42 protein-coding genes and 4 pseudogenes (1 of these 46 running past the window's edge) are annotated in these 53,548 nt (G+C 71.9%); 28 read left to right on the top strand and 18 right to left on the bottom strand.

The window, feature by feature from the left end; genetic code table 11:
* Window positions 1-379: 379 nt before the first annotated feature.
* Window positions 380-3,007 carry a hypothetical protein gene (locus tag R2S09_RS06785; protein WP_316740131.1) on the top strand — a complete coding sequence of 876 codons (2,628 nt, stop codon included), beginning with the start codon at window positions 380-382 and terminating at the stop codon, window positions 3,005-3,007.
* Between the two features lie 10 nt (window positions 3,008-3,017).
* Here the strand turns inward: R2S09_RS06785 and R2S09_RS06780 are convergent, their stop codons facing one another.
* Window positions 3,018-3,713, bottom strand: coding sequence for a pirin family protein (locus R2S09_RS06780; protein WP_306187172.1), 696 nt, complete (start codon window positions 3,711-3,713; stop codon window positions 3,018-3,020).
* A 40-nt stretch (window positions 3,714-3,753) separates the two neighbouring features.
* Window positions 3,754-4,998, bottom strand: a complete 1,245-nt coding sequence (locus R2S09_RS06775) for a transposase (RefSeq protein WP_306186846.1) — start codon at window positions 4,996-4,998, stop codon at window positions 3,754-3,756.
* A 358-nt stretch (window positions 4,999-5,356) separates the two neighbouring features.
* On the opposite strand from R2S09_RS06775, the gene fasR reads away from it, so the two are divergent.
* The 5 genes from fasR to fabF all read left to right on the top strand — a co-directional run bounded on the left by fasR (window position 5,357) and on the right by fabF (window position 10,332).
* Window positions 5,357-6,562: a fatty acid biosynthesis transcriptional regulator FasR gene (gene fasR / locus R2S09_RS06770; protein ID WP_306186848.1), complete on the top strand. Its 1,206-nt coding sequence runs from the start codon at window positions 5,357-5,359 to the stop codon at window positions 6,560-6,562.
* Window positions 6,563-6,651: 89 nt separating this feature from the next.
* Window positions 6,652-7,569, top strand: a complete 918-nt coding sequence (locus tag R2S09_RS06765; protein WP_316740130.1) for an ACP S-malonyltransferase — start codon at window positions 6,652-6,654, stop codon at window positions 7,567-7,569.
* Between the two features lie 22 nt (window positions 7,570-7,591).
* On the top strand, window positions 7,592-8,623 hold the full coding sequence (locus R2S09_RS06760; RefSeq protein ID WP_306186850.1) for a ketoacyl-ACP synthase III: 1,032 nt from the start codon (window positions 7,592-7,594) through the stop codon (window positions 8,621-8,623).
* Window positions 8,624-8,724: 101 nt separating this feature from the next.
* A complete protein-coding gene (locus tag R2S09_RS06755) occupies window positions 8,725-8,973 on the top strand; it encodes an acyl carrier protein (protein ID WP_018545314.1) in 249 nt (82 codons plus the stop codon).
* 87 nt (window positions 8,974-9,060) lie between these two features.
* Entirely contained in the window at window positions 9,061-10,332 is a 1,272-nt protein-coding gene (gene fabF / locus R2S09_RS06750; protein ID WP_316740129.1) for a beta-ketoacyl-ACP synthase II, read from the top strand.
* A 105-nt stretch (window positions 10,333-10,437) separates the two neighbouring features.
* On the opposite strand, the gene R2S09_RS06745 is transcribed toward fabF, so the two are convergent.
* A complete protein-coding gene (locus R2S09_RS06745; RefSeq protein ID WP_030173395.1) occupies window positions 10,438-10,932 on the bottom strand; it encodes a DUF3145 domain-containing protein in 495 nt (164 codons plus the stop codon).
* A gap of 273 nt (window positions 10,933-11,205) precedes the next feature.
* On the opposite strand from R2S09_RS06745, the gene R2S09_RS06740 reads away from it, so the two are divergent.
* Both R2S09_RS06740 and R2S09_RS06735 read left to right on the top strand, forming a co-directional pair.
* Window positions 11,206-12,102 (top strand): SGNH/GDSL hydrolase family protein, encoded by an 897-nt coding sequence (locus R2S09_RS06740; RefSeq protein ID WP_316740128.1) that lies wholly within the window; start codon window positions 11,206-11,208, stop codon window positions 12,100-12,102.
* A 15-nt stretch (window positions 12,103-12,117) separates the two neighbouring features.
* Window positions 12,118-13,095: an aldose epimerase family protein gene (locus R2S09_RS06735; RefSeq protein ID WP_306186860.1), complete on the top strand. Its 978-nt coding sequence runs from the start codon at window positions 12,118-12,120 to the stop codon at window positions 13,093-13,095.
* A 70-nt stretch (window positions 13,096-13,165) separates the two neighbouring features.
* On the opposite strand, the gene R2S09_RS06730 is transcribed toward R2S09_RS06735, so the two are convergent.
* Window positions 13,166-14,179, bottom strand: a complete 1,014-nt coding sequence (locus tag R2S09_RS06730) for a hypothetical protein (protein WP_316740127.1) — start codon at window positions 14,177-14,179, stop codon at window positions 13,166-13,168.
* Between the two features lie 466 nt (window positions 14,180-14,645).
* Between R2S09_RS06730 and R2S09_RS06725 the strand changes: the two are divergent.
* Window positions 14,646-15,862, top strand: a pseudogene (locus tag R2S09_RS06725) (RNA-guided endonuclease InsQ/TnpB family protein).
* A 34-nt stretch (window positions 15,863-15,896) separates the two neighbouring features.
* Here the strand turns inward: R2S09_RS06725 and R2S09_RS06720 are convergent.
* From R2S09_RS06720 to R2S09_RS06710, 3 genes and pseudogenes are all read right to left on the bottom strand, one after another.
* On the bottom strand, window positions 15,897-16,304 hold the full coding sequence (locus R2S09_RS06720) for a RidA family protein (protein WP_306186865.1): 408 nt from the start codon (window positions 16,302-16,304) through the stop codon (window positions 15,897-15,899).
* 11 nt (window positions 16,305-16,315) lie between these two features.
* A complete protein-coding gene (locus R2S09_RS06715) occupies window positions 16,316-16,447 on the bottom strand; it encodes a hypothetical protein (protein WP_316740126.1) in 132 nt (43 codons plus the stop codon).
* A 323-nt stretch (window positions 16,448-16,770) separates the two neighbouring features.
* A pseudogene (locus R2S09_RS06710) lies at window positions 16,771-17,115 on the bottom strand (NAD(P)-binding domain-containing protein); the annotation flags it as partial.
* Window positions 17,116-17,218: 103 nt separating this feature from the next.
* Between R2S09_RS06710 and R2S09_RS06705 the strand changes: the two are divergent.
* Window positions 17,219-18,211: a LysR family transcriptional regulator gene (locus tag R2S09_RS06705; protein ID WP_316740125.1), complete on the top strand. Its 993-nt coding sequence runs from the start codon at window positions 17,219-17,221 to the stop codon at window positions 18,209-18,211.
* Here R2S09_RS06705 and R2S09_RS06700 read toward each other — a convergent pair.
* From R2S09_RS06700 to R2S09_RS06690, 3 genes and pseudogenes are all read right to left on the bottom strand, one after another.
* Window positions 18,174-19,016, bottom strand: a complete 843-nt coding sequence (locus R2S09_RS06700; RefSeq protein WP_316740124.1) for an EI24 domain-containing protein — start codon at window positions 19,014-19,016, stop codon at window positions 18,174-18,176. The two genes, R2S09_RS06705 and R2S09_RS06700, sit on opposite strands and share 38 nt — an antisense overlap.
* A gap of 110 nt (window positions 19,017-19,126) precedes the next feature.
* Window positions 19,127-19,284 (bottom strand): annotated as a pseudogene (locus tag R2S09_RS06695) (organic hydroperoxide resistance protein); the annotation flags it as partial.
* 226 nt (window positions 19,285-19,510) lie between these two features.
* Window positions 19,511-20,533: an NADP-dependent oxidoreductase gene (locus R2S09_RS06690; protein WP_306186871.1), complete on the bottom strand. Its 1,023-nt coding sequence runs from the start codon at window positions 20,531-20,533 to the stop codon at window positions 19,511-19,513.
* 142 nt (window positions 20,534-20,675) lie between these two features.
* On the opposite strand from R2S09_RS06690, the gene R2S09_RS06685 reads away from it, so the two are divergent.
* Window positions 20,676-21,113: a MarR family transcriptional regulator gene (locus R2S09_RS06685; RefSeq protein WP_316740123.1), complete on the top strand. Its 438-nt coding sequence runs from the start codon at window positions 20,676-20,678 to the stop codon at window positions 21,111-21,113.
* 96 nt (window positions 21,114-21,209) lie between these two features.
* Here R2S09_RS06685 and R2S09_RS06680 read toward each other — a convergent pair whose 3' ends face one another.
* Window positions 21,210-22,001, bottom strand: coding sequence for a hypothetical protein (locus R2S09_RS06680; protein WP_316740122.1), 792 nt, complete (start codon window positions 21,999-22,001; stop codon window positions 21,210-21,212).
* Window positions 22,002-22,192: 191 nt separating this feature from the next.
* Between R2S09_RS06680 and R2S09_RS06675 the strand changes: the two genes are divergently transcribed.
* The 8 genes from R2S09_RS06675 to R2S09_RS06640 all read left to right on the top strand — a co-directional run bounded on the left by R2S09_RS06675 (window position 22,193) and on the right by R2S09_RS06640 (window position 32,862).
* A complete protein-coding gene (locus R2S09_RS06675) occupies window positions 22,193-23,356 on the top strand; it encodes a mandelate racemase/muconate lactonizing enzyme family protein (RefSeq protein ID WP_306186877.1) in 1,164 nt (387 codons plus the stop codon).
* A gap of 8 nt (window positions 23,357-23,364) precedes the next feature.
* Complete coding sequence (locus R2S09_RS06670; protein WP_306186878.1) at window positions 23,365-24,369, top strand: zinc-binding dehydrogenase; 1,005 nt, start codon at window positions 23,365-23,367, stop codon at window positions 24,367-24,369.
* A 138-nt stretch (window positions 24,370-24,507) separates the two neighbouring features.
* A complete protein-coding gene (locus R2S09_RS06665; protein WP_306186880.1) occupies window positions 24,508-25,476 on the top strand; it encodes a hypothetical protein in 969 nt (322 codons plus the stop codon).
* A gap of 245 nt (window positions 25,477-25,721) precedes the next feature.
* The gene (gene chvE, locus R2S09_RS06660; RefSeq protein ID WP_306186881.1) at window positions 25,722-26,831 is read left to right on the top strand and encodes a multiple monosaccharide ABC transporter substrate-binding protein; all 1,110 of its coding nucleotides are present in this window, start codon (window positions 25,722-25,724) and stop codon (window positions 26,829-26,831) included.
* 42 nt (window positions 26,832-26,873) lie between these two features.
* The gene (mmsA, locus tag R2S09_RS06655) at window positions 26,874-28,424 is read left to right on the top strand and encodes a multiple monosaccharide ABC transporter ATP-binding protein (protein ID WP_316740121.1); all 1,551 of its coding nucleotides are present in this window, start codon (window positions 26,874-26,876) and stop codon (window positions 28,422-28,424) included.
* Complete coding sequence (gene mmsB / locus R2S09_RS06650; protein WP_306186884.1) at window positions 28,421-29,665, top strand: multiple monosaccharide ABC transporter permease; 1,245 nt, start codon at window positions 28,421-28,423, stop codon at window positions 29,663-29,665. The genes mmsA and mmsB overlap by 4 nt, the downstream gene beginning before the upstream one ends.
* Window positions 29,666-29,847: 182 nt before the next feature.
* Complete coding sequence (locus R2S09_RS06645; RefSeq protein ID WP_306186885.1) at window positions 29,848-31,011, top strand: aldose epimerase family protein; 1,164 nt, start codon at window positions 29,848-29,850, stop codon at window positions 31,009-31,011.
* A gap of 111 nt (window positions 31,012-31,122) precedes the next feature.
* Window positions 31,123-32,862 carry a histidinol-phosphate transaminase gene (locus R2S09_RS06640; protein WP_316740120.1) on the top strand — a complete coding sequence of 580 codons (1,740 nt, stop codon included), beginning with the start codon at window positions 31,123-31,125 and terminating at the stop codon, window positions 32,860-32,862.
* A gap of 68 nt (window positions 32,863-32,930) precedes the next feature.
* On the opposite strand, the gene R2S09_RS06635 is transcribed toward R2S09_RS06640, so the two are convergent.
* Together R2S09_RS06635 and R2S09_RS06630 are read right to left on the bottom strand one after the other, a co-directional pair.
* Window positions 32,931-34,376, bottom strand: coding sequence for a hypothetical protein (locus R2S09_RS06635; RefSeq protein WP_316740119.1), 1,446 nt, complete (start codon window positions 34,374-34,376; stop codon window positions 32,931-32,933).
* A gap of 86 nt (window positions 34,377-34,462) precedes the next feature.
* Entirely contained in the window at window positions 34,463-35,113 is a 651-nt protein-coding gene (locus R2S09_RS06630; RefSeq protein ID WP_306186892.1) for a DUF4360 domain-containing protein, read from the bottom strand.
* A 356-nt stretch (window positions 35,114-35,469) separates the two neighbouring features.
* On the opposite strand from R2S09_RS06630, the gene R2S09_RS06625 reads away from it, so the two are divergent.
* Complete coding sequence (locus R2S09_RS06625) at window positions 35,470-38,439, top strand: beta-galactosidase (RefSeq protein ID WP_316740118.1); 2,970 nt, start codon at window positions 35,470-35,472, stop codon at window positions 38,437-38,439.
* Between the two features lie 20 nt (window positions 38,440-38,459).
* On the opposite strand, the gene R2S09_RS06620 is transcribed toward R2S09_RS06625, so the two are convergent.
* Window positions 38,460-39,974 (bottom strand): alpha-N-arabinofuranosidase, encoded by a 1,515-nt coding sequence (locus tag R2S09_RS06620; protein WP_316740117.1) that lies wholly within the window; start codon window positions 39,972-39,974, stop codon window positions 38,460-38,462.
* Window positions 39,975-40,025: 51 nt separating this feature from the next.
* A pseudogene (locus R2S09_RS06615) lies at window positions 40,026-40,301 on the bottom strand (carbohydrate ABC transporter permease); the annotation flags it as partial.
* A 537-nt stretch (window positions 40,302-40,838) separates the two neighbouring features.
* Between R2S09_RS06615 and R2S09_RS06605 the strand changes: the two are divergent.
* From R2S09_RS06605 to R2S09_RS06590, 4 genes are read left to right on the top strand one after another with little or no spacing between them, the layout of a single operon-like run.
* The gene (locus tag R2S09_RS06605) at window positions 40,839-41,363 is read left to right on the top strand and encodes a toxin (protein ID WP_306186895.1); all 525 of its coding nucleotides are present in this window, start codon (window positions 40,839-40,841) and stop codon (window positions 41,361-41,363) included.
* A complete protein-coding gene (locus tag R2S09_RS06600; RefSeq protein WP_306186897.1) occupies window positions 41,360-42,715 on the top strand; it encodes an MAB_1171c family putative transporter in 1,356 nt (451 codons plus the stop codon). Before R2S09_RS06605 ends, R2S09_RS06600 begins: the two co-directional genes overlap by 4 nt.
* Window positions 42,716-42,770: 55 nt before the next feature.
* Window positions 42,771-43,952 (top strand): MAB_1171c family putative transporter, encoded by a 1,182-nt coding sequence (locus R2S09_RS06595; RefSeq protein ID WP_306186899.1) that lies wholly within the window; start codon window positions 42,771-42,773, stop codon window positions 43,950-43,952.
* 25 nt (window positions 43,953-43,977) lie between these two features.
* Window positions 43,978-45,408 carry an FAD-dependent monooxygenase gene (locus R2S09_RS06590; RefSeq protein WP_316740116.1) on the top strand — a complete coding sequence of 477 codons (1,431 nt, stop codon included), beginning with the start codon at window positions 43,978-43,980 and terminating at the stop codon, window positions 45,406-45,408.
* Between the two features lie 8 nt (window positions 45,409-45,416).
* Here R2S09_RS06590 and R2S09_RS06585 read toward each other — a convergent pair whose 3' ends face one another.
* The gene (locus R2S09_RS06585) at window positions 45,417-46,274 is read right to left on the bottom strand and encodes an SMP-30/gluconolactonase/LRE family protein (RefSeq protein WP_316740143.1); all 858 of its coding nucleotides are present in this window, start codon (window positions 46,272-46,274) and stop codon (window positions 45,417-45,419) included.
* A 14-nt stretch (window positions 46,275-46,288) separates the two neighbouring features.
* Complete coding sequence (locus R2S09_RS06580; protein WP_306186902.1) at window positions 46,289-47,062, bottom strand: IclR family transcriptional regulator; 774 nt, start codon at window positions 47,060-47,062, stop codon at window positions 46,289-46,291.
* A 151-nt stretch (window positions 47,063-47,213) separates the two neighbouring features.
* Here R2S09_RS06580 and R2S09_RS06575 point away from each other — a divergent pair, with 151 nt between their 5' ends.
* Window positions 47,214-47,798, top strand: coding sequence for a hypothetical protein (locus tag R2S09_RS06575; RefSeq protein WP_399143926.1), 585 nt, complete (start codon window positions 47,214-47,216; stop codon window positions 47,796-47,798).
* A gap of 12 nt (window positions 47,799-47,810) precedes the next feature.
* Here the strand turns inward: R2S09_RS06575 and R2S09_RS06570 are convergent, their stop codons facing one another.
* Window positions 47,811-48,746 carry a hypothetical protein gene (locus R2S09_RS06570; protein WP_316740115.1) on the bottom strand — a complete coding sequence of 312 codons (936 nt, stop codon included), beginning with the start codon at window positions 48,744-48,746 and terminating at the stop codon, window positions 47,811-47,813.
* Between the two features lie 345 nt (window positions 48,747-49,091).
* On the opposite strand from R2S09_RS06570, the gene R2S09_RS06565 reads away from it, so the two are divergent.
* The 3 genes in view from R2S09_RS06565 to R2S09_RS06555 are tightly spaced (at most 51 nt apart) and all read left to right on the top strand, a layout consistent with a single transcriptional unit that may run on beyond the window.
* Window positions 49,092-50,729 carry a transposase gene (locus tag R2S09_RS06565; protein ID WP_316740114.1) on the top strand — a complete coding sequence of 546 codons (1,638 nt, stop codon included), beginning with the start codon at window positions 49,092-49,094 and terminating at the stop codon, window positions 50,727-50,729.
* Between the two features lie 51 nt (window positions 50,730-50,780).
* Window positions 50,781-52,238: an acyl-CoA synthetase gene (locus tag R2S09_RS06560; protein WP_306186906.1), complete on the top strand. Its 1,458-nt coding sequence runs from the start codon at window positions 50,781-50,783 to the stop codon at window positions 52,236-52,238.
* Window positions 52,231-53,548, top strand: the 5' portion of a protein-coding gene (locus R2S09_RS06555; RefSeq protein WP_316740113.1) for a carboxyl transferase domain-containing protein. Its footprint extends 119 nt past the window's final position; only the first 1,318 of its 1,437 coding nucleotides appear in the window; the start codon lies at window positions 52,231-52,233; the stop codon falls past the right edge of the window. The genes R2S09_RS06560 and R2S09_RS06555 overlap by 8 nt, the downstream gene beginning before the upstream one ends.

The raw sequence follows: 53,548 nt of genomic DNA, 5'->3' as shown, positions 1-53,548 counted from the left end.
AGTGTCACTCACCACGTCAGTCATCAACTGTCGCTTTCAGCTCGGGAGTTACACCAGTGACCGTACAGTCCCTCGCCACGGTGAACGCCAAGGAGAACTACTCGGCCAGCTGCAGCCTCTCCTCCGACGTGAAGCTCTACCTCACCGGATCCATCAGCTCCGGAACCACCTGGAACAACAAGCCGTCTCTGTCCAGCCTGCTGGCCACCAAGAGCTTCGGCCCCGCCTGCAGCAGCCAGCCCTCCGGCGGCTTCTCGGTGACTCCACGATCGCCGGCAAGGCGGCCGCTCACGACTCCAGCTGGGCCTTCGCCCTGGTCAACAGCCACGACGGCAGCGGCGACGGCGCCTACTTCAAGCGCTTCGCCAACAACCCGTCGATGTCCATCGAGTACAACCACATCCCCGGCAAGCCCGGCAGCCTGGCCGCCAAATTCGGCACGCACTCGGTCGGCTGCGGCACCACGACCCCCTACCCGGTCATCGGCAAGACCCTGGCCACCACACCGCCCACCCTCAACGCCGTGGTCAGCGACGGCGACAAGGACGCTCTGGCGGCCACGTACAAGTACTGGGTCAATGGCGGAACCTCCACCACAACCACCAGCGCCACCGTCGCCAGCGGCTCCAACGCCCCCAAACAGCTGTCCACCACCTTCATGAGCAGCCTCAAGAGCGGTGACACGGTCGGCTGGAACGTCCACTCCAGCGACGGCAAGGACACCAGCCCGACGTCCTCCAGCTGCCACTTCACCGTGGACCTCACCGCCCCCGCCCCGCCGGCCGTCAAGAGCGCGGACGGCCTCTACCCCGAGGACGCCGCCGGTATCACGGCCGCCGGCACACCGGGCAAGTTCACGCTCACCACCGACAGCGCCACCAAATTCCTCTACCGCCTGGACGTCAGCCCGCCCACCTCCAACACCCCGAGCTCCGAGACCGCCACCGCCTCCGGCAACGCCGCGACGATCACTCTCACTCCCACCGCACCGGGCACGCACACCCTCTACGTGTACGCGGTCGACACCGCCGGGAACGTCTCCGGCCAGCAGCAGTACCAGTTCACCGCCCTCGGCCACGCCGGCCGGACCTACTCCAGCCTGCAGGCCGCGTTCAACAACACCGCCGTCACCGACAACAGCAACCAGTCGGCCGGTGATGCGGACGGCTCCGGTGCGACCATGTCCCTGCAGGACCTCAAGGCGGCCGGCTGGCAGCCCGGCGGCAAGATCACCGTGGACGGCGCCGCCTTCACCCTGCCGTCCTTCGGCTCGGTCTCCGGCGACAACGTCATGGCCGCCAACCAGACCATCCAGATGAACGGCGGCAGCGGCCGGGCCCTGGTCTTCCTGGGCTTCTCCACCTACGGCTTCGTCGGCTCACAACGCGACCACGACGACTACACAAGCCCCGTCGTCCCCGACGGCACCTCCATCAGCGGCACCGAATGCACCCTCGGCAACGGGCAGTACGAGGACTGCCAAGCCGGAGGTCCCAGCGGTGCCATCACCTATGCCGACGGCAGCGATCCGCAGACGTACCACCTCAACGTCCCCGACTGGGTCTACGGCTCAAACGCCCTGGCCACCGTCACACTCCCCCACCGCAACCACACCAGCGGCACCCAGGAGACCCGCAGCACCAACATCTACGCCTTCGCCGTCCCCCTCAAGCCGGGCGCCCAGCTCAGCTCCGTCACCCTGCCCGACCTCAGCGACACCGCCCGCCCGGACGTACCCGCCCTGCACATCTTCGGCATGGCCGTCCGCGACACCACCACCGCACCGAGTGGCGCCACCTGGACCGGAACCTGGAGTGCACCCACCGAGGAGCGGTTCCACTTCACGGACATGGGCGCCTTCCGCGACCAGACCTTCCGCATCATCACCAAGACCAGCGCCGGTGGCGACACCGTACGGCTGCGCCTGTCCAACGCTCTGGGCACCGACCCGCTCACCCTCGACCACGTCACCCTCGCTCCGTACGGACAGGGCGCATCCACGACGTCCGCACCGGTCGACGTGACCTTCGGCGGCAGCAAGTCGGTCGTCATCCCGGAAGGCGGCGAACTCTACAGCGACCCGGTCCCTCTGCCGGTCAGCGACGGCGGCAATCTGACCACCAGCATCCACCTGGTCAACCAGGTCGACTACCTGGTCATGCACCCCTGGGCGGCCACCGACACACTCGGCTACGTCAGCGCCGTCGGCAGCGGCGACCACACCGCCGACACCACCGACACCGCGTTCACCGGCACGGGAACGATCTCGGCGAGCCGCTTCTCCGACATCCTCACCGAGGTCGACGTCACCACCGGCGACCACCGGCCGACCGTGTCCGTCCTCGGTGACGGCCTCATCAACACCCGCACCACCGGCACCACCGCAGGCTTCACCACCCCGCGCTTCAACCAATGGCTGTCCTACCGACTGCGCACCAACACCGACGGCACACCGGTCTACGGCATCGTGGCCTCCGCCATCGAGAACAACTACCTCGGCACCGACCAAGGAGCAGGAGCCGGCGGCCGCGCCGTCCTCACCCGCCTCGACCGGGACGTCCTCTCCGTCCCGGGGCTGCGCACAGTGGTGGTCGCCCAGGGCCTTGAGGACATCGTGGCCGGCCACGACAAGGTGGACACCGAAAGCGCGCTCGGCCTGCTGAGCAACCAGCTCAGAGCCTGGGGCGTCAAAGTCGTCTTCACGACCCTCACCCCCTGCGACGGCTACAGCCCTTGTACCGCGGCCGTCGACCAGAACCGCATCGACACCAACACCTGGATCACCGACCAAACCGACTTCACCACCCCCACCGTCAGCTACGTCGACGCCGAGTCCACCGTGGCCGTCCCCGACCCGGCCAGCACAACAGACCCGCCCGCCCTCATGCTGGACAACGCCGCGGCCCCCGAAGACTTCGACTCCGGCGACCACGTCAACCTCACGTCCGACGGATACAGCGCCATCAGCGACACCTTCGACCTGACCGCGCTCGGGCCGGACAGCTAGAGCACACGCCTCAGCTACCGCCGGCGGGCCGGGCAGGGTCTCCCTGTCCGGCCCCGCCCATCTCCCACACCAGCAACTCCGCCGCCCTCACCCCCACCGCCTCCAGATCCCCGCCCGCGTCCGTGATCCGGGCCGCGTCACCCGCTCCCAACCGCTCCCCCGCCAGCAGCACTTCGCCGCGGACCACATGGACGTATGCGTACGGCGCCTCGGGGACCGCCGTGCGCTCGCCCGCCCCCAGGCGGCGTACGTGGAGCATGGCGCCGGCCTCCGGGACGGCGTACGGGGTGGAGTCGGCGATGCCGTGGACGATCTCGTAGAAGGGGTCGCCGCCGGGTTCGAGGGGGGCCAGCCACATCTGGACGAAGGTCAGGGGGACGGTCGCGTCGTTGCGTTCTACGTGGCGGACGCCGGCCGCGGCGCTCAGGCGCTGGACGTCGCCGGGGCGGATCAGCGTCTCGTGGCCGGTGGAGTCGCGGTGGGTCAGTTCGCCGGTCACCACCCAGGTGACGATCTCCGTGTGGCTGTGGGGATGCTCGTCGAAGCCTGCGCCGGGGGCCAGGTGCTCCTCGTTGCAGGCGATCAGGGCGCCGAAGCGGAGGTTGTCCGGGTCGTAGTGGGGGCCGAAGGAGAAGGCGTGGCGGGTGGTGATGCCCGCCGCCGGGTCGCCGCCCTGGTAGCGCTCTGCCGCGCGCCGTACGTCCATCGTCACGGAGAACACCGTAGACCCGGTCAACTACCCGTCGCTAAAGCGACGGGCTTGCACAACGGGCATCACTGGCTGTGATGCTGCGTTTGCGTCCAGCCCCGCCCCGGCGCGCGTGCTCCGGTGGTGGGGCAGGGGCCGTTGACGGGGCCCCGCGTCGCCACAACTCCCGCGCGCGGGCGCGGACGTTGCGGGAGCTGTTCCGGTCTGCGTGATCAACGAATCCGCAGTTCCGGCACGCGAACCAGGCCTGCGAGACCCGGTTCGCCCTGTCGATGTGGCCGCACTCGGCGCAGGTGCGGGAGGTGTACGCCGGATCGACGTACACCACCGGCACCCCCGCCCGGCGGGCCTTGTACGCGATGAACTGGCCCAGCTGCGCGAATGACCAGCTGGAGTGGGTGGCCCGTTGGGGCTTGCGAAGCCGTACCCGCTCGCGGATGCCCGTCAGGTCTTCCAGGGCGATCCCGCGACCGGTGCGTTCTGCCGCGGCCACCACATGTTTCGCGATCTTGTGGTCGATGTCCCGCGCCCGCCGCGCTTCCTTGCGCCTGCGCTTCTTCAGCCGACGCCTGGCGGACGGGGTGTTCTTCTTCTGCAGTCTGGTGCGCAGCGCGCGTTCCCGGGCGCGGATGCGGTTGATTTCACGTCCGGCCATGATCTCGCCGTCGGACGTGGTAGCGATGTCGACGATGCCCAGGTCGATGCCGAGGAAGTCTGCCGGATCGGTGTTCGGCGGTGCTTCAGGGACCTCGCAGGTGGCCAGCAGGAACCACATGCCGTCCCGGCACACCAGGTCGGACTCGCCCTTGCGATACAGGGCCAGCGTGGCCAGCTGCTCGGGTGAGGCGGTGAACGCCACGTCCTTGGTCCGTCCGGTCGTCGTCCAGATCGACACCCGGCGTTCGGCGATCTGCCACGACAGCATCCGGTCGTCATAAGGCTGCGCGCCCTGCGGGCGGAAGGCGATCGGCTTCTGCGTCGCGCTGCGGTACCGCTTCGAGCCCGGCCTGCCCAGGTTCCCGGCCTTCAGGTTGGCTTTGAGCGCGGCGTAGGCGTCGCAGGTCTTCTTGATGACGTGCTGGGCGGCCTGCGCCCCCAGGTTCCACCGGACCTTGATCTCGCCGTAGGTGTGCTCGCGCAGCGCGAAGTTGCGCTTCACGTCCTTCTCGAAGGCGACCCGGCTCGCCCAGGTCGCCGCTTCGTTGCAGGCGCGCAGGGTCGCCTCCAGCGCAGCCGCCTGCACGGGCGTCGGCAGCAGTCTGACCTGCACCACCAGCTTCACGATCAGCAAACCTACACAGACGTACGACTGCCCACCGTACGTTCCCCACGGATCACCCGCCCGAGTGAACGTGGCACAGCCACGGCTCCCCCGGACACGAACCCCGGCCGCTTCCCGGCTGAGCACACACGAGCGATATCGCGGCGCTCCGCGCCGCGACCACGAGGATGCGATTCCTCCCAGGGCTGAAGCCCTGGGGTTCCACGCAAGAATCCGCTGAAGGGGCGGGGCTCCTTGCAAGATCAGGCTGAAACCCGCCTCGTGAGACCCGGTCCGAAACCCGGTCGTGGGGGCGCCCACAGCCCGACCTCCTACCCGGCGGCACGCACTGACGTCCGGATAAGGCAGTCTTGTCCCCGTGCCCGAACCCGAATCCCGTCACGCCGACGCCCCAGCGCGCCCCGCTCATCCGCATGCCGCGACCCTGAGACGGCTGGAGAAGTCCTCCGGGTCCCTCGCCGCGCAGGCGATCGCACGGATGGACGAGTCGCTGCCGTGGTACCGGGCCATGCCCCCGGAGAACCGCTCCTGGATCGGGCTGGTGGCCCAGGCCGGTATCGCCGCGTTCACCGAGTGGTTCCGGCACCCGGACGCCCCGCAGGCGATCTCGACGGATGTGTTCGGGACGGCTCCGCGTGAGCTGACGCGGGCGATCACGCTGCGGCAGACCGTGGAGATGGTGCGGACCACGATCGAGGTCATGGAGTCCGCCATCGACGAGGTGGCGGCGCCGGGGGACGAGGGCGTGCTGCGCGAGGCCCTGCTCGTCTACGCCCGGGAGATCGCCTTCGCCACCGCCCAGGTCTACGCCCAGGCCGCCGAGGCACGCGGTGCCTGGGACGCCCGGCTGGAGTCGCTCGTCGTCAACGCCGTGCTCAGCGGGGAGGCCGACGAGGGCGCCGTGTCGCGGGCCGCCGCCCTCGGGTGGAACTCGCCCGAGCATGTGTGCGTGGTGCTCGGGACCGCGCCGGACGGGGACTCCGAGCTGACGGTCGAGGCCATTCGGCGGGCCGCGCGGCACGCCAAGCTCCAGGTGCTCACCGGGGTTCTCGGGGAGCGGCTGGTGGTGATCGCGGGCGGCAGCGACAACCCGCTGGCCGTGGCGAAGTCGCTGATCGGGCCGTTCGCCGCCGGGCCGGTCGTGGCCGGGCCGGTGGTGCCCGATCTGCTCGCCGCGACCCGGTCCGCGCAGGCCGCCGCGGCCGGGCTGAAGGCCTGCTTCGCCTGGCAGGACGCACCGCGCCCGGTGCTCGCCGACGATCTCCTCCCGGAGCGCGCCATCGCCGGTGACCCGAGCGCCCGGGAGCAGTTGGTAGAGGAGATCTACAGACCTCTGGAGGAGGCCGGGTCCGCGCTTCTGGAGACCTTGAGTGTCTATCTGGAGCAGGCGAGCAGCCTGGAAGGCGCCGCCCGGATGCTCTTCGTTCACCCGAACACCGTGCGCTACCGGCTCCGACGTGTGACAGACGTCACCGGATGGTCGCCGTCCGATGTACGATCCGCGTTCACACTGAGGATCGCCTTGATTCTGGGGCGTCTGGCCGAGGGAGATCCCCAGACCTAGGCTTTTGTCGGGGGTCCACAAAACCCCTCCGTGTTCTTCGTCCCTGTCCCCACGGGCGGCTCCGGCCGTCCCCAAGAGAGAGTGTGAGAGTGCTCGTACTCGTCGCTCCCGGCCAGGGCGCCCAGACGCCCGGCTTCCTGACCCCCTGGCTCGAACTGCCCGGGGCAGCCGACCGTGTCACCGCCTGGTCGGACGCCATCGGACTGGACCTCGTCCACTACGGGACGCAGGCCGACGCGGACGCGATCCGCGACACCGCCGTAGCCCAGCCGCTGCTCGTCGCCGCCGGGATCCTGTCGGCCGCGGCACTCGGTGACGTGGCACCGGATGCCGTCGCCGGGCACAGTGTCGGTGAGATCACCGCCGCCGCCTTCGCGGGCGTCCTGAACGACACCGCCGCGCTGACGCTGGTACGCAAGCGGGGCCTGGCGATGGCCGAGGCCGCCGCCGTCACCGAGACGGGCATGTCGGCGCTGCTCGGCGGCGACCCGGAGGTGTCCGTCAAGCACCTGGAGAAGCTGGGCCTCACCCCGGCCAACGTCAACGGCGCGGGCCAGATCGTGGCCGCGGGCACCATGGAGCAGCTCGCCGCGCTGAACGAGAACAAGCCCGAGGGCGTGCGCAAGGTCGTGCCGCTGAAGGTGGCCGGCGCCTTCCACACCCACCACATGGCCCCCGCGGTAGCGAAGCTGGCCGAGGCCGCCAAGGCGCTCGAGCCCACCGACCCGAAGGTCACCTACGTCTCCAACAAGGACGGCCGGGCGGTGCCGAGCGGCACCGAGGTCGTCGAGCGGCTGGTCGGCCAGGTCGCCAACCCGGTCCGCTGGGACCGGTGCATGGAGACCTTCAAGGAGCTCGGCGCCACCGCGCTGATCGAGGTCTGCCCCGGCGGCACGCTCACCGGTCTGGCCAAGCGGGCGCTGCCGGGCGTGAAGACGCTGGCGCTGAAGACCCCCGACGACCTCGACGCGGCCCGCGCGCTCATCGCCGAGCACACGAACGCCTGACGCCCTAAGGAGCCGATCGCACATGTCGAAGATCAAGCCCAGCAAGGGCGCCCCGTACGCGCGCATCCTCGGCGTGGGCGGCTATCGGCCCACGCGGGTGGTGCCCAACGAGGTGATCCTCGAGAAGATCGACTCGTCCGACGAGTGGATCCGCTCGCGCTCCGGCATCGAGACCCGGCACTGGGCGGGCCCCGACGAGACCGTCGCGGCGATGTCCATCGAGGCCGCCGGCAAGGCGATCGCGGACGCGGGGATCGCCGCCGAGCAGGTCGGCGCCGTGGTCGTCTCCACCGTCTCGCACTTCAGCCAGACCCCTGCCGTCGCCACCGAGATCGCGGACAAGCTGGGCACCGACAAGGCCGCGGCCTTCGACATCTCGGCCGGCTGCGCCGGCTTCGGCTACGGCCTGACCCTCGCCAAGGGCATGGTCGTGGAGGGCTCCGCGGAGTACGTCCTCGTCATCGGCGTGGAGCGGCTGAGCGACCTGACCGACCTGGAGGACCGGGCGACGGCCTTCCTGTTCGGCGACGGCGCCGGCGCGGTCGTGGTCGGCCCCTCGCAGGAGCCGGCGATCGGCCCGACGGTGTGGGGTTCGGAGGGCGACAAGGCCGAGACGATCAAGCAGACGGTCCCGTGGGACCGTTTCCGGACCGGCGATGTGTCCGAGCTGCCGCTGGACGGCGAGGGCAACGTCAAGTTCCCTGCGATCACGCAGGAGGGCCAGGCGGTGTTCCGCTGGGCCGTGTTCGAGATGGCGAAGGTCGCCCAGCAGGCGCTGGACGCGGCCGGGATCAACCCGGACGACCTGGACGTCTTCATTCCGCACCAGGCCAATGTGCGGATCATCGACTCGATGGTGAAGACGCTGAAACTGCCGGAGCACGTCACGGTCGCCCGTGACATCCGCACCACCGGCAACACCTCGGCCGCCTCGATCCCGCTCGCGATGGAGCGGCTCCTGGCGACCGGCGAGGCGAAGAGCGGCGACACCGCGCTCGTCATCGGCTTCGGGGCGGGTCTCGTCTACGCCGCGACGGTCGTTACCCTCCCCTAGGCACTCCGTGCCGGATCATGCATCCGGGACGGCAACCGCAACACCTGCCGCTGCCGCGGCGGGCGCCACACCCTTACGGAACACAACGAAGGAGCGCCGACATGGCCGCCACTCAGGAAGAGATCGTCGCCGGTCTCGCCGAGATCGTGAACGAGATCGCCGGGATCCCCACCGAGGACGTCCAGCTGGACAAGTCCTTCACCGACGACCTGGACGTGGACTCGCTGTCCATGGTCGAGGTCGTCGTCGCCGCCGAGGAGCGCTTCGACGTCAAGATCCCCGACGAGGACGTCAAGAACCTCAAGACCGTCGGCGACGCGACCGACTACATCCTCAAGCACCAGGCCTGATCTACCGATCACTGCTTTGGGCTGACTGCCCCGCCACCCGGCGGTGGCGCCGTACGAATCCTCGTTTCCGTTGGAGAAAGAATTCCCGTGAGCTCGACCAATCGCACCGTGGTCGTCACCGGTATCGGCGCAACCACACCGCTGGGTGGCGACGCAGCCTCGACCTGGGAGGGTCTGGTCGCCGGCAAGTCCGGTGTCAAGCCTCTGACCCAGGAGTGGGCGGCCGAGCAGGCCGTCCGTATCGCGGCCCCGGTCGCCGTGGAGCCGACCGAGACCATTCCGCGGCCGCAGGCGCGCCGTCTGGACCGCTCGGCGCAGTTCGCGCTGATCGCCGCCCAGGAGGCCTGGAAGGACGCCGGTTTCACCGGTAAGGCCGGCGAGGACGGAAACATCGACCCGGACCGGCTGGGTGCGGTGATCGCCTCCGGCATCGGCGGCGTGACGACGCTGCTCGACCAGTACGACGTGCTGAAGGAGAAGGGCGTCCGCCGGGTCTCCCCGCACACCGTGCCGATGCTGATGCCGAACGGCCCCTCGGCCAACGTCGGTCTGCTCGTGGGCGCCCGCGCCGGTGTGCACACCCCGGTCTCCGCCTGCGCGTCGGGCGCCGAGGCCATCGGCTACGCCATCGAGATGATCCGCACCGGCCGCGCCGACGTGGTCGTCGCCGGCGGTACGGAGGCGGCGATCCACCCGCTGCCGATCGCCGCGTTCGGCAACATGATGGCGATGTCCAAGAACAACGAGAACCCCGAGGGTGCCTCGCGCCCCTACGACGTCGACCGGGACGGTTTCGTCCTCGGCGAGGGCGCCGGTGTGCTCGTCCTGGAGTCCGCCGAGCACGCCGCCCGGCGCGGCGCCCGCGTCTACGCGGAGGCGGTCGGCCAGGGCATCTCCGCCGACAGCCACGACATCGTGCAGCCGGAGCCGGAGGGCCGCGGCATCTCGCACGCCCTGCAGAACCTGCTGGACCGCACCGACCTGGTCCCGGCCGAGATCATGCACGTCAACGCGCACGCCACGTCGACGCCGGCCGGTGACATCGCCGAGCTGAAGGCGCTGCGCAAGGTGTTCGGCGACGACGCCGACCACATCGCGGTCTCCGCGACCAAGTCGATGACCGGTCACCTGCTCGGTGGCGCGGGCGGCGTGGAGTCGGTGGCGACCGTGCTGGCCCTGTACCACCGGGTGGCCCCGCCCACCATCAACGTCGAGAACATCGACCCGGAGGCCGAGGCGAACGCGGACGTGGTCCGCGGCGAGGCCCGCAAGCTGCCCGTCGAGGGCCGTATCGCGGCCCTGAACGACTCGTTCGGGTTCGGTGGGCACAACGTGGTGCTGGCCTTCCGGAGCGTCTGAGTGACTCCGGTACGTGCGTGAGGGGCCCCCACCGGTCGGTGGGGGCCCTTCCTGCTGTGGCCGCCCGGTTCTGCCGCGCCCGCTCGGGCCGTGCCTGAGGAACCGTCACACCACCTGGTGGAGCCAGCGCACCGGGGCGCCCTCGCCCGCGTAGCGGAACGGCTCCAGTTCGTCGTCCCAGGGCTTGCCCAGGAGCCTGGCCAGTTCGGCCTCCAGGTCGCTCTCGCCGCGCTGGGAGCGGATCAGGGCGGCGCGCAGCCGGTCCTCGGGGATGAGGATGTCGCCGTGGATGCCGGTGACGGCGTGGAAGATGCCGAGGTCGGGGGTGCAGCTGTAGCGCTCGCCCTCGGCGGTCGCGCAGGGCTCGGCGGTGACCTCGAAGCGCAGCAGGTGCCAGCCGCGCAGCGCGGAGGCGAGCTTGGAGGCGGTGCCGGCCTCGCCCTGCCAGGAGAACTCCGAGCGCCAGGTGCCGGGCGCGGCGGGCTGCCGGATCCAGTCCAGGCTGACGCGCGTGCCGAGCACCCCGGCGACGGCCCACTCGACGTGCGGGCACAGCGCGCGCGGCGCGGAGTGCACGTACAGAACTCCACGTGTCGTCACCGGGACCTCCGGGCAGAGCGGGACAGAGTGCGGGCGGGCGGGCGGCAGTGGCGCGCGACCGCCCTGCTGATGGCGAGGCTACCGTGCGTCGGGGCAAGGAGTGTGACGTACCGTCGGTCCCGGTGCCAGGAAGGGCCCCCATTCACCCAGGGGGACGCTTGTACGGCTGTGCGCCGTCGCCTCGGGTGGGGGCGGGAACCCTCGCGCGTTCTTATGGAGGGGAGTGCCAGTTCTGCGCGAGGTTCCGCGCGACGACCGAGGGGATCACGAGGGATGCGGAAGCGAAGCCACCGTATGCGGGCCGCTCATGCCGTCGTGGCGGCGGCCGTCCTGGTCACCGCGGGCTGTGACGTGGTCGGTGACAAGGCGTCCGCTCGTGACGCCGGTGCCAGAGCGGCCAAGCCGTCCGCGTCGGCGACACCGGCCTGGGACACCAGTCCGGGCTCGATCGCCGCGGTCGGCGACTCCATCACCCGTGGCTTCGACACGTGCGCGGTGCTCTCGGACTGCCCGGAGGCGTCGTGGGCGACGGGCAGCGACCCCTCGGTGAACAGCCTGGCGGTGCGGCTGCTCGGGGCGGACGGTGCGGCCCGGCGCAGCTGGAACCACGCGGTGACCGGCGCCCGGGTGGCGGATCTGAACGGCCAGATGGCCCAGGCGGTGCTGAACAAGCCGGAGCTGGTGGCGGTGATGGTGGGCGCCAATGACGCCTGCCGCGACTCCCCCGCCCGGATGACCTCGGTCGCGGACTTCCGCCGCGACTTCCAGAAGGCGATGGGCACCCTGCGCAAGGCGCTGCCGAAGGCGGAGGTGTACGTCTCCAGCGTGCCGAACCTGAAGCGGCTGTGGTCGCAGGGGCGGACCAACCCGCTCGGCAAGCAGATCTGGAAGCTGGGCCTGTGCCCGTCGATGCTGGGGGACGCCGACGCGCTGGACGACGCGGCCAAGCAGCGGCGCGAGACGGTGCAGTCCCGGGTGGTGGACTACAACAAGGTGCTGGCCGAGGTGTGCGCGAAGGACCGCCGCTGCCGCTTCGACGACAACGCGGTCTTCGACTACCAGTTCGGCACGGCGCAGCTCAGCCACTGGGACTGGTTCCACCCGAGCCGCAACGGCCAGGCGAAACTCGCGGAGATCGCCTACCGCACCGTCACCGCCAAGAGCCCGTGACCTAGGGTTTCCCACATGAGTGAACTCTTCGGCGCACTGTCCGACGGCACCCCGGTCCACCGCTGGACGCTTCAGCGCGCCGGGGTGCGGGTGCGCGTGCTGTCGTACGGCGGGATCGTGCAGTCGGTGGAGGTCCCGGACCGGGACGGGCGCGCCACGGACGTGGTGCTGGGCTTCCCGGACCTGGACGGCTACCTCGCCCATCCCGAGCCGTTCCTCGGCGCCCTGATCGGCCGGTACGCCAACCGTATCGCCGGCGGCCGCTTCCCGCTGGACGAGCGGACGTACGCGCTCGCGCGCAACGACGGCCCCAACTCGCTGCACGGCGGCGAGCGCGGCTTCGACAAGCGGGTGTGGGACGTGACCGCCGTCGAGCACGGGGTGCGCCTGACCCGGGTCAGTCCGCACGGCGAGGAGGGCTTCCCCGGCCGGGTGGAGGTCACGGCGACGTACACGCTGGAGGCCTCGGGCGCCCTGCGCATCGCCTACGAGGCGGTGACGGACGCGCCGACCGTGGTCAACCTGACCAATCACACGTACTGGAACCTCGGCGGTGCCGGCTCGGGCGCGGCCGGCGGCCACGAACTGCGGCTCGCCGCCTCCCGCTACACCCCCGTCGACGAGCACCTCATTCCGGCCGGCGCCCCGGCGGAGGTGGAGGGGACCCGCTTCGACTTCCGGCAGTCCCGCAAGACCGGCTCCGGCTACGACCACAACTTCGTCCTCGACAAGGGCGTCACCCGGGCCGCCGAGGAGGTCGCCGAGCTCCACGACCCGGCGTCGGGCCGCACCCTGACGGTGGCGACGACGGAACCGGGCCTGCAGCTGTACACCGCCGACCACATCGCGGCGCCGTTCGCCCCCGGCGACGGAATCGCCCTGGAGACCCAGCACCACCCGGACTCCCCCAACCGTCCGGACTTCCCGACCACGGTGCTCCGTCCGGGTGAGGTGTACCGCTCGGAGACGGTGTACGGGTTCTCGGCGCGGTAGGCGGCGTTCGTCTTCCGGGCGCGGTGCGGGGGCGTACGCCTTCGTGTGCGGCCGTCGGTGTGCGGCCGTCCTAGAGGCCCTCGCCGCGCATTCGGCTGGCCGCGCGGCCGAGCAGGGCGACCGCGCCCGCGCAGACGAGCAGCACCGCGCCGCCGATCAGCGTCGGCTGCACCTCGCCGCCCTTGATGCCCTCGCCGGTCACGGTGACGGCCAGCACCAGGATGATCGAGTACAGGCTCCGGCCGACCTTGGCGCCGGCCGGGATCACCTGGAGCAGCTGCGGGATGGTCGTCGCGGCGCCGAGCCCCATGGCGAACGGGATGAACGCGCCCGCCATCAGCGCCCCGAACCCGAAGGAGTTGCCGTACGCGCCCCAGCCGGCGCCCTTGACCAGCAGATAGCCGGTGGCGGCGAAGGACAGCAGGACCAGCACACCGTTGATGTACGCGGCCAGGGCGGCGGCCTTGCGGGCGCCGGGCAGGTGCGCCGCCGGGGAGCGCCAGGCGTCCGGGGTGATCAGGCGCAGCTGCCGCTTCATGGCCTGCATCTGCGTCAGCGCGAGGACCCCCATGGCCACGAGGGCCAGCCCGACGGCCGCGGCGCCGAAACCGGCCGGGGCGCGTGTGATGCCGTAGTGCGCGCCGCCGAAGGTGAGCGGGATGCCGAGCACGAAGCCGTAGGCGAGGAGCTTGGACTTCTTCTGGATCCGGAGGACCAGCGTCCGCTGGTCGGCGGTGAGGTTCGGGTCCAGCCGCACATGGCCTTCGCCGAGCCGCTGGAGCGGGGCCTGGGGCTGCTGCGGGGCCTGGGGGGCGTAGGGCTGCTGGGGTGCGTAGGGCTGCGGCGGGGGCGGCGGGTACTGGCCCGGCTGCTGCCCGTAGGGCGCCGGCTGCGGCCCTTGCTGCGGGTACGGTCCCGGCTGCCCGTGGCCGCCCTGCGGCGGATACGGCTGCTGCCCGTACGGTCCCGGTCCCTGCGGGTACGGTCCTTGCGGATACGGTCCCTGCTGCTGGGCCCCCTGCTGTCCGTACGGTCCCGGCTGCTGCTGCCCCGGATACATCCGCGTCTCCCCCTGAACGTCCACCGGACCTGTCTGGTCCGGCGTTTCCGGGCCGGGAGTCTGCCACATACGGCCACGACGCCACGAGCCCCGGCCCAGGGGTCAGGTCCCGGACCGGGGCTGCTCGTGGGGAGAGTTGCCCCGGATCAGACCCTAATCGCCGGGGTGCCGTGCCGGCCGCCGATCGAACGTCTGGCCGCAATCATGTACGAACCCTTCACCTGTTTCGTGCGAGGAGGCCCCGTCGTTCACGCCGGGGAGCTACCGCGTCCGGGTGCTGCGACTCGGTGCGTCGCCGCGTGGCGGTGCAGGGCGCGGAGCGACCGTACCGCTGTCAGGCACCGCCGGGATGATGCGAACGCGCGTGCCTGTGGTCGCTGGTTGGGGTGGTGGCCGTGGGATCGGGATACGTGTGTGCGGCGTTCGTACGTATGGTCCTTCGGAGTTGGGATGGCATGGGGGTTTCGGCCGGGGATCGTGAGGGGGCGAGATGGCGCGGGTGGGGGCGGCCGCGGAGGCCGGGCATGCCCGTTACACCTACCGGCTGCGTGTCTCGTCCGCCGCGCGCACGGCCCCGGCGAGTGGGACCGGTGCCGGTGGGTGTGGAACGAATGTGTCGCCAAGTCCAGGGCCGTGCACCTGCACAACAGGGCCACCGGTCAGAAGGCCACGTGCGGCCCGGCTCAGCTCGACCGGATGCTGACCGACGCCCGCGCCCGTACGCCATGGCTGCGTGAGGGCGCTTCGGTTCCCCAGCAGCAGGTCATCCGCGACTTCGGCCGCTCCCGCGCCCAAGCACACAAGGACATCCGAGAGCGCCTGCCCATGGCACGCCGGGCCGGGATGCCGACGTGGAAGACCAAGCGCGAGGCGCTGCCGGCCCTCAACTACACCCGGCGCGGGTTCCGGTTGAAGGACGGCCGGCTGCACCTGGCCGGGGGCATCGCCGCAACCGTGGTGTGGTCGCGGCAACTGCCCGCGCAGCCGTCCTCGGTGCGCGTGTACCAGGACAGCCTCGGACACTGGTACTGCTCGTTCGTCGTGCCCGCCCAGGTGCAGTCGCTGCCGAAGACCGGCCGTGTACTCGGTGTCGACTGGGGCGTGAAGGAGAGTGCGACCACCACGTCCGACGCGCACGACCTGCCGCACGCCGAGCACGGCAGGAAGGCGAAGGAGACGCTGACCCGGTACGACCGGATGATGGCCCGCCGCAAGCCCAAGAAGGGCCGGCCCGCCTCGAAGGGTTACCGCGAGGCGAGGAGACTGCGGGCGAAGGCATACAAGAAGGTCGCCAGGCAGCGTGAGGACACCGGCCGCAAGTGGGCCAAGAAGGTGGTCCGCGACCACGACGCCGTCGCGGCGGAGGACTTCCGCCCGAAGTTCCTCAGCCGCACCACCATGGCCCGCGAGGCCGCCGACGCCGCCATCGGCGCCACCAAGGCCGCCCTGATCGAGATGGGCCGCAAACACGGGCGGGACATCCGCCTGGTCCACCCCGCGCACACCACGATGGACTGCGCGCACTGCGATGCGAGAGCCAAGCATCGCCTGCCGCTGGGTGAGCGCACCTACACCTGCACCGCGTGCGGAGCCGTGTCCCCCAGGGACAAGAACTCCGCACGGGTGATGCTTCACCGGGCTGGTCTCGACCCGGCTGGTGCTGACGGCGCAAGACCTCCTGGAGCGCTGCTCCAGGAGGCGGCCTGAGCCAGGAATCCCCTCCCGCCAGGGAGGGGAGGATTCAAATACCGGCGGTCGTTCCGGTCCGCGCGGGCACCGCGGCCACGACCTCGACCTCGACCTGCGCCTCGGGCCGGAACAGCCGGGACACCTCGAAGGTCATGCTGGTGGGCGGGGTGCCGGTGAGGAACCGCCGCCTCACGGCGCCGTACTCGGCGAGCTTGTCGATGTCGGTCAGATACGTGCGGATGCTGATGACGTCCGCCAGGCTCGCGCCGTGGGCGTCGAGGAGCGCGGCGATGGTCTCGAAGACTCCGCGGCTCTGCTCGGTGAGCGTGGCGCCCTCGGCGATCTGGCCGGAGACGAACAACAGGGCGCTTCCGTCGGCGTGTTCGACGCGGGCGACCTGGGAGTAGTAGGGGCTCAGGGGCTGGGGCGCGCCGGCGGGGCTGCCGAGGGTGATCTGCATGTCGCTGCTCCTCACAGGGCGATACGGGACACGGCGGTGACGGGGTCCGCGGTGCGCAGGTGGGCGGCGGCCCGGGCGAGGTCGGCCTCGGCGAGGCCCGGCTCCCCGGCGGCCTCCCGGTAGCTCGCCAACACGGCCTCCACGGCGGGGAGTCCGGCGGCGGCGGTCGCGAGAGTTCCAGGTCCTTCACCGCCAGCGCGGTGGCGAAGTGCGCGTCCTCGGCGAAGGCCCGGGCGACCGCGCCGGCGAGCGGGCCGCCGGCGAGGGCGGTGCGCGCGGTGTCCTCGTCGAGGCCGAGCGCGTCGGCAAGCCGCAGTGCCTCGGCGACGAGCGCGACCCCGCTGATCACGGCGGCGTTGACGACCAGTTTGAGCGCGGCGCCGGATCCGGTCGGGCCGGTACGGGTGATCGTGCCGAGCCGGGCCAGGACGTGCTCGACGCCGTCCGGGTCGCCGCCGGTGAGGATGCCGAGCCGTCCGGCGGCCGCCCGGTCGGTGCTGCCCATGACGGGCGCGTCGACCAGGGTCGCCCGGTCGCCGAGGCGGGCGGCGAGGTCCCGTACCGCGTCCGGGCCGACGGTGGACATCTCCACCCAGTGCGCGCCGGCCGGCAGCGCGGGCAGGACGGCGTCGGCGACCGCGGCGAGCGCGGACGGCCCGGCGAGCACCGTGATCACCACGTCGGCGTCGCGTACGGCGTCGGCAGGGGACGCGGCGTGGACGGCGCCCTCGGCGACCAGCGGACCGGCCTTCGCGGCCGTACGGTTCCAGACGGTCAGCGGATGGCCGGCGGCGAGGAGGCGCCGGGCCATGGGAGAACCCATGTGACCCAGCCCCAGAAAGGCGATCTTCTCGGTCTGTCGCATGCCGTCGACGCTAGGTTTGCGTCATGGATGCGACAAGCGAATGTCTGGCATGGCTGCCATGCTGACCACGCATGACGGTGCCGCGGGTGACGCCGTCCCCGACCTGCCCACCGTCTGGCTGCGGGTGTTCCTGGAGGTGGCCTGGCACGGGTCGTTCACGGTGGCCGCGCGGACACTGGGCTGGACCCAGTCCGCGGTGTCCCGGCAGATCTCCGCGCTGGAGTCGGCGCTGGGCGGGGCCCGGCTGTTCGACCGGTTGCCGCGCGGAGTGCGGCTCACGGAGGCCGGCCAGGTGCTCGTTCCGCACGCGGAGGCCGTGGCGCGGTCGCTGCACGGTGCCGTGCGCGAGCTGGCGGCGCTGCGTGACGTGGCGGGCGGCCGGCTGCGGTTCGGCGCGTTCGCCACGGCCGACGCGGCGCTGGTGCCCTGGGCCCTGGCCGCCTTCCGGGCCCGCCATCCCGGGGTGCGCGTCTCCCGCGAGGAGGGCCTCACCCCCGGCCTGCTGGACCGGCTGACCGCCGGCCACCTGGACCTGGCGGTCGTCTCGACGACCCGGCCCGCCCCGCTGGAGGCGTACGAACTGCACCACCTGCTCGACGAGCCCCTCTACGTCGCCGTACCCGCCGGGCACCCGCTCGCCGGGCACCCCGGACCCGTCGGCCTCGGCCGGCTCGCCGACGCGGACTGGATCTCCGGCAGCCCACGGCCCGAGGGCACCCTGCTCGACGCGGTGCTGCGCCACGGCTTCCGGCCGCGCATCGCGCACGTCGTCGCCGAGTGGACCGCCAAACAGGGTTATGTCGCCGCCGGGCTGGGCGTGACCCTGGTCCCGGCGCTCGCCGCCGCGTCCGTACGGCCCGACGTCGCGCTGGTCCCGCTGCGGGACGAGGACGCCCCGGCCAGGGCGGTGTACGCGGCGACCGTGCGCGGGCGGTCGCTGTCAGCGGCCGCGCGGGCGTTCATCGGCGTTCTGCGGGAGGGGGTGGTCGCCGCGGTGCCGTCGGCTACCGCGGGGTCCGCGGCGCCTGCGGTGCCCGGGTGACCGGGTCGCCGTCGCGGTTCGAGCCGCCGTCGCCCGTGTCGTCGTCGGTCCGGTCGACCGTCTCCTCGTCCAGCAGGTCGCGGGCGAGCAGGGTGGCGCCCGCGACCGCGCCCGGCATGAGGAACACGGCGACGAACGGCACCAGGAAGGCCAGACCCAGTGGCGCGCCGAAGCCCCAGACCAGCGCCTTGCGGGAGCGCAGCAGGGCGAGACGGTCCCGGAGTTCGAGGCCGCGGCGCTGGAGGGCGACGGCCGCCAGCTCCTCGGTGAGGAAGAAGCCCGTGACGAAGAAGCCGATCACGGGCACGACCGTCTGGCCGACGATCGGCAGGAAGCCCAGGGCGAAGAGCAGCACGCCCCACACCGCGGCCCGGACGAGCACGCGGAGGCTGTCGCGGGCCGAGATCCACAGCTCCCGCCAGAGCGGCAGCGCGGACTCGGGTGCCGTGCCGTCCGGGGACACGTCCCGGTCGACCTGCTCGGACAGGATCTCGTAGAACGGCTGGCCGATCAGCAGGGTGACCGCGGTGAAGGTGACCGCGGCGAGCAGCAGGCCGAGGACGAACAGCGCGGCGGTGAGGAAGCCGCGGAACAGCCCCAGCCAGGGACTCGGCCAGCCGTCGGCGAACGGGGTGGCCCAGGCGACGGCGTCCTCGCCCCAGATCGCCAGCGCGACCAGGGCCGCGGCGTACAGGACGAGGGTGATCAGACCGGGCAGCAGGCCCAAGTCGAACGACCTCCCGTGCCGGGCCACCCAGCGCTGGCCCTTCAGGAGATGACCGAAACCCACCCCAAGATCACCCATGGGGCCCACTGTAGCGAGGGGCCCGCGCTCGCCAGAGGGGCGTCTCTCGCGAAGAGGGCGTCTCTCGCGAGGGGGCCCGCCGCCCGGCGGTCGCGGCCGCCGGGTCGTGGTCAGGCCGGCGTGACCGTGATGTTGCCGCGCGTCGCCTTCGAGTACGGGCAGACCTGGTGGGCCTTCTCGACCAGGGCCTTCGCGGTGGCGGTCGAGCCGGAGACGTCGGCGCCCTCTTGCGGGCGACGACGCTTCGGACGCCCTGGAAGCAGGCGCTTTGGCGCCCTCACCTGGTGCCCGGATGATTCCGGTCCGCACCGCTTCGCGATGCCACCTCGGGTTCCTGTTTCACCGGCGCCCCTGCCTCTCCCTTGCGGGAGCCGGTCTTGCACGGGCTTCCACAGGCGTTGGCAGCAGCGCCGCGCGCCCCGGGTCGGCAGGGCGAGACCTCACCCTGCCGATCGAAGGGACGGACGCATGCGCGAAAAGCGAGTGGGTGAACGTCAGAGCTTGACGATCATCTTTCCGGTGTTGTCGCCGCGCAGCACGCCCAGGAAGGCCTCCAGGGTGTTCTCGACGCCCTCGACGACGGTCTCGCGGTACTTCAGCTCGCCCGAGCGGACCCACGGGCCGACCTCCCGCACGAACTCCGGCTGAAGGTCGTAGTGGTCGCCGACGAGGAAGCCCTCGATGCGGCCGCGGGTCTGGATCAGCCGGGCCAGGTTCCTCGGGCCGGGGGCGGGCTCGGTGGCGTTGTAGACCGAGATCATGCCGCAGATCGCGATGCGGCCGCCCTGGTTCAGGGAGCCGATGGCGGCCTCCAGGTGGTCGCCGCCGACGTTGTCGAAGTAGACGTCGATGCCGTCGGGGGCGGCGGCGCGCAGCTGCTCGCCCACCGGGCCGCTCTTGTAGTTGAAGGCGGCGTCGAAGCCGTACTCCTCCAGGAGCAGCTTCACCTTCTCGTCGGAGCCGGCGGAGCCGATCACGCGCGAGGCGCCCTTGAGCCTGGCGAGCTGCCCGACCTGGCTGCCGACCGCACCGGCCGCGCCGGAGACGAACACGACGTCGCCCTCCTTGAAGGAGGCGGTGCGCAGCAGGCCCGCGTAGGCGGTCAGCCCGGTCATGCCGAGCACACCGAGGTACGTCGACAGGGGCGCCGCCTCCGGGTCGACCTTGACCGTGTGCCGGGCGTCCACGGCGGCGTACTCGCGCCAGCCGCCGAAGTGCAGGACGTGGTCGCCGACGGCGAAGCCCTCGGCGTGCGAGGCGACGACCCGGCCGACCGCGCCGCCCTGCATGGGCTTGTTCAGCTCGTACGGCGCCACGTAGGACTTCGCCGCACTCATCCGGCCGCGCATGTACGGGTCGACGGAGAGGTACTCGTTCCGTACCAGGATCTGGCCCTCGCCCGGCTGCGGGAGCGGGGCCTCGACCAGGGCGAAGTCCTCGGGCTTCGGCCAGCCGACCGGGCGGCCGAGCAGGTGCCATTCACGGCTGACGGCTGGGAGTGTGGGGGTGTCGGACACGGTGGCGCCTCTCGTGTGGTGCGGTTCCTGGCGGGTCCGGTGCGGTTCCCGGCGGGCTGCGATGCCGGAAATACTTCAGCACCTGAAACAACCATGCGCCTGAATATTTCAGAATGTCAAGTAAGTGGGTACTCTGGATGCCATGGCCACTCCACCGAAGACACACCGCCCCGATGCGCTGACCCAGGAGGTCGTCGAGCTCATCGGCGACGTCGTGGCCCGGTTCTACGAGGACTACGAGGACGCCGCCGGGGAGCACGCGCTGACGGGCGCCCAGGCACGGCTGCTGAGTCTGCTGTCGCTGGAGCCGCTGCCGATGCGGAAGCTGGCGCAGAAGCTGAAGTGCGAGCCGTCGAACGTGACGGGCATCGTGGACCGGCTGGAGGCGCGGGGGCTGGCGGAGCGGCGGCCCGATCCGGCGGACCGGCGGGTGAAGCTGGCGGCGGCGACGGAGGAGGGGCGCCGGGTGGCGCGGGAGCTGCGGGAGGGGCTGCGGTTCGCGCGGGAGCCGTTGGCCGGGCTGAGCGAGGGGGAGCGGCTGGTGTTGCGGGATTTGCTGCGACGGATGCTGGGGGCGTGAGGTTCGGGCGGGCTCGCTCGAGTGAGCCTCGCTCGCGGGGCTGACGTACGCTGCGGCCGGACCGCGGGCTGACGACGCGCGACGCCCGCGGCTACGTCACGTGCACCACCACAGGAAGCGTTCGCACTTCGTGCGTGTCGGGGTGGGGGCGGGCGCCGGAGCCGAAGGCGCCGGCTGGGCTGTGGAGGTGCTGCTCGGGCGGGGCGGCGCCGCGGTCGTACCGGAGGAGCCGCCGCTCGTGCCCGAGCCTGTCCCCGTGCCCGTGGATGCCGGCGCCGAAGGCGAGGAGGTCCCCGAGGCACTCTCGTCCGGTTTCGGCTTCTTGTCCTTCTCGGAGGCGGACGGGGAGGCCGATGTCGTGGCCGAGGCCTTGTGCGCGGTCGTGCTGCCGCCGGGGACGCCGCCCGGTGGCCGGGCCGTGCCGGACGCGCCGGGGCTCGCCGTGCCTCCGTCGGCCGTCTCGCCGCCCGCGGCGGCCGGCCCCGGGCTGGAGAAGCCCGGCAGACCCGGGGCGTCCGTGCCCAGTTCGGCCAGGCTCAGGCCGCCCGCCGCCAGGACGAAACCCGCGCCGATCAGCAGGGTTCGGCGGCGGCGCCTGCGGTGGGCCGCGGCCTTGCGGTCGCGGCGGCTCACCACGGGGCCTTCCCGGTCCTCCTCGGGTGTGCCGCGCCCACGGCCCCGGCGCCGATCCGCCCGGCCCCGGGGTTCCTCGGGGCCGGGCGCGTCGTCACCCGCGCCGTCCTCGAACTCCCGCTCCTCCTCGAGGGGTTCCAGGGGTTCGGCCGGCGCCGCGTCCGCGTACTCCTGGAGCGCTTCGGCCGGAGTGCCGCAGCCGGGGCAGGTGAAGGCGCCGTTGAGGTGACGTCGGCACGGGTGGCAGTAGTTCATGACGCGGGAAGACTAGATTCCGCGCGCGTCGGGTTCCTAGGCATCGTTGTGAAGGTTCCGTGGGGAAGCACCGAAAGACTTGCCTAAACCGTTACGTGTCGGACCCATTGACACTCCCCGCCGCGCATCCTTACTGTCACGCCAGCATTTCGAACGGGTGACGAAATATCGAACAGCGAGAGGCAACCGCCGTGCGTATCACCGGAATCAGCACACACGTGGTCGGGACGCCGTGGCGCAACCTGACCTACGTCCAGGTGCACACCGACGAGGGGATCACGGGAGTCGGCGAGACCCGGATGCTGGGTCACACCGACGCGCTGATCGGATATCTGCGGGAGGCGGAGACCAACCACATTCTCGGATCCGACCCGTTCGCTGTCGAGGACCTGGTCCGCAGGATGAAGTACGGCGACTACGGGCGCGCCGGCGAGATCGTCATGTCGGGCATCGCGGTCGTGGAGATGGCCTGCTGGGACATCAAGGGCAAGGCCCTGGGCGTACCGGTGTGGCAGCTGCTGGGCGGGAAGGTCACGGACAGGGTCAAGGCGTACGCCAACGGGTGGTACACCACCGAGCGGACGCCGGAGGCCTACCACAAGGCCGCCCAGGGGGTCATGGAGCGCGGGTACCGGGCGCTGAAGATCGACCCGTTCGGCACCGGGCACTTCGAACTCGACCACGAGCAGACCCTGTACGCCGTCTCGCTGATCGAGGCCGTGCGCGACGCCATCGGGCCCGAGGCCGAGCTGATGCTGGAGATGCACGGCCGCTTCTCCCCCGCCACCGCCGTACGGCTGGCCAGGGAGATGGCCCCCTTCAAGCCGGCCTGGCTGGAGGAGCCGGTGCCGCCGGAGAACCTGAAGGCGCTGGAGAAGGTCGCCGCCAAGGTGGACATCCCGGTCGCCACGGGCGAGCGCATCCACGACCGGATCGAGTTCCGGGAGCTCTTCGACAGCCAGGCCGTCGACATCATCCAGCCGGACGTCGGCCACATCGGGGGCATCTGGGAGACGCGGAAGCTCGCCGCGACCGCCGAGACCCACTACATGCTCGTCGCCCCGCACAATGTGGGCGGGTCCGTGCTGACCGCGGCCTCTCTCCAGGTCGGCTTCACCTCCCCCAACTTCAAGATCCTGGAGCACTTCAACGACTTCGCCGACGCGGAGATCAAGAAGGTGGTCAAGGGCGCCCCGCAGGTGAACCCGGAGGACGGCTGCTTCCACCTCTCCGACGCGCCGGGGCTGGGCGTGGAGCTGGATGTGGACGCGGCCGCCGAGTTCCCGCAGCAGCAGGCCCGGTTCGACCTGTGGGCCGAGGGCTGGGAGCAGCGCAAGCCCAAGGGCACGAAGTGAGCACGGCCGTGAGCACCGCCGTCGTCGTGGAGGCGCCGGGCGCGCACCGGCTCGCCGAGCACACCCCGCGCGAGCCGGGTCCGGGCGAGGCCCTGGTCGCCGTGCACGCCGTGGGGATCTGCGGCAGCGACCGCGAGGTGTACCAGGGCAACCGGCCCGAGGGGTACGTCCGTTACCCGCTCACGCCCGGCCACGAGTGGTCCGGGACCGTGCGCGCGGTCGGCGCGGGGGTGCCCGGGGACCTGGTGGGCCGCAAGGTGGTCGGCGAGGGCTTTCGCAACTGCCAGGTCTGCGACCACTGCCACGCGGGCGAGACGACCCTGTGCGGCGCGGGGTACGAGGAGACCGGTTTCACCCAGCCGGGGGCGATGGCGGCCACGCTGACGCTGCCGGCCCGGCTGCTGCACGTCCTGCCGGAGGACGCCGACCTGACCGCCGCCGCGCTGCTGGAGCCGGCCGCCTGTATCGCCGCCGCCGCGCTGAAGGCGGAGGCCCGGCCCGGTGAGCGGGTCGCGGTGGTGGGCACCGGGACGCTCGGGATGTTCGCCGTGCAGTTCCTGCGGGCCGTCTCTCCGGCCCAGTTGCTGGTGGTCGGCACGCGGCGGGACCGGGAGGCGCTGTCCCGGCGGTTCGGCGCCACGGACTTCCGTACCAAGGACGAGGACCTGCCGGGCGGCTTCGACGTGGTCGTCGAGACCGCCGGGTCCGCGGACGCGGCCCGCACGGCCGCCGCACTGCTGAAGCGGGGCGGACGGCTGGTGCTGACGGGCATCCCGGCGCCGGGCGCCGAGGGGCTCGACCCGACCGACCTGGTGGTGCGGCAGCTGGAGGTGCACACCGTGTTCGGGGCGCCGCCCGCCGCCTGGGCGCACACGGTACGGGTGTTCGCGGCCGGGCTGCTCGATCCGCTGCCGCTGGTCACCCACGAACTCCCGCTCACCGAGTTCTCCCAGGCCATCGAGCTGGTCGGGGCCGGCGATCCGAAGGTGGGCAAGGTCCTGCTCCGCCCCTAGTCGTGCGCCGGTCACGGCGCGACCTGACACGCAGCAACACGCCGTGACCGGCGCACCCCACACCTCTTTTCATACCCCGAGTCACGAACTCCGTTCGAGATATCGAACGAGTGGCTCGGCGAACCTAAAGGACAGCTTGTGACCGACGCTTCCGCCACGGCAGCCCGCAGGCCCGGTGAGCAGCTGCTCACCGCGCTCGGCCTGGGCGCCCCTGCCCTCGACCCCGCCGACGCCTCGCCGCACACCTTCCCCGGCGGCGGCCGCTGGCGCACCGAGATCCCCTCGTGCGAGGGTCCCGAGGCGCTGGCGGTGGTCCTGAAGGAGTCCGCGCGGCTCGACGTCCCGATCCACCGGATCAGCCAGGGCAGCGGCGTGTGGATGCTCACCGACGACGAGATCACCGAGATGGTCGAGGCGACCGCCGAACGCGACATCGAGCTCTGCCTGTTCACCGGCCCCCGCGGCACCTGGGACACGGGCGCCTCGGTACGCTCGGACTCGCACGGCGCCGGGCTGCGCGCCCGTGGCCACGACGCGGTCGCCGGGTGCGTCGAGGACGCCGTACGGGCGACGGAGCTGGGCGTCAAGTGCCTGCTGGTCGCGGACGAGGGCGTGCTGTGGACGCTGCACCGGGCACGCGCGGCGGGCATCCTTCCCGCCGACACCACGCTCAAGGTGTCCGCGCTGATCGGCCCGGTGAACCCGGCCTCCTACGCGGTCTACGAGCACCTGGGCGCCGACTCCGTCAACGTACCCAGCGATCTGACGCTCGATCACCTCACCGAGATCCGGCGGGTGTCGGCCGCCCCGATGGACATGTACATCGAGGCACCGGACGATCTGGGCGGCTATGTCCGGATGTACGAGGTGGCCGAGCTGATCCGGCGCGGGGCGCCGCTGTATCTGAAGTTCGGCCTGTCCAAGGCGCCCGGGATCTACCCGTACGGCCACCAGCTGCGCGAGGTCACCCTGGCCACCGCCCGGGAGCGGGTGCGCCGCGGCCGGCTCGCGCTGGATCTGCTCGAACGCCACGGCGCCGCCGGGGACATGGCGCCGCTGGGCTCCCGGCTGCCGGGCGCGCTGCGCCGGTTCGAAACACCGGCATAACGTTCCGGAAAATCAGCTTCACAGAACACCACACGTCCGCGCACAATCCCACACAACCGTTCCCGGTCCACCAGTGCTCCGCCCCCGCACATCCCTAGGCACCATCCCGACGCACCACCGCAGGACCACGCCGAGCACCACCCCGAGCACCACCCAGGCGCAGCGCCCCGCACGGCCTCGCACCACCGGACCGACCACCGGACCGACCACCGGACCGACCCCGCCACACACCAAGGATGATGACCATGCGCAACCGCAGAGCCGCACTCGCCGCGATGGCCACCGCCGCCTCGCTCGCCCTGACCCTCTCCGCCTGTGGCCAGAGCGGCGAGGGCGGCAGCAAGGAGAAGTCGGGCGACACCAAGGGCGCCACCATCGGCATCGCGATGCCGACCAAGTCCTCCGAGCGCTGGATCGCCGACGGCAACAACGTCGTGAAGGACCTCAAGGCCAAGGGCTACAAGACCAAGCTCGTCTACGGCGAGGACAACCCGGACACCCAGGTCTCCCAGATCGAGAACCTGATCACGCAGGGCGTCAAGGGCCTGATCATCGCGGCCATCGACAACAAGTCCCTGAACAACGTGCTCCAGGAGGCCGCGGACGCCCACATCCCGGTCATCTCCTACGACCGCCTGATCCTCGGCACCAAGAACGTCGACTACTACGCCTCGTTCGACAACGAGAAGGTCGGCAAGCTGCAGGGCACGTACATCGTGCACAAGCTCGGCCTGGACAGCGGCAAGAAGGGCCCGTTCAACATCGAGCTGTTCGCCGGCTCCAACGACGACAACAACACCCGCTACTTCTTCAACGGCGCGATGAGCGTGCTCCAGCCGTACATCGACAAGAAGCAGCTGGTCGTCAAGTCCGGGCAGACCGAGCTGAACAAGGTCACCACCCTGCGCTGGGACGGCGCCACCGCACAGAAGCGCATGGAGGACATCCTCACCTCCAAGTACACGAGCGGCAAGGTCGACGCCGTGCTCTCGCCCTACGACGGCATCTCCATCGGCATCCTCGCCGCGCTGAAGTCGGACGGCTACGGCTCCAAGAGCAAGCCGCTGCCGGTCATCACCGGCCAGGACGCCGAGGTCGCCTCGGTGAAGTCGATCATCGCGGGTGAGCAGACGCAGACGATCTACAAGGACCTCCGCAAGCTCGCCCAGGTCGCCACCACCATGGTCGACGACGTGCTCAAGGGCAAGAAGCCGGAGGTCAACGACACCAAGTCGTACAACAACGGCACCAAGGTCGTCCCCGCCTACCTGCTGCAGCCGGTGAGCGTCGACAAGAGCAACTACGAGGACGTCCTGGTCAAGGGCGGCTACTACACCGACGCCCAGCTCAAGTAATCCCGCCAACCGACCGACCCACACTGATTGGAAGGCACAACCATGGCGGGACCCGTCCTGGAAATGCGCTCGATCGTCAAGACCTTTCCCGGTGTCAAGGCGCTGTCGGACGTCACTCTGACGGTACGACAGGGCGAGGTCCACGCCATCTGCGGGGAGAACGGCGCCGGCAAGTCCACCCTGATGAAGGTGCTCTCCGGCGTCCATCCGCACGGCACCTACAAGGGAGAGATCCTCTTCGAGGGTGAGGTCTGCGAGTTCAAGGACATCCGGGCCAGCGAGCAACACGGCATCGTGATCATCCACCAGGAGCTCGCGCTGGTGCCGTACCTCTCCATCGCGGAGAACATCTTCCTCGGCAATGAGCACGCCAGCCGCGGCTTCATCGACTGGAACGAGACTCTGAAGCACGCCACCGAACTGCTGCGCCGGGTCGGTCTGACCGACCACCCGGAGACCCGCGTCGCCGACATCGGCGTGGGCAAGCAGCAGCTCGTGGAGATCGCCAAGGCGCTGTCGAAGAAGGTGAAGCTGCTCATCCTGGACGAGCCGACGGCGGCGCTCAACGACGAGGACAGCGGCAAGCTCCTGGACCTGATCCTGGAGCTGAAGAACCAGGGCATCACATCGATCATCATCTCCCACAAGCTGAACGAGATCCGCCGGGTCGCCGACTCGGTGACGATCATCCGCGACGGGCGCTCCATCGAGACGCTCGACGTGAAGTCGGAGGAGACGACCGAGGACCGGATCATCAGCGGCATGGTCGGCCGCGACCTCGACCACCGGTTCCCCGAGCGCACCCCGCACGAGCCGGAGGAGGGGGCGGCCCCCGCCCTGGAGATCCGTGGCTGGACCGTGCACCACCCGATCGACCAGCAGCGCAAGGTGGTCGACGACGTGTCGGTCAAGGTGCGACGCGGGGAGATCGTCGGCATCGCGGGCCTCATGGGCGCCGGCCGCACCGAGCTGGCCATGAGCGTCTTCGGCCGCTCCTACGGCCGGTACGCGGGGGGCACCGTCCTGAAGGACGGCAACGAGATCCGTACCAGGACCGTCGCCGAGGCGATCGAGCACGGCATCGCCTACGTCACCGAGGACCGCAAGCACTACGGCCTCAACCTCATCGACACCATCAACCGCAACGTCTCGCTGACCGCGCTGAAGAAGGTCGCCAAGCGGGGCGTGGTGGACGAGCACGAGGAGCGGCAGGTCGCCGAGCGCTTCCGGAAGTCCATGAACATCAAGGCGCCGACCGTCTTCGAGCCGGTGGGCAAGCTGTCCGGCGGCAACCAGCAGAAGGTCGTCCTGAGCAAGTGGATCTTCGCCGGTCCCGATGTGCTGATCCTGGACGAACCGACGCGCGGTATCGACGTCGGCGCCAAGTACGAGATCTACACGGTCATCGACCAGCTGGCCGCCCAGGGCAAGGCGGTCGTCTTCATCTCCTCCGAGCTGCCGGAGCTGCTCGGCATGTGCGACCGCATCTACACCATGGCCGCGGGGCGGCTGACCGGCGAGTTCTCACGGGCCGAGGCCTCGCAGGAATCGCTGATGCGCCAGATGACGAAGGACAAAGAGGTAACCCGATGAGCACGGATGTGACCGCCAAGACCCCGGCCCCCGCGCCGCCGGGCAAGAGCGGATCGGCCGGCGACGAGGGCCTGCTCCAGCTGATGCTGGGCGGTCTGCGCCGCAACATGCGGCAGTACGGCATGCTGATCGCGCTCGGCCTGATCGTCGTCCTCTTCCAGATCTGGACGGGCGGGGACCTGCTGCTGCCGCGCAACGTCTCCAACCTGGTCCTGCAGAACAGCTACATCCTGATCCTCGCGATCGGCATGATGCTGGTCATCATCGCGGGCCACATCGACCTGTCGGTCGGCTCGCTCACGGCGTTCGTCGGCGCGACGGCGGCCGTACTGACGGTGAACCACCATGTGGCCTGGCCCCTCGCCACGGCGATCTGCCTGCTGACGGGCGCGGTCGCGGGCGCGGTGCAGGGCTATCTCATCGCCTACTTCGGCATACCGTCGTTCATCGTCACACTCGCCGGGATGCTGCTCTTCCGCGGCCTCACGGAGATCGTCCTCAAGGGGCAGACCGTCGGCCCGTTCCCGGGCGGTCTGCAGAAGCTCGGCAACGGCTTCCTGCCGGAGGTCGGCCCGAACACCAACTACCACAACCTGACCGTGCTGCTGGGTCTCGTCCTCCTCGCCTCCGTGGTGTGGCAGGAGGTGCGTGACCGGCGCCGGCAGCAGGAGTTCGCGCTCGACGTGCTGCCCGCGAAGGCGTTCGCGCTGAAGCTCGTCGCGCTGGTCGCCGCCGTCCTCTCCGTCACGCTGCTGCTGGCGAGCTACAAGGGCGCGCCGATCATCCTCATCGTCCTCGGTGTCCTGGTGGTCGGCTACGGCTACGTCATGCGCAACGCGGTCTTCGGCCGCCACATCTACGCGATCGGCGGCAACCTGCCGGCCGCGAAGCTGTCCGGCGTGAAGGACAAGCGAGTCACCTTCCAGGTGTTCCTGAACATGGGCGTGCTCGCGGCCCTGGCGGGTCTGGTGGTCGCCGCCCGCCTGAACGCGGCCTCGCCGAAGGCGGGGGTCAACTTCGAGCTCGAGGCGATCGCCTCGTCGTTCATCGGTGGCGCCTCGATGAGCGGCGGTGTCGGTACCGTCCTCGGCGCGATCGTCGGCGGTCTCGTCCTCGGCGTGCTGAACAACGGCATGAACCTCCTCAGCGTCGGCACCGACTGGCAGCAGGTCATCAAGGGCCTGGCCCTGCTGGCGGCGGTCGGGTTCGACGTGTGGAACAAGCGCAAGTCCGGTTCGTGAGTCAGCTCGGGCCCCGCCGGACGGTGCGGCGCCCGACGTTCACCCGGCGAGTGAGCCGAAGGGGCGCGCCGGTGTCGAGAGGGCGAGCGCGCGGAGGCCCGAAGGGCTGAGCACGGTCGGTCTCTCGACACCGGCTTGGGCGCCCCGGAGGCGAACCGAGCCACGAAACAGGGGAGCAGCAGATGGAACTGAACAGACGAACGGTCATCGCGGGAGCAGCGGCGGCGGGGATAGCCGCCACCACCCTCGGCTCGGGCACCGCCGAGGCCGCCGGCCGGAACTCCGGAGGAGGCAGGCCCGTGAAGGAGCTCTTCGGCAGGCTCGCCGACGGCACGAAGGTCTACCGCTGGTCGCTGGCCAACGGCGGCACCCGGCTGAAGGTGCTCTCCTACGGCGGCATCGTCCAGTCCCTGGAGATCCCGGACCGCCACGGCCGGTACGCCAACGTCTCCCTCGGCTACGACAACCTGGAGGCGTACGTCAAGGGCACCACCTTCTTCGGTGCCACCATCGGCCGCTACGGCAACCGCATCGCCAAGGGCCGCTTCACCCTGGACGGCAAGGCCTACCAGCTCTCCGTCAACGACGGCGAGAACAGCCTGCACGGCGGCGCCCAGGGCTTCAACACCAAGGTGTGGGACATCGAGCCCTTCACCTCCGGCTCCGACGTCGGCCTGCGGATGTACTACACGAGCGCCGACGGCGAGATGGGCTACCCGGGCACGCTGAGGACGAAGGTCACCTTCACCCTGGACCGGCACGGTGACTGGAGGATCGACTACGAGGCCACCACCGACAAGCCGACGGTCGTCAACCTCACCAACCACACGTACTACAACCTCGCGGGCGAGGGCAGCGGCAGCATCTACGACCACGAACTCTGGCTCGCCGCCGGCCGGTACACCCCCACCGACTCGGGCCTGATCCCCACCGGCGAGCTGGCCCGGGTGGCGGGCACCCCCTTCGACTTCACCCGGGGCAAGCCGATCGGCCGGGACATCCGCGTCGGCCACCCGCAGCTGGTCACCGCCAAGGGCTACGACCACAACTTCGTGCTCGACAAGGGCGTGACCGCACACCCGGAGCATGTGGTCACGCTGCGCGACCCCGGGTCCGGCCGCACCCTGAAGATCTCCACCGACCAGCCGGGCGTGCAGTTCTACTCGGGCAACTTCCTCGACGGCACGCTCACCGGCCCGTCCGGGCACACCTACCGGCAGAGCGACGGCCTGTGCCTGGAGACCCAGCACTTCCCGGACTCGCCGAACCAGCCGTCGTTCCCCTCGACCGTGCTGCGGCCGGGCCAGACGTACCGGTCGACGACCGTCCACTCGTTCTGCGCCTGACCAGGCTCAAGTCACCCGCGTAACACCTCAGTTGAACGGCACCACCCGGACCACCGTATGTAAGGGCGGCCCGTGCTCCCCCGCACGGGCCACCCACGGACGGAGGTTCCCTTGGCCGGCAACGTCACCTCGCTCTTCCGCGGCCCGTCGGCGCACAGCCCCTCGATGGCGGCGCTGACGCGGGCGGGCGGCGACGGGGAGGGCGGCCCGGTCGACTTCTGCATACCGTGCAACCCGTACTTCCCCACGCCCGCCATGTTCCAGGAGATGGCGGCCGGGCTGCGCGAGATCCTCACGTACTACCCGAGCGGCGCCGAGACGGTCACCGCCGAACTGTGCGACCTGCTCCAGCTCCCCCCGCAGTGCGTGGCCATGGGCAACGGCTCCACCGAGCTGATCACCTGGATCGACCACCTCCTGGTCCGCGAGTCCCTCGCCGTCCCCGTCCCCACCTTCGGCCGCTGGACCGACCAGCCGATGGAGACCGGCAAGCGGGTCGACATGTTCCCGCTCCCGGAGGCCGGCGGCTTCGCCCTGGACCTGGCGCAGTACGCCGAGTTCATCCGCAGGCGCGGCACCCGGGTCGCGGTCGTGTGCAACCCGAACAACCCCGACGGCGGCTTCCTGCACAAGCAGGCACTGGTGCAGTTCATGGACGCCATGACCGACCTGGACCTGCTGGTGATCGACGAGTCCTTCCTGGAGTTCGCCGACGCCGAGGCCGAGCCGAGCGTCGTCCGGGAGGCGATGCTGCGCCCCAACGTGATCGTCCTGCGCAGCCTCGGCAAGAACTTCGGACTGCACGGCGTCCGCTTCGGCTATCTGGTGGCCAACCCCGCCCTGGCCGGCCGCGTCCGCGCCATGCTGCCCAAGTGGAACCTCAACTCCTTCGCCGAACACGTCGTCTTCATGCTGAAGGAGCACGGCGGCGAGTACCGGCAGAGCCTTCAGCAGGTGCGCCGCGACCGCCTGGAGATGGCCGGCCACCTCTCCACGCTGCCCGGTCTGACGGTGTACCCGTCCCAGGGCAACTTCCTCTTCGTACGCCTTCCCGTGGGCGCCGAGGGGACCGTGGTCCGCGACCGGCTGCTCACCGAGCACCGGATCCTGGTCCGCGAGTGCGGCAACAAGATCGGTTCCTCCAGCCGCTTCCTGCGGCTCGTGGTGCGCCCCGAGGTGGACGTGCGTCGCCTGGTGTCCGCCCTTGAACAGGTGCTCTACGGGACCAGGAGGGGAGCCGCCGTACCCGAGCAGGCCACCGGGACCGGCTACAGCTCGGGTACGGCGGCGGTGGACCGGCTGATGAGCCAGACCAACGGGTCCGGTGCGCGGCTCGCCGCTCAGGCCCCCGCCGGTCCCGTCCCGGCCGTCGGCACCGGCATGCCGCTCCCCGCCGCCGTGCCCGCCGCACCCGCGGCGGGGCCGGGCGACGGGATGCCGATGCCGGCGGCAGCCCAGGCCGCACCGGTCCGGCAGCCGCTGCCGGCGGCTCCGCTGCCGGCCGCTCCCGCACCGGCACCCGCCCCCGCGCCGATGCCCACGCCGACCCCGGTTCCCGCCCCGGCACCGGTCCCCGCGCCCGCGCCCACGCCCTTCCCCGCACCGGCCCCCGTGGTCACCTCCATGCCTGTCCCCGCCGCCACGCCGTTCCCGGCTCCGGCGGCGACCGGTCCGACCCCGCCCGGTGTCCCGGCCCGGGGCGGTCTGACCGCCGCCCAGGTGCGCGGTATGACAGCCCCGGCCGCCGCCCCCGGCCTGGCCCCCGCGCCCGCGACCGGCTGGCCCGGCGCGCAGAGCCGGCCGAACGGCCAGAGCTGGCCGGACGCGGCCGGCATGGGCCAGGCGGGCTAGGACCCCGGGCGCCCCCGGACTCACGGGCTCACGGGCTCACGGGCTCACGGGCTCACGGGCTCACGGGCTCACGGGACGTACTCCACCTTCACCGGCGCGGTGTTGTTCCTCTGGTCCGGGTCGACGGACGGGTCGGAGTGGGCCGTGACGCTGCCGCGTGCCCCCTCGACGCGCTTGTCGATGCGGACGCGTATCACCGTGCCGGGCGGTTCCGGGCCGGGGCAGACGGCGCGGCCCTTCTTGTCCGGGTCCGGGTAGCAGTAGGGGATGTCGCCCGAGTGGGACTCGGGGGGCACATCGATCAGGGTGACGCCCTGGGGGAGGGTCACCCAGAGGCTGCCCGACCGGCCGGGCGGGGTCCAGCCCTCGCCCAGCGGGTAGGGGACGGTGATGTCGAGCACCTGGCCGACCTTGCCCTTGATGGTGAAGCCGACGGCCTCCACGTCGTACTTCTGCGTGGTCTCGAACGACAGCTCCCCGCCGGCCGACTCGCTCCGCCGCATTTCGATGCCGGTGAACGCGCTGCCGTCGACGGGCCGCAGCCGCAGGGGAGCGCCGCTGCCGCGCGGGGCGGACGCGGGCAGCCGCGACAGGTAGTCGGCGTCGACGGCGCGCCACACGGAGAAGTGCACCTCTCCGGTGCGTGCCTCCGCGTCGGCGACGGCGGTGACCGGGCTGTCGGTCTCGTACGCCGACCCGGCGGGCAGCGGCCCGGAAAGGTCGCACCAGGCGAAGGTGGCGCCGGTCGCCTTGTTGTAGCGGCAGTTGGCGTACCGGAGCGGCAGGGTGGCCTCGCGGGTCGAGATCAGCAGGGAGAGGCCGCCGTCGACGGCGGTGTCCCCCTTGTTGCCGAAGGCCGGGGTGAGCCGGATCCTGCCGCCGGGGCGCACTCCCGTGAGCCTGGGATAGTCCTGCCGGGCGGTGAGGTACGGAGAGCCGACGATCAGGCGGGTGGTGTGCCGGACGGTGGGCGCGTCGGCGCTGCGCACGGTCATCCTGAGCGAGCCGGCGGGGCCGCGGGCCGTGTCGGGCCTCGGCTTGGCCTGGAAGGGGACGAAGATCGCTCCTTCCCCCGCCTTGATGTCCCCCAGCGCGCAGTCCAGGTGGAGGTCCGTGCGGACGCAGCCGTACCCCTTGTTCACGTCGTAGATGTCCGCCTTGCCCTTGAAGGCGGAGAGGTCGAGGGAGACGCGGACGTCCCTGACGGGCCCCGGGCTCTGGCCGGGCGAGGCCGGAAGTGACTTGAGGTCGATGGTGTACTCGGGGGCGAACGGGGCCCCGGCGGGCGGGCTGTAGCGCGGCAGGTAGAAGACGTTCAGGGCGAAGCGGAGCCCCAGCACCGCCTTTCCGGTCCCGGTGGCCGCGGTCGTTCCGTGGCGGTCGGGTGTCCATACGGTTCTGTCCGCGGTGCCGGGTGCCCGCGTCCCGGCCGCCCCGCCCGCCCGTCCGCTCCCGCGGGTCATCAGGGCCACGGCGCACACCACGGCCACCACCAGGACCGTGGCGCACGCCATGACCGCGTAGCGTCGCCGCTCACGGTTCGCCCACAGAGCACCCATGTGACATCAGACGGCGTGCCGCGCGCGGTGGTTGCCCGCCGTCAGGACTTCGGGCACTCCTTCCACGCCAGGTGGTACACCGTGCTGATGTCGCCGTCCGTCGAGTCCATGGTCATGAAGCTGACCTTGCCGGGGGCCGAGGTGCCGGCGCTCACGCGCAGCTCGGTGTTGATGTTGAAGTTGCGCAGCACTCCGCAGGGGGCCCAGACCAGTTGGGCCCAGTCGGTGCTGTCGGTGGCCTGCCAGTCGTCGTTGTACGGGCCGTCGAACGGGTGGGTCCTGAACGCCGTGCTCGACGAGCCCTGGAAGTAGTACGAGGCCCGCTGGGTGCCGGTCGCGCCGGGCTGGAGGGAGAGGAAGCCCCGGTAGTCGGCGCTCGCGATGGCGTAGGTGAAGCCCTGCGGGACGTGGACGACCAGATTGAGCTGGCAGTTCTTGCGGAAGGCGGTGGGGTCGGAGTTGCCGCCCGCCTGGGCGAGGTAGTCGCTGTAGGTGACGGTGAAGGCGGTGTTGTCCGGGGCGACGGCGACGGCGGCGGTGCCCTGGGGGCAGCCCGAGCCGTTCACCGTGGCGACGTCGATGACGATCTTGTCCGGGGGCGGGTCGGTCACCACCGGGGACGACGGGTGCGCGGGAAGCGCGGTGGTCAGGAGCGCGGCGATCGCGCTGCTCAGGAGCAGTCCGCCAGCCATGGTTCTCCATCCGTTCGGTGGGGGGTTGTCGGCGCCTTGCGTCCGTGTGCCTGTGCATGTGCCTGTCCTGTGCCTGCGGAGATAGGCATGTCCATGCCAATTCCACGCACGCACACTCCCCACCCGTGAAGGAATCATGGATGCCTTGTGAAGGCCGGGAGCTGTCGCATCGTACGCAGCGCTCGGCGGGGCGATAAGGTCGCTCTCCGGCCAATCACGGATTTCGAACGACCGGTTCGCAAGCGGCCCGTACCACGCGATCCGCCCGCCGGGATCCTCCTGGGTCCGATGTGGCCTCCGGGGCCATGGAGAATGGCGCCACCGCACGCCGTAAGATCCGCCCGGGAGGCACAGCTTTGGCGCTCAGCAGACGTACATTCAGCGCCCTCGCCGGCACCGCAGCGCTCGGTCTGGCCCTGGGCGGCAGCGGCGGGACGGGGGCGTCGTCGGCCTACGCGGCGCGCGAGGTGCCCACGGGTCCGCCGCCGCCGGCGCCGAGCGCCGACGGGCGGCGCCACACCGTCGGGTTCGACCACTACTCGCTGCTGGTGGACGGCAGGCGGCTGGTGCTGTGGTCCGGCGAGATGCACCCCTTCCGGCTGCCCAGCCCCTCGCTGTGGCGGGACGTCCTGCAGAAGATGCGCGCCCACGGCTACAACGCCGTCAGCATCTACGTGTCCTGGAACTACCACTCCCCCGCCCCCGGCCGCTACGACTTCACCGGCGTCAGGGACCTGGACCTGTTCCTGCGCACCGCCGCCGAGACCGGGCTGTACGTCGTCCTGCGCCCCGGCCCCTACATCAACGCCGAGATCGACGGCGGCGGCTTCCCCGGCTGGCTCACCACCACCGAGGGCCGGGCGCGGACCGCCGATCCGACGTACCTGAAGCACGTCGACGAGTGGCTGACCCACGTCGACTCCATCGCCGCCCGGCACCTGTTCACCCGGGGGCGTGGCACGGTCCTGCTCTACCAGATCGAGAACGAGTACGACTCCTACGTCCATGACGCCACCGGCCGCGCCTACATGTCCCACCTGTACAAGAAGGTGCGCGCCGACGGCATCGACGTCCCCCTCTTCCACAACGACAAGTCCAGGAACGGCTACTGGACCCCGGGCACCTTCGACACCGGTGGGGAGAAGGGGCGGTGGCTGTACGGGTTCGACGGGTATCCCTCGCCGTCGAAGACCCCGCCCGACTGGGGGAGGTTCGGCAGGGGCGGGGCGACCGGCGGGACCACCGCCAGTCCCCGTACGCCCGGGTTCGTGCCGGAGTTCGGGGGCGGCTGGTTCGACCCGTGGGGCGGGTACTGGTTCAAGGGCGAGGGCTACGAGGGGTCCCGGCGCACCCGGGACGCGGCGTACGAGCGGCGTTTCTACCTGACCAACCTGGCCAACGGCATCACCCTGCACAACGTCTACATGACCTTCGGCGGCACCTCCTGGGGCTGGCTGCCCGCGCCGGTCGTCTACACGTCGTACGACTACGGGGCCGCCTTCACCGAGGGCCGGCAGCCCACCGACAAGCTGGTGCCGATGCACCAGATCGGGCACATGCTCCAGCGCGTCCCGGACTTCGCCAAGCTGGACCGGGCGCCGGACGTCGAGGCGGCCGGGCTGACCACGTACCACCTGAAGAACCCGGACACGGACGCGCACGTCTACGTGCTGCGCAACGACGGCGACAAGGAGGTGTCGTCCACGCTGCGCGCCGGCGGCGAGGACCTTCCGGTGACCGTGCCGGGCCGGGACGCCCGGCTGCTGGTGGCCGGGCTGTCGCTGGGGCAGCGCAGGCTGCGGTACGCCACCGCGCAGCCGATGCTGTTCCAGACCGCCGGGCGGCAGGACGTCGCCGTGTTCTGCGGCCGGCGCGGCGACATGGCACGCGTGGTCGTCGAGTGCGCCGAGGAGCCGCTGGTCACCCGGCTGAGCCAGCAGGCCGCGTACGTCTACGACCGGGGTCTGCTGCGGGTGACCGTCCCGCTGGGCGCGGGCGGGCTGATCGGGGTCCGGGTGGAGGGCGGCGACGGGGTCGACCGGCCGCTGCTGCTGCTCTTCGCCGACGAGGCGACCTCCCTGCGCCTGTGGCCCTACGACACCCCGTCCGGGTCCCTGCTGGTGTACGGCCCGAAGCTGCTGCGCACCGCCGCCCTGTCCGGCTCCACCGTCCATCTGACCGGCGACACGGTGGAGGCGACCGACCTGGAGGTGTGGGGTCCGCGGGGCATCGACGGTGTGACGTGGAACGGCCGGGCGGTGCCCACCGGCGCGACCGGCTCGGGCAGCCTGCGCGCCGCCGCCCCGCTGGCCGGTGTGCCGAAGGTGGAGCTGCCCGCGCTCGGCGGCTGGCGGATGCGCACGGAGAACCCGGAGGCCGGGCCGGACTTCGACGACTCGGCCTGGCAGGTCGCCGACAAGGCCGCCTCGCACAGCACCACCGCCGTCCCGGCGGGGCAGCCGGTGCTGTTCGCCGACGACTACGGCTTCCACTACGGGGACGTCTGGTACCGGGGCACCTTCACGGACGCCACCGGCATCGAGTCGGTCTCCCTCGCCCACAGCACCGGCACGCAGGGGCTGCTGATGGCGTGGCTGGACGGGGAGCCGCTGGGCTCGCACCGGATGCCGGTGCCGGACGGCGGCACGATCCGCCGGGGCACGTGGACGGACACCGCCGTCCTCCCGGTGCCGCGCCGGCTGCGCACCGGGGGCCGGCATGTGCTGTCGGTGCTGGTGCGGCGGATGGCGCACGACCAGGACGGCAAGGCCCAGGACACGCACAAGGCGGCACGCGGGCTGACCGCGGTCACCTTCGCCGGGGGCTCGCCCCGGGTGCGGTGGCGCGTCCAGGGCGAGACCGCGCCCGACCCCGTGCGCGGGCCGCTGAACAACGGCGGCCTGTACGGGGAACGGGAGGGCTGGCACCTGCCCGGCTTCCCGGACGGCGGCTGGGAGCCGGTCGCCTTCCCGCGGGCCGCGCGGCGGCAGGGGGTGACCTGGTACCGGACCACCTTCGAGCTGGCGGTGGACCCCGGCGTGGACGCGTCGGTGGGACTCACCCTGGACGACGACCCGAACCGGGCCTGGCGGGCGCAGATCTTCCTGAACGGCTGGAACATGGGCCAGTACATCAACGACGTCGGCCCGCAGCACACCTTCGTCCTGCCCAACGGCATCCTGCGCACCCGGGGCACCAACACCCTGGCCCTGGCCGTGCTGTCGGAGCCGACCACGCCGTCGGGTCCGGGGCAGGTGCGGCTGACGCTGCTGGGCAGCGCGGCCGGAGGAGTGCCGGTGACACCGGTGCCCTCCCCCGGCCGCTGAGGGCCGAGGCCCGAGGGCTGTCAGGCGAGGCGGATCACGTTCCAGGACAGCGGTTCCAGGGTCGCGGTCAGCGTGCCGTCGGTGAGGGCGGTGCCCTCGACCGGGTGCGGGGTGACGCGCTCGGGGTCGGTGAGGGTGTTGCGGGCGTCGGGGTCGGCGTCCGCGAGGGCGCTGTGCTCGACGACCCCGGTCAGGTCCAGGCCGGCCAGGGCGACCTCCAGGGGCAGGGGTTCGGTGCGGGAGCGGTTGACCGCGAAGACGGTCACCGTGCCGTCCTCGGCGCGGACCGCGGTCGCGTGCAGCAGGTCCGTCTCGCCGTACTTGCCCGTCCGGTACGTCGGCGAGTCCACCCGCACATCGAGGACCTGGCCGCGGCCGTACTTCGAGGCCTGCGCGAACGGGAAGAACGTGGTCTGCCGCCAGGCCGGGCCGCCCGGCTCGGTCATGATCGGGGCGATGACGTTGACGAGCTGGGCCAGGCAGGCGACGGTGACGCGGTCGGCGTGCCGGAGCAGGGCGATGAGCAGGGAGCCGAAGACGACGGCGTCCAGGACGCTGTAGTTGTCCTCCAGCAGGCGCGGTGCCTCGGGCCAGTCGCCGGGGTCGGCGCGCTCGGCCTGCTCCTGCGACCTGGACATGTACCAGACGTTCCACTCGTCGAAGGAGAGGTTGATCTTCTTCTTCGACTTCAGCCGGGCGCCCACGTGGTCGCAGGTGGCGACGACGTTCTCGATGAAGGACTCCATGTCGACGGCGGAGGCGAGGAAGGAGTCGATGTCGCCGTCGAGCGGCTCGTAGTAGGCGTGCAGCGAGATGTAGTCGACGAGGCCGTACGTCTCCTGCAGGACGGTGGCCTCCCACTCGGCGAAGGTGGGCATGGACTGGCCGGAGGAGCCGCAGGCGACGAGTTCGACATGCGGGTCGATCTGGCGCATCGCGCGGGCGGTCTCGGCGGCGAGGCGGCCGTATTCGGCGGCGGTCTTGTGGCCTGTCTGCCAGGGGCCGTCCATCTCGTTGCCCAGGCACCACAGGCGGATGCCGAAGGGATCCTTGTCGCCGTGCGCGATGCGCAGGTCCGACAGCGCGGTGCCGGAGGGGTGGTTGGCGTACTCCTGGAGTTCCAGGGCCTCGGCGACGCCGCGGGTGCCGAGGTTCACGGCCATCATGGGCTCGGCCTGCGGGCCGATCCTCTTCAGGAGGGCGATGTACTCGGACAGGCCGAAGCGGTTGGTCTCCGTGGAGCGCCAGGCGAGGTCGAGGCGGCGGGGCCGCTCCTCGACGGGGCCGACGGAGTCCTCCCACTTGTAGCCGGAGACGAAGTTGCCGCCCGGGTAGCGGACGGCGGTGACGCCGAGTTCGCGGACCAGGTCCAGTACGTCGGTGCGCAGCCCGGAGGCGTCGGCGGAGGGGTGGCCCGGTTCGAAGACGCCGGTGTAGACGCAGCGGCCGAGGTGTTCGACGAAGGAGCCGAAGAGACGGGGGTCGACCGTGCCGACGGTGAAGGCGGGGTCGAGAGTGAAGCGGGCGGAGCGCATGGGTTCCTTTCGAGCAAGGGGGTGAGGCTGCGGGCTGTGGGACTGTGGCTACTACTGGCCGGCCAGGCCGGTGCGGGCGACGCCTGCCACGATCTGGCGCTGGAAGAAGACGAAGACGACGATCAGCGGCAGGCCGGCCATCAGGCCGCCGGCCATGAGCTGGGCCCACTGGATGCCGTAGGAGTTCATGACGGTCGCGATGCCGTTCGGCATGGTCATCAGGTCGGGGTTGTTGGTGACCATGTAGGGCCACAGGAAGTTGTTCCAGCTGGCGATGAAGGTGAAGATGCCGACCGCGGCGAGGGAGGGGCGGGACAGCGGCATCATGTTCGAACCGTCGCCGCCGCTGAAGAGGTTCCAGTAGCGCACGCGGGTGCGCGCGCCGGAGGCGAGTGCGTCGGCGCCCGTGCCGAGGGCGGCGAAGCCGAAGCTGCCCGCGACGGCCAGGCCGCCCGCGGTGGCCAGAAGTTGCCTGCGATTCAGGCCAGGTCGTCCCATTGCCTGCCCTTACGTTTCGAGGGGGTGGTGCCCTGTGCCGCGGCGCCGTTCGATGTTCTCGACGCCTGAGCTTGTTCGATATCTCGAATATTGCTCGTAACCTCGAACGGGACCGTAAAGTCGAAGCGCTTGCGCGTCAATGGGTCCGGCAAGACTTTCGAGCAGCGGTGCGCCCCGGGACAGGACGGCGCACCGCACCGGTCGTTTCCGGCCGTTCTGAGGTCGTTCCCGGTTGAACGACGTCCCATCGGGGCGCATGACGTGGACACTTACGTCCACGTAGGCTCGGACGACCGTCCGGCTGGGGCCGCGCCAGCGAAGACCGATCAAGGGGACGAGGGGTAACCGGTGCGTAGGAAAAGGGAGATGCGGCGGCTCGCCGACACTCTCATCGACCCGATCCAGGTGCCGGTGCCCACCGACCCCGAGGCGCTGTTCACCGCGCTCGTCGACTCCGTCGCCGCGTGGCGGGGCCGTCCGGTCGTCGTCCGCCGGGAGGTCTTCCCGCCGCACACCGCCAGCGGGCTGTGGCTGGAGGCGGAGACGCAGGACGTGGTGGTCGTCGACCGGCGGGCCGCCGTGTGGCACCAGATCGTGATCTTCTGCCACGAGGTGTGGCACATGAACCGGCGGGACGCGGACACGGCCGGCGCGGACGCCGCCGCCGGACCGTCCCCGGCCGGCGTGCCCCGGCCCGTGGCGGCGCGCACCGACTTCAGCCTCGCAGACGAGCAGGAGGCGGACCGGTTCGGCATGCTGATGGGCGGCCGGCTGCGCGACTGGCTGGAGTCGGCGGCGGACCCGGCGTCCGCCGCGGACCCCGGCGGCGACGCGGACCTCGCCGGACGCATCGGGGCCGCGCTCAACTACCGCGGGACCCGGAGAAGATGAGCGGCGTGATCAACTACGTCAGCTGCGGCGTGCTGTGGCTGGGCCTGGCGGCGAAGACCCCGGACCTCGTCCGCCACCCGCGCGACCCCTACCTGCGGGCGATCTGCACGGTGCTGGGCCTGGCCGGCGCCTGCTTCCTGCTCGGGGCCGCGCCCACGGTCGGGGCGATCAACCGCCTCAGCGGTGTGCCGAACCTCGCGGCGCCCCTGACCTACGCGTCGATCATCGCCTACAGCGCGGCCTCCCAGGTCCTCGTCGTCCACTGGCGGGGCGGCGCACGGGTGCGTCATGTGGCCCGCCGCTGGGTGGCGGTGTACACGCTCGTGGTGGCCGGCATAGGAGTCACGTTCGCGCTCGGCGACGCCCCGGTGGAGCGGCGCACCGACCTGGACACGTACTACGCGACGACGCCGTTCATCGCCGAGATGATCGTGCTGTACCTGGTCGGGCACCTGGTCGCCGTGAGCGTCACCACGGTGCTGTCGCTGCGCTGGGCGCGCGAGGTGGACGGCTGGCTGCGCGCCGGGATGGTCGTCCTCGGGCTGGGGTCGCTGTGCGGCGCCGGCTACAGCGTCACCAAGCTCACCGCCGTGGTCGCCCGCTGGTGCGGGCGCGACTGGTCGGAACTGAGCACCGACGTCTCGCCGGTGGCCGCCGGGCTGGGCGCCATGCTGATCTCGGTCGGCATCCTGACGCCGCTGGCCGGGCCCCGGCTGGCCCAGTGGCGCCGGTCCTGGCGCACGTACGCCCGCCTGGCGCCGCTGGAGCGCGAGCTGGACGAGCTGCTCACCCGGCGCTCCCTCCGGCTGCCCCGCCCGCGCTGGGCCTCCCCCACCACGCTGCTGATGTGGCGGCAGACCAGCATCCACAACGCGCTCGGGCATCTGGACGCCTTCTTCGACCGCGCCCACTACGAGCGCGTCCACGACGCCGCCCTTCAGGCCACCGGTGACAAGGAGCACGCCGAGGCCGCCGCGTGGGCGGCGGTCATCGCGGCCGCGGCCCGCGCCCAGCACGCCGGAGGCTCACCGGGCCCGGCCGCCGGGCCGGGATCCGTGCCCGGAGAGGGCGCGGCCGGCCGGGAGGAGCGGTGCGAGGCGGCCGGTCCGCCGCCGCTCGAGGCGGTGTGGGCCGCCGCGTGGCCGGTGGCGGCCGAGCGGTCCGGGAACGGCACGGAGGCCGCGGGCGGCGGGCCGTCACCGGGCGGCGCGAGCGTCTTCGGGCGGCTGGGGGACGGCGTGCCGGGCCCCGCGGCGCTGGTGCGGATCGCGGAGGCGCTGAACTCCGCCGGGGCCCCGGGCGGGGCGTCCGGTGGCGTGATCGGTGGTACGACCCCTTCGGGGGCCGCGTGATGACGTGGCCGGTGGTGGCGTCGGCCGGCCGGCCGACGGGGCGGGGGTGCCGCCCGTGAGTCTCGTCGTCTATCTCGCGGCCGGGCTGCTGGGGCTCTCCGCGGTCGTCCTGCTGCGCCGGCCGCGCACCGCGGTACGGGACCCGCTCACCGTGTCCACGTGTGTGTCGATCATCCTGGGCTCGCTGGTGTTCGTCTGCTCGGCGCCGCTGACCCTGGCCGCCGTCAACCGCCTGACCGGCGTCCCCAACTTCGGCGCCCCGCTGACGTACGGCATGCTCAGCGCGTACAGCTGCTCGCTGCTGGTCCTGCTCGTCCACTGGCGGGGCGGCCCCCGCGAGCTGGTCCGGCGGCTGGTGCTGCGCAGCATCGCCGCGTACGTGCCGCTGGTCGCCGCGATCGTCGTGCTGTTCACGCTGGGCGACGCCCACACCGAACGGCTCACCGACCTCGACACGTACTACGCCAACACCCCGTACGTGCGCGAGATGATCCTGCTGTACCTGATCGGGCACACCGCGGCGACCCTGGCGATGTCGACGCTGTGCGTGAAGTGGAGCCGGGAGGTCACCGGGCTGCTGCGGGCCGGACTGCGGCTGATCATGGCCGGGTCGCTGCTGGACGTGGTGGGGTTCCAGCTGACCAAGTACACGGCTGTCGCGGCGCGTTGGTACGGCCACGACCTGGACGTACTGTCCACCAAGGTGGCGCCGCCGTCCGCCTCGCTCGGCGCCCTGCTGTGTTCCGCCGGTTTCGTCCTGCCCCGGCTGCTGCCGGCCGCCGCCGCCCAGCTGCGCGGCCTGCGCGACTACCGCAGGCTGGGGCCGCTGTGGTCGCGGGTGCGGTTCGTCTCCACCGCGCCCAAGCCGCCCAGCGGCTGGTGGCAGTCGCCCCGGGCGCGGCTGCACTGGCGCGAGATGTCCATCCACGACGCCCTGCTGGCCCTCGCGCCCTACTTCGACGACCAGGTCCGCGCCGACGCCCTGGCCGCCGCCCGCGAGTCGGGCCGGAGCGCGCACGAGGCACGGATCGCCGCGGAGGCGGCGATGCTCGCCGATGCCGCCCGCCGCGCCGCCGCCCGCGAGGCGCCGCTGGCGGCGCCGAGCGGATACCGCCTGCACGCCACGGAGGTGTCCGGCACCAGCGGCCTGGTGGAGCTGGCCCAGGCCCTGCTGCCGCTTCCCGCGCCCGCCCCGGCCGCGGCCCGAGAAGGAACGTTGAGGACCTCCCATGGCTGAGCCATGGCCTACTCCGAGGAGTCCCATGCCCCCTGGTCACAGCCATCGCAGAGCTGTCGTCGTCGGTGCCGGCCTGGCCGGCATGCTGGCCGCGGCGGTGCTGTCCCGCTCCGTGGACGACGTGGTCGTGCTCGACCGCGACGACCTGCCCGACGGGCCGGAGCACCGCAAGGGGCTGCCGCAGGGCCGCCACGCCCATCTCCTCATGGCCGGGGGCCTGGCCGCGATGGAGGACGTGGTGCCGGGCGGGAGCATACGGCGGCGGCTGCTGGCCGCCGGCGCCCACGAGATACCCCTCGGCCACGGCATCGTGGCCCTCACCCCCGAGGGCTGGTTCCCGCGCTGGCGGCACGACGGGCCACGCATGCTCAGCTGCACCCGCGCCCTGCTGGACTGGACGGTGCGTCAGGCCGTCCTCGCGCACACGGGCGTGGAGGTCCGCAAGGCGCAGGCGGTCGGGCTGGCGGGCGACGCGGGGCGGGTGCGCGGGGTGCGGATCGCCGCTCCCGGCGGGCAGGAGACCGAACTGGCCGCGGACTTCGTGGTCGACGCGAGCGGGCGCGGGTCCCGTGTGGTCACCTGGCTGCGGGAGCTGGGCATCACCGGCGTACCGGAGAAGAGCGTGGACTCGGGGCTGGTCAACGCCACCCGGGTCTACCGCACGCCCGCGGGCGCCGAGCGGTTCCCGCTGACGATCGTGCAGGCCGATCCGTACGGCGGCGAGCCCGGTCGCAGCGGCATGATGCTGCCCGTCGAGAACGACCGCTGGATGGTGAGCCTGGCCGGCACCAGGGGCGGGGAGCCGCCCGCGGATCCGGAGGGCTTCCTGCGCTACGCCCTCGGCCTGCCGAGCCCGCTGGTGGGCCGGCTCGTCTCCGGCGCCGAACCCCTCACCGACGTACACGTCAGCCGCAGCACCAGCAACTCCCGGCGGTACCTGGAGAAGACCGCGCGCTGGCCGGAGGGTTTCGTCGCCCTCGGCGACGCGGTGGCCACGTTCAACCCGGCCTACGGCCAGGGCATGTCGGTGGCCGCGCAGGGCGCCCGGCTGCTGGGCGAGGAGCTGCGCCGCGGCGGGCTCGCCGCGCCCGGCCTGGCCCGGCGGGTGCAGCGCAGGGCCGCCCGGTCGGTCGACTCGGCCTGGGCGGCGGCGGTCGGCCAGGACGTCTGGTTCCCGGGCACGCGCGGCGCCCGGCCGGGCCTGGCGGACCGTCTGGTCACCGCCTACAGCCGCCGCCTGACCAAGGCGGCCACCGGCTCCTACCGTGCGGCGGCGGCCCTGTGGGACGTGACGAGCATGCGCACCGGCCCCGAACGCCTCTTCCGCCCCGGCACGCTCCTGGACGTCCTCAACGGCCCCCTCCTGCCCGCCCCGTCCGGCCCCCCGCTGACCCCGGCGGAGCACAAGATCGTGACCACACTGGACCGAACGGGGGCCGGAGGAACCGGCGCCTGAGCCGCGGGTCAGCCCGCGAAGGCCGGCTGGGGCAGGCCCTGGCCCGCACCCGGCAGCACCAGCAGGGAACCCGCGAGGGGGTGGGGCGCCGTCAGGCCCGTGCGGGCGGTGGTGACGTAGAGGTCGGTCAGGGCGGGGCCACCGAAGGCGCAGGCCGTGGGGCGGGGGACGGGGAGGGTGAGGACGCGGTCCAGGTCGCCGGCCGGGGTGTAGCGGCGCACCGCCCCGCCGTCCCACAGGGCCACCCAGACGCAGCCCTCGGCGTCGACCGTCAGGCCGTCCGGGAAGCCGGCGCCCTCCTCCACCCGCGCGAGCTCCCGCCGGTTCACGGCCCCGCCGTCGGTGAGGTCGAACACGTCGATGCGGCGGGTCGGCGTGTCGACGTAGTACATCAGGCGGCCGTCGGGGCTCCAGCCGGTGCCGTTGCTGACCGTCACGTCGTCCAGGACCGTCTCCGCCGCGCCGTCGCCGGTCAGGCGGGTCAGCGTGCCGCCGCCCGGGGTCTCGTCGTAGCGCATCGTGCCCGCCCACAGGGAGCCGTCCGGCGCCACCGCGGCGTCGTTGCCGCGGCGGCCGGGCACCGGGTCGCGGTGCAGCCAGCGGAAGGCGCCGTCGGGGTCGACCAGGCCCACCCCGTCGCGCAGGTTCAGCACCAGCCCGCCGCCGGCGCGCGGCTTCGCCGCGCCGACGTGCTGTTCGGTGGTACGGACCGTGCGCGCGCCCGATGCCGGGTCGTAGGTGTGCACCCGGGAGGAGAGGATGTCGACCCAGATCAGCCGGCCGGTCACCGGGTCCCACGTCGGGCCCTCGCCCAGTGCGGCCCGCGCGGGCACCGCGACCTCGTGGACGTCGTACGCCGTCGTCATGCCACGTTCCTGTGTCACGCCACGCTCCTGTGCCCGAGGCGCTCCGAGAGCTCGGCGGCGCCCTTCACGGCCAGCTGCTCCAGCTCGGCCAGGCGTTCGTCGCTCCAGCGGATCATGGGTACGGAGATGGACAGGGCCGCGACCACCTGCCCGGTGCGGTCGCGCACCGGGGCGGCCACGCAGCTGACGTCCGGGTTGGACTCGCGGCTCTCCACGGCCAGGCCACGCTGCCGGATCTCGGTCAGGGCCTCGCGCAGGGCGGCCGGGTCGGTGATGCTGTTGGGGGTCATGGCGACCAGTTCGGCGTCGTCCGGGACGCGCGCGGCGAGCTCCGGCTCGGGGAGGGAGGCGAGCAGCATCTTGCCGACCGAGGTGCAGTGCGCCGGGAGGCGGCGGCCGGCCGCCGAGACCATGCGCACGGCGTGCGTGGAGTCGACCTTGGCGATGTAGATGACGTCGGTGTCCTCCAGGATCGCCACATGGACGGTCTCGTCGCAGGTCTCGGCGACGGACCGGGCGACCTGCTGGCCCTCGGCGGCGAGGTCGAGCTGCTCGGCGTAGCGGCTGCCGAGCTGGTACGGGCGTACGCCGAGCCGGTAGCGTCCGGGCTGACCGGTCACCGGCACGATGTACTGGCGGGCGGCGAGCGTGGTGACCAGCTCGTGCACCGTCGTGCGCGGCAGCTGGAGCCTGCGCACGATGTCGGGGGCGGAGAGCGTCCCGTCCCCGTCGAGGAAGAGCTCCAATATGTCGAGAGCCCGGGTCACGGCTGGTACAAGGCGTCCCACGACCGGCCCCCTCCCTTGAATCCAGGCCTGTTCGATATTTCAACAGGCGGTCGGCATCACGAACACAGGCTAGCCAGAGTGAGGTGGGCGGGCAATGGGTGCGACCACCGAGGGCGAACTGGTGCGACCACCGTGGGCGACGATGGTGTCCATGCCCGCCTCGACGCCCACGCCCTTCACCCCGCTCGACTTCCAGCTGGTGCTGCTGCGCCGCATGGCCGACCACAATCCGGACCTGGTGGAGGACGCCCGCCACACCCTGGGCGTGTCCATCGCCCGGATGCGGGAGGCCAACAAGCGCTGGCAGGCGATGGTCCGCTCCCCGAGGACCCGCTCGGCCGCCGCTCGCTACCGCTCCGTCCTCGGCCCGCCCGAGTCCACGGCCGCCCGCCGGATCGGCGACCTGGACTGCGAGGCCCGGCAGTGGCCCCTGCCCCTCTGGCCCGGCCTGCGCTTCGAGGTGCTGGCCGGGCCGAACGGCCGGGTCTGGAACGAGTGGCTGGTCCGCGCCCCGGGAGCCGAACCGCCGTCACTGCGCACCCTCGACGATCTCACCCCCTGGTCCTGCACGGTCGACGAGGCCGCCCGCGCCTTCGCCCCGGCCCGCCCCCTGGAAGGCACGGCGCCCACCCGGTGGGGGCTCGCCTTCACGGCCCCCGACGCGCAGGACGTGCGACGTGAGGTGGTCGCGGAGTTCACCTGGGGCCTGCTCCAGCGGACACGGGTCAGCGGGTGAGGGGACGGCAGGTCAGCCGGCAGCGGCGGCCGCGTCCAGGATCGCGTCCACCACCGTCGGCAGCGACGTCGGGTGCAGCCACAGGAACAGGTTCGGCTCGACCAGTTCCAGCTCCATCACGCGCGGTGCGCCGTCCTCCCCGTCCACCAGGTCCACACGGGCGTAGAGCAGCTCGAGACTGTCCGGCACGGCGGCCAGGGCCCGCTCGGCGACGGCGAGTTCGGCGGCCGTCGGGGTCCAGGGCTCCAGGTCCGGGTGGGCCACCTTGTCGGCGTCGTAGGCGGTCCCGGGCGACAGCACGGCCCGCTTGCGGCTGGCGTGCAGCAGTCGGCCGCCGAAGAACTGCAGCGCCCGCTCCCCGCTGACGTCGATGCGGGTCAGGTAGGGCTGCACCATCGCGGTCAGCCCCTCCGCGTGCATCCGCGCCACCTGGGCGACGGCCGTCTCCCGCTCCCCGGGCGTGTACCGGGCGGCGAACCGGGCACCGGCCCCGAAGACCGGCTTGACGACGAATTCGCGGTCGCCGGGAAGGTCGTCGACACCGAGGGTCTGACCGGGGTTCTGTCCGGAGTTCTGCCCGGAGTTCTGCCCGGAGTTCTGCCCGGGGGCGAGGTAGCGCGTCGGGACGACCGGCACACCGGCCGCGGCGAGGTCTCCGAGGTAGCGCTTGTCCGCGTTCCAGCGCACGACGTCGACCGGATTGGCGATCCGGGTCACCTGCCCGCACTTCTCGGCCCATGCCGTGAACTCGGCGGCCCGCCAGCTGTAGTCCCAGGTCGAACGTATGACGACGAGGTCGAACGCCGCCCAGTCGGCGCTCTCGTCGTCCCAGTGCACGGCCTCGGCCTCGGCTCCGGCATCCCGCAGGGCCCGCACCAGCACGGGCAGATCGCGGTCCTTGCTCGGCCCGGTCCGGGGGTCGTAGGTGGCGAGTGCGACACGGGGCACGGCGGGCTCCTCTTCCTGACACGGTCCGAAGTGCGGCCCCCGCACGCTAACAACCGCCCCCCGGAACCACCGCACCCGCCTTGACCGGCGACTCCCGCACGGCGGCAGGACGTGACCGGCTCCACGCCCCGCCGGCGACGAACCGAGCCGGCTGTGGGGTTGTGAACAGGTGGTGGTCGACGGCGATTGAGCGTCCCCTGGCGCGCACGAGTGGGCCTGTGGGCAGTGGTAGACACACTCCTCCGGTGAGGAACAGGAGTTCTTGCATCGAATGCGTGACCTTGGCCGGTGGTGGTCGTTGGGTGTGGTGACGGAATTCTTCGACGCGGGATCTGGGGTGAACCGGTGGGCGGGCTGCGGGAGGTGGCTGCGCCGTTCGTGGTGCCCGGACCCTCGGGGGCCGCGATCCGCACCCGACTCAAGCACCTGAGCGCCGCGGACGAGAAGGTGCTGTACCTGGTCGGCGACCACCTCGGTTCACTCGCGTCCCGTGACCTCAAGGCTCGGTGCGCGGCCGGGCGTGATCACGACACCGCGCAGTGGGCCGAGCGTAAGCGCACTCTCACACAGGAGCCCTCCTCCCGCTGGGCCGGATCGATCACGAAGGCCACCCACGGTCAGTGGGCGCTCGCTCAGCGGGCCCAGTTCGCGCACATCCGGAGCCTGGAAGCCGTGATCGAGACGATCACGCATCGGCTGTCCCTGCCCGTGGGCGAGAAAGGCACCAAGAAGGCTGCGGGCGGCTACCGCAGCAGGCAGGAGTGGTTCGCCAAGTCCCGCCGCCTGCGCCTGCTCGAAGACCGGCTTCAGGCGGCCCGGGCGGACCGTGAGGCCGGGCGGGTGCGCGTGGTGCGCGGTGGGAAGCGGCTGCTGAACACCCGCCACCACCTGAAGGCAGCCCAGCTCACCGACGAGGAGTGGCGCGCCCGATGGCGGGCCGGGCGCCGGTTCCTCACCGCGGACGGCGAGTCCGGCAAAAGGTTCGGCAACGAGACCATCCGCGTCACCGACGACGGCGAGGTCTCGATCAGGCTCCCCGCGCCGCCGGCGCACCTGGCGAATGCTCCGCACGGCCGGTATGTACTGGCGGCGAAGGTGTCGTTCGCGCACCGGGACGAGCAGTGGGCCGACCGCGTATCGGCGAACCGGGCCGTGGCCTACCGCGTCCACGAGGACACGGCGCGCGGACGCTGGTACCTAACTGCGTCCTGGACGGTCTCCCCGGTCAAGACCGTCCCCCTGACGGCGGCCCGCGCCGGTGGCCTGATTGGCTTCGACATGAACGCCGACCACCTGGCAGCCTGGCGCCTCGACGAACACGGTAACCCGACCGGCAACCCCCGACGCTTCTTCTACGATCTGTCCGGCACCGCCCAGCATCGCGACGCGCACGTCAGGCACGCCCTGATCCGCCTGCTGCACTGGGCCAAACGCCACAGCCTCGCGATCGCGGTCGAAGACCTCGACTTCACCGCCGAGAAGACCCGCGAGAAGCACGGCCGCCGCAAACGGTTCCGCCATCTCATCTCCGGCATGCCCACCTCCAGGCTGCGGGCCCGGCTCGTCAGCATGGCGGCCGAACTCGGCATCACCATCGTCGCCGTCGACCCCGCCTACACGAGCAAGTGGGGCGCCCAGCACTGGCAGAAGTCCCTCACCAGCACGAAGCGGGCCACCACGCGGCACGACGCCGCGAGCGTGGCTATCGGAAGGCGCGCCCTCGGGCACCGTATCCGGCGACGGACGGCACCGCCCCGTACCCACCAGAGCGATGGATACGGGTATCGGACTGACCAGGCCGGACACGGCGCCCGGGGACGCGAGGAAGGCCGCCCCCGCACGCCCGGACCACGGACACGATCCGATGGCGCTGGGTGCGGAGTGAAAGCGGCCGACCAGTGTGCCCAACACCGTTCGGGGCACGCGGCTGAGCACGGGTTCTGGCAACAGGACTCACTTCCGCTCAGTCTCCAGGAACGGTAGGACGGTGGTGTCGTCCATCGGTCAGCACGAGAGTCACTAGGAGTCCGCCGCGTGTCCTCCCTCTTTCCGGCCCTGACGGGTGATCCGGGGGCGCGAGCCGCCCTGCGGTTCGGTGATCGGTCGTTGACGTATGCGGAGCTCGCGGCGGCGGCCGGGGCCGTCGCCGAGCGGGTGCGGGGGCGGGAGAGGGTCGCCGTGTGGGCGACGCCGACACCGGAGACGGCCGTGGCCGTGGTCGGCGTGCTGCTGGCCGGGGCCGCCGCCGTGCCGCTGAACCCGAAGTCCGGGGAGAAGGAGCTCGGTCACGTCCTCGGTGACAGCGCACCCTCGGCCGTGCTGGCGGGGGCCGGTGACGCGCTTCCCGCCGCGTCGGCGGGCCTGGAGCGCATCGACGTGGAGGTCGGCGGACGGGGTCCCGTTCCCGGGGACCTCTCCGAGGAGCACCACGGCGACGGCGACCCCGCCCTGGTCGTCTACACCTCCGGCACCACCGGGCCGCCCAAGGGCGCCGTCATCCCGCGCCGGGCCGTCGCCACCACCCTGGACGCCCTCGCCGACGCCTGGCAGTGGACGGGCGAGGACGTGCTGGTGCACGGGCTGCCGCTGTTCCATGTGCACGGGCTGGTGCTGGGCGTCCTCGGCCCGCTGCGACGCGGAGGGTCCGTACGGCACCTGGGGCGGTTCACCACCGAGGGGGTGGCGCGGGAGCTGAACGCCGGGGCGACCATGCTGTTCGGCGTGCCCACCATGTACCACCGGATCGCGGAGGCACTGCCCGGGGATCCCGAGCTCGCCAAGGCGCTCGCCGGGGCGCGGCTGCTGGTCTCCGGGTCCGCCGCCCTGCCCGTGCACGACCACGAGCGGATCGCGGCCGCCACCGGGCGGCGGGTGATCGAGCGGTACGGCATGACCGAGACCCTGATGAACACCAGCGTGCGCGCCGACGGCGAGGCGCGGGCCGGCACGGTCGGGGTCCCGCTGCCGGGCGTGGAGCTGCGGCTGGTGGAGGAGGACGGCACGGCGATCACGGCGTACGACGGTGAGACGGTCGGCGAGATCCAGGTGCGCGGGCCGAACCTGTTCACCGAGTACCTGAACCGGCCCGACGCGACGGCCGCCGCCTTCACCGCCGACGGGTTCTTCCGCACCGGGGACATGGCGGTGCGCGACCCCGACGGCTGTGTCCGTATCGTCGGGCGCAAGGCCACCGACCTGATCAAGAGCGGCGGTTACAAGATCGGCGCGGGTGAGATCGAGAACGCGCTCCTCGAACACCCCGCGATCCGCGAGGCCGCCGTCACCGGGGAGCCCGACGCCGACCTCGGTGAGCGGATCGTCGCCTGGATCGTCCCGGCCGATCCGCAGTCCCCGCCGGGGCTGGAGGAACTGGCCGACCACGTCGCCCGGCGGCTCGCCCCGCACAAGCGGCCCCGGGTCCTGCATCTGCTCGACGCACTCCCCCGCAACGACATGGGAAAGATCATGAAGCGGGCGCTGACGCGTGGCTGAGCGTCTCTCGGCCCGGCAGGCCATCGCCCTCGTCGGCGACGACTTCCACGAACTCGCCCATCCCGCGAGGGAGTCGGAGCCCGACGGGCCGCTCGGCTGGGAGGGCTACGACGCCTCGCGGGCCCGCGCCGCCGAGCGCACCGGCGAGCAGGAGTCCGTGGTGTGCGGCACCGCGCGCGTCGAGGGCACCCGGGCCGTGCTGATCGCCTTCGAGTTCGGCTTCCTCGGCGGATCGCTGGGCCGGCGCACCGGCGACCGTCTGGAGGCGGCGTACGCCCACGCCCGCGAGCACCGCCTTCCGGTCGTGCCGCTGGTCGCCACCGGGGGCAGCCGCATGCAGGAGGGCATGCTCGCCCTGACCCAGTTGCAGCGCGTGGCCCGGCAGTCCGCGCTCACCCGGGCGGCCGGCCTGCCGCAGATCGCGGTGGTGCGCGACCCGACGACGGGCGGCGGCTGGGCCACCCTGGGCGCGGGCGCGGACGTGATCCTCGCCCTGCCCGGCGCCCAGGTCGGCTTCGCCGGCTCCCGGGTACGGCCGGCGGACGCCGACCCGGCGGCCTACCGGGCCGAGGCGCAGATGGCGGCGGGCTCGGTGGACGCCGTGGTGCGACCGGAGGAGCTGCGGGCGACGCTGGGGCTGTGGCTGCGCCTGCTTTCGCGGCCGTCGACGGCCGCCGTCGCCCCGCCGCGGGCCCTGTCCACGGCAGAGCCCGCGACCGGGTCCGGGTCCCCCACCGGGTCCGCGGCCGGCCTGCGCACCACCGGACTTCCCGCGACCGGACTTCCCGCCACTGGTCTTCCCGCCACCGGCTGGGACGCCGTCCGGCGGGCCCGCTCCCCCGAACGCCCGCGCGCCGAGCGCTACCTGGACTCCTGCTTCACCCGGCGGGTGGCCCTGCGCGGCGACCGCTGCGGCGGCACGGACGACGGGATGCTCTGCGGGTTCGGCGAACTCGACGGCGGTACCGTCGCCTACGCCGCGCAGACCGGCACCGCCACCCGCCCCGCCGGGTACCGCACCGCCACGCGGCTGATCCGGCTCGCGGACCGGCTCGGGATCCCGGTGCTGACCCTGGTGGACACCCCCGGGGCCGCGAACGACGCCGAGGCGGAGCGCCAGGGGGCCGGCGCCGCGATCGCCGAGCTGTTCGGTGCGGTGGCGGCCGCCCGGACGCCGATCACCACCCTGGTGATCGGCGAGGGCGGTTCGGGCGGGGCCCTGGCCCTGGCCGCGCCCGGCAACACCTGGGCCACACCCGACAGCTACTTCTCGGTGATCGCGCCCGAGCTGGCCGCCGCCATACTCAAAC

Origin of the sequence: Streptomyces sp. MK7, assembly GCF_032658145.1 — a bacterium.
GTDB classification, from domain to species: Bacteria; Actinomycetota; Actinomycetes; order Streptomycetales; family Streptomycetaceae; genus Streptomyces; species Streptomyces spiralis.
Note: the sequence above shows the minus strand (reverse complement) of the source record. Positions and strands in the feature narration are given on the sequence as shown.

Coding starts and splice junctions, on each gene's coding strand:
- R2S09_RS06680 (WP_316740122.1), bottom strand. CDS start 22,001: ATGAACTACTGCCACCCGTGCCGACGTCACCTCAACGGCGCCTTCACC.
- chvE (WP_306186881.1), top strand. CDS start 25,722: ATGCGCAACCGCAGAGCCGCACTCGCCGCGATGGCCACCGCCGCCTCG.
- R2S09_RS06585 (WP_316740143.1), bottom strand. CDS start 46,274: ATGACGACGGCGTACGACGTCCACGAGGTCGCGGTGCCCGCGCGGGCC.
- R2S09_RS06700 (WP_316740124.1), bottom strand. CDS start 19,016: ATGGGTGATCTTGGGGTGGGTTTCGGTCATCTCCTGAAGGGCCAGCGC.
- R2S09_RS06685 (WP_316740123.1), top strand. CDS start 20,676: ATGGCCACTCCACCGAAGACACACCGCCCCGATGCGCTGACCCAGGAG.
- R2S09_RS06590 (WP_316740116.1), top strand. CDS start 43,978: ATGCCCCCTGGTCACAGCCATCGCAGAGCTGTCGTCGTCGGTGCCGGC.
- R2S09_RS06630 (WP_306186892.1), bottom strand. CDS start 35,113: ATGGCTGGCGGACTGCTCCTGAGCAGCGCGATCGCCGCGCTCCTGACC.
- R2S09_RS06740 (WP_316740128.1), top strand. CDS start 11,206: ATGCGGAAGCGAAGCCACCGTATGCGGGCCGCTCATGCCGTCGTGGCG.
- R2S09_RS06760 (WP_306186850.1), top strand. CDS start 7,592: ATGTCGAAGATCAAGCCCAGCAAGGGCGCCCCGTACGCGCGCATCCTC.
- R2S09_RS06705 (WP_316740125.1), top strand. CDS start 17,219: ATGGCTGCCATGCTGACCACGCATGACGGTGCCGCGGGTGACGCCGTC.
- R2S09_RS06645 (WP_306186885.1), top strand. CDS start 29,848: ATGGAACTGAACAGACGAACGGTCATCGCGGGAGCAGCGGCGGCGGGG.
- R2S09_RS06620 (WP_316740117.1), bottom strand. CDS start 39,974: ATGCGCTCCGCCCGCTTCACTCTCGACCCCGCCTTCACCGTCGGCACG.
- mmsB (WP_306186884.1), top strand. CDS start 28,421: ATGAGCACGGATGTGACCGCCAAGACCCCGGCCCCCGCGCCGCCGGGC.
- R2S09_RS06600 (WP_306186897.1), top strand. CDS start 41,360: ATGAGCGGCGTGATCAACTACGTCAGCTGCGGCGTGCTGTGGCTGGGC.
- R2S09_RS06575 (WP_399143926.1), top strand. CDS start 47,214: ATGCCCGCCTCGACGCCCACGCCCTTCACCCCGCTCGACTTCCAGCTG.
- R2S09_RS06720 (WP_306186865.1), bottom strand. CDS start 16,304: ATGCAGATCACCCTCGGCAGCCCCGCCGGCGCGCCCCAGCCCCTGAGC.
- R2S09_RS06755 (WP_018545314.1), top strand. CDS start 8,725: ATGGCCGCCACTCAGGAAGAGATCGTCGCCGGTCTCGCCGAGATCGTG.
- R2S09_RS06780 (WP_306187172.1), bottom strand. CDS start 3,713: ATGGACGTACGGCGCGCGGCAGAGCGCTACCAGGGCGGCGACCCGGCG.
- R2S09_RS06785 (WP_316740131.1), top strand. CDS start 380: ATGTCCATCGAGTACAACCACATCCCCGGCAAGCCCGGCAGCCTGGCC.
- R2S09_RS06605 (WP_306186895.1), top strand. CDS start 40,839: ATGCGGCGGCTCGCCGACACTCTCATCGACCCGATCCAGGTGCCGGTG.
- R2S09_RS06735 (WP_306186860.1), top strand. CDS start 12,118: ATGAGTGAACTCTTCGGCGCACTGTCCGACGGCACCCCGGTCCACCGC.
- mmsA (WP_316740121.1), top strand. CDS start 26,874: ATGGCGGGACCCGTCCTGGAAATGCGCTCGATCGTCAAGACCTTTCCC.
- R2S09_RS06635 (WP_316740119.1), bottom strand. CDS start 34,376: ATGGCGTGCGCCACGGTCCTGGTGGTGGCCGTGGTGTGCGCCGTGGCC.